The sequence below is a fragment of the Psychrobacter sp. TPE 89C genome, from assembly GCF_055522395.1.
The window spans coordinates 1-45,300 of record NZ_JBVFXW010000028.1; the positions used below are offsets into that span (position 1 = coordinate 1).

A 45,300-nucleotide genomic window follows, 5' to 3' on the forward strand; every position below is an offset into this window, starting at 1 on the left:
AATAAGAACTCTGCGCTCGTGCAGAGTTTTTTTTGAGAGCAAAATCGATTAATTAGTTTTTAATTATATTATTATAATTTCTAGAGTGGATATGAAAAATTTATTGGGAATGGGATTATTATCTTTGGGTATACTTGTAGTAGCTGGATGTGCTACCACAAGCAGTAACTGTCAGCCAACGGACAGTATTTATATGAAAAATTATCAGCAAGCATTGGATAACGGTAATAGTGAAAGTACTGCGTCGCGAATGGCGAAATACAGCTGCCAAGCGCATAACTTAGGCAAATGGGCTGAAGGTAGCAAAGACTCTGGAAACACGCCACAAGAGTAAGCTCTACTTGATGCTAACCGCACCAAATTAGAAACACAAAAGAAAAATAGCGATAAACTTTCATATTTATGGTCTTAATCACTATAAAAAAACCTTAGCTCTAAAAGCTAAGGTTTTTTATAGTGATTATTTAAGTTTATCTCCATTGACGCATTCATAAAACTGTGACTAAATAAGAGTTGGTTCAACAATGATAAAACTAAAACGGATTTGAATTATAAACGTCAGTTGTACAAGGAGTGTGCTATGTCTACTATGATTACCGATCGTACCTATCGAATCGCTCGCGAAAATACGCAAGCCATGATTATTGATGTGCAAGAGCGTCTTACCCCGCATATTTATGACCACGAAAGTATCGTCAAAAAAACAGTGACGCTTATCAAAGGTCTGCAAGCGCTGAATGTTCCCATCATGCTCAATGAGCAGTATAAAAAAGGTCTAGGCGATACATTGCCGGAGATACGCGAAATATTAGAAGGTACTAATGCCAAAAACTTTGAGAAAGTCACGTTTAGCGCTTGCGACAACAATGACTCATGGCACTATCTAGCACAGCAGAATCGCAGCATTGTTCTATTATTTGGGGTAGAGGCGCATGTCTGTGTGCTACAAACCGCACTGGATTTACTCGATAATGGTATGCAACCTGTCATCATTGGAGATGCGGTTGGCTCACGCTTTCCTTACGATAAAAAGCAAGCCATTCGCCGTATCCGCCGGGCAGGTGGTGTGATTACCACGGTCGAAACCATTCTGTTTGAACTGTGTCGTAGCAGCGAAGACCCTGCCTTTAAAACCATTAGCAATTTGATTAAGTAGATTGTGGCATGACGTATAGTTAAGCCGTTAGTATCATGCCTACACTTATAAGTTAGATATATTTGAATGGTTTTTATAAAAATAGCGCTTGATAGAATCAGCGCTATTTTTATTTCTAATATAAGTAAGATAAAGCGCAATCAATCCATAGAAAAACTAGAGAACAGTATGTCAGTAGTTAATCCAGCAGTATCAGCCAAACCTATCTTATTAACCGATTCAACGCACACTGCAGACATCGAGATAAATGACGTCACCCATTTTTTACTAGAGTTAGACGCCCTAAAACGAGTCAATCGCCGCAGCTATGTGACGGCTACCACGCGCCAAGAAAACTCTGCTGAGCATTCTTGGCATTTGGCCATGGCATGTTGGTCCATCGCTGAGCAGTTTAAACTGGATGTCAATCATGAAAAATTACTAAAGCTAGCACTGGTACATGATTTGGGTGAAATTGATGCTGGAGATACTTTTTTATATGCCAGTACTCGTAGCACTGCACACGTAGAAGAGCGTGAGGGTATTGCTCGGTTACAAGCTGAACGTGGTAATGGTATTGCGAATTTAAGTGAGGTTTGGGAAGAGCAAGAGACGGGCGATAGTAAAGAGACGCAGCTGCTAAAAGTGGTCGATCGTTTATTGCCTTTTTTACTCAATCTAAATACTGAAGGAAAAACATGGATTGAGCTGGGTGTCACTCGCTCGCAAGTAAGCGGTGCACATGATTTTATTAAAGACAGCTTTCCTAGCATTCATGACTGGTTATCAGAAAATATTAAATACGCAACTCAGCAAGGGTGGTTGATTGATTTGTAAAGGGACAGCGTGATTGTTTAAACATTTTGCAACTTAGCTATCATTTGCACGTGCTACAGTACTGGTGATTGGTTCAACCAAAAAGAGATTGTTAAATGAGATTATCTGTAATTTATAGAACATTATGTACATCACTGGTCTTGGTCAGTGTGTTGGGCTTGGCACAAATGGCTCAAGCCGCGACCCCTATCAGTAGTGGTAATAAATTGGCGCACGATGCCAAAAAGCAAATTGGGGTTACCACCAGTTACGATCCTGCTTATCGTAAATTAGAGTTTCCGCGTGGTGATGTGCCGATAGAAAGTGGCGTCTGCACCGATGTCATCATCAGAGCGTATCGTCTGCAAAATATTGATCTACAGCAATTGGTCAATCATGACATGAAATCTAATTGGTCAAGCTATCCAAAGAATTGGGGACTGAAATCGACGGACAAAAATATCGATCACCGTCGTGTGCCCAATCTCGAAGTGTTTTTTGAGCGTCATGGGCAGACATTGTCGATTACGGACAAGGACAGCTTTCAAGCGGGAGACATCATGTCATGGCGTTTGCCAAAAGATAATTTGCCGCACATAGGCATTGTCTCGGACAAGGTAGCTGATGATGGCACACCGATGATTATTCATAATATCGGTAGTGGTACGCAAGAGGAAAATATCCTGTTTGCTTATCCTATTCATAAGCATTTTCGATATTAAGGTGCTTTGAATATATTTTAATACTGAAGCGCCTTACAGTAAAAAGCCCCGTTAAGCGTAAATCATAACGCTTAACGGGGCTTTTATTTTTCGCGGCTCTTGTTTTGTGAGTCGGTATTACATTTATTTGGTATCGGTACTGCCCAATAGTTGTCCCATTTGTACAACACTATTGGCCTCCATACTGTCTTGCCAAGCAGCTTTTGCGGCTTTTGGTAGCACTACAATGGCGGTTGAGCCTAAGTAAAAACGGCCCAGCTCATCGCCTTTCTCAAAGCTCATGTCATGGTTGGCTTCTTGGATATTATCCGTACGTGAAATCTTACCTGTCGCTACTGTCTCAATACCAGCGACAATCATCGCTCCGACCATCACAACTGCTGCTTTGCCATACTTAGTATCAAACATACAAACCAAACGTTCATTGCGTGCAAACAAATCAGGTATGTTAGCCGCAGTGGTCGTATTGACTGAAAACAGCGTGCCCGGTATGTAACGAGTTTTGGTCAAAGTTCCCGCGAATGGCATATGGACGCGATGATAGTTACTTGGTGCTAGATAGACCGTCGCAAAGCTACCATCAGCGAAGTAGCTGCCATCTTCGCTGTTAGCAAGTAGCTGCCCGACATCGTAGTAGCGCCCTTTGGCTTGGAGTAATTTATGGTCGTCAATCTGACCGAGTTGAGAGATAGTACCATCCGCAGGACTGACGATGCCGTCAGGAGTGGTATCGATAGGGCGAGCATCTTCTCTCAGCTCACGAGTAAAAAAGTCATTGAAGCTTTCATAAGCATTGAGACTTTGGCGCTCATATTCGTCCAAGCTAACATTGTAAGCCTTAGCAAAACTACGGATAAAAGTACGTTTGACGTAAGGATGTCGGCTGGCAGCCAAACGTCCAGCAACTTTACTTAGCTGTTGTTGTGGGACAAGCTGTTGCAAAGTGGTGAATAAATTCATAATGAGGTTACCAAAATAGAGTTTGATGTAATAATTAATGGGTAAGTTAGTGGCAGCATTTTATCATGGACAGCATGTTATTGTATGAGCATAATCTGTAAGGAGTCAGTAAATGAAAGCACTTATACAACGAGTGAAGGGTGCGAGTGTTACCATCGATGAACAGTGTGTCGGTACCATCGAGCAAGGTGTGTTGGCATATATTGGCTTAGGCCACGATGATACGCTACAAAGCGCGCAGAGAATGGTCGATAAAATCCTGACTTATCGCATCTTTGAAAATGATGATGACCCTGCCAAATATGGTAAATTAGATAAAAACGTCCAGCAAGTAGCCGGTGGATTGCTATTGGTATCACAGTTCACTTTGATGGCAAAAACTGATAAAGGCCGTCGCCCTGACTTTGGTGGTGCAATGGCACCCGATATGGCACAAGCATTGTTCGCACAATTGGTCGCTTATGCCAAAACTCAACATACGAATGTGGCCACTGGTCAGTTTGGCGCTGATATGCAGGTATCGAGCATCAATGATGGGCCGCTGAATTTTTTATTAGAGGTAAAGTAAACAATCAGATTCAATATTACAGATAAGGCATTTCAAACAAATGTCATTAAGCTGTCATAATTAATCCGTTTAATAGATAAAATATAGCGAGCGCCTATCGCCTTGTTTATAAGTTGAGTTTCGTCATCTAACGCTGAGAATACCGTATGTATAGTGAGCAAATTTTGATTGTTGAAGATGAACCTGCGATTCGTGAGATGATCGTAATGACACTAGAAATGGCTGGGTTTGATAGCTTGCAGGCAGCTGATGTATCAGAGGCGCATCAGCAAGTCGTCGATCATAGGCCGGCGCTTATTTTGTTAGATTGGATGCTGCCCGGAGATAAAAGCGGTGTGGATTTTTGCCGAATGCTCAAAAGCGATGAGATGCTCTCTGAGATACCAGTCATTATGCTAACTGCCAAAGGGGAAGAAGATAGCAAAGTTCACGGCCTTGATGCGGGTGCTGATGACTATATGACCAAGCCTTTTTCGACACGCGAATTGATATCAAGAATCAAAGCAGTGTTACGCCGTAGTAGTGCACTCAGTAGTGATAAGCCTATCGAAATAGGCAGTCTGAGCCTAGATACAAAGAGCCAGCGCGTGACAGCCACAGGCAAAGTCATCGAGGTTGGCCCCACTGAGTATCGATTATTAGCGTTCTTTATGAGTCACCCAGAGCGTGCCTATACGCGGACACAACTGCTAGATCAGGTATGGGGTGGCAACGTCTATATTGAAGATAGAACCATTGATGTACATATCAAACGTTTGCGCACCTTACTACGCCCACATGACTGTGATAAGTTGATACAGACAGTTCGTGGTACAGGCTATCGGTTTTCTAGCTTTATTGAACCCAATTAATTGATAATAAAAGTGCCTTGGCAATCGTGACTCAATATAGCGAATAGTGGTAAGGACAATAGATGAGCAATACTATGCCAATAGAAAATAATCAACAGGGCACGTTAGAGCCAAACTCTCAGAAGCATGCAACGGATCAACTTAAAAAAATCAGCAGCGCCGTACAAGCATTAAGAGATGCGGTGATTTTAATCAATGATGATGATGGTTTGGAGTGGTGGAATCAAGCGGCAGAGGATTTGCTGCTATTGCAAGTAACGGATAAAGGCCAAAGCATTTTTGACTTCATCAGCGCCCCTGAATTCCGTCAATATTATCAGTCCACAACGATACCTAACGATGGTGTTCATATAGAATCATGGCGAGATGCTAAGCGCTATTTAAAGTGTGAAATTACACCGTTTGGTGATGAAAAGCTGCTCATTATTTATGACGTGACACGATTACATAATTTAGAAGAAATGCGCCGCGATTTTGTCGGGAATGTCTCGCATGAATTGCGGACGCCATTGACCGTAATGATGGGGTATTTAGAAAACTTCTCACATCAGCCAGATATGCCGCCACATTGGCGTCGTGGTTTTGAGTTGATGACTCAGCAAACAGCTCGCATGAATAGAATTGTAAATGACTTGCTCCTGTTATCTCGCATTGAAATCGAAGAGGCTTATGAGCTGACTTATATTGATATGACCAAGCTGTTGACTCATGTCTATGATGATGCGCAAGCCTATAACCAATCATATGGCCATACCATTCATTTGCAGATAGATACTTATGACGGGCTACAAGGTTCAGAGATGTACCTAAATAGTGCATTGTCTAACTTGGTGATCAATGCCATTAAATATACTCCAAAAGGTGGCGATATATCCATCAGCTGGACCAAGACGTCAGAAGGCTGCAAGTTCGCTGTTGAGGATAATGGCATTGGCATTGCATCGCAGCATATTGAGCGTTTGACGGAGCGTTTTTATCGTATTGATAAAGGCCGTAGTCGTGCCACAGGTGGTACAGGTTTGGGCTTAGCGATTGTAAAACATGTCTTGTACCAACATGAGGCAAAATTACAAATTGACTCGGTAGAAGGGGTCGGGTCCACATTTAGTATGGTATTCCCAGCAGCTTATGTTCGATCCGCTCCTACGAGTTAAGACCGAAAATATTACTGATTTATAGACGGATAATATGCCCTAATTCTTTTGCAAAAATGGATACGGGTTCACAGCGCTACCATTGATGTATATCCCATAATGGACATGAGGCGGTGTGCCTTTTGCATTGCCACTATCACCAACATAACCAATGATATCACCAGCATTCACCCAGTCGTTGGGAGCAATATCGGCATAGTCTTCTAAATGCGCATAGTAGTGTCCTGCACCGCCAGGTCCAACGATGACCACCACGCGACCACCCAAATTATTTTCACCTACTTTGCGGACGATACCTTGCGTTGTCGACTGTATCGGTGTGCCTCGCGCTGCAAAGACATCAATACCTTCATGCGAGCGGCCTTGACTACGCGCAGCACCCCAAGTATCCGTTAGATGCTGCTCTGGCAACGGAGAGGGTAGGCTGTCTTCTGTAGGCAGCGATTGCTGCAATAGACTCAACTGCTGCCATTTTGACACAACAAATGACTGGGTTTGTTGACTGATACTTGGCAGTAGTTTGTCTAATATAAACAGTAGCATCACCAATACAGCAGCTCTAATTAGTACGCTTAGTACACGGCGTAAAAATGTGGGTTTGGCTCGCTGATGTTCATCGACAGGTAGCATAGGGCTCTCTTAAATTTTCTATATTATTGAATACTATATTGTAGAAGTTCTATCCTTTACTTTCTGTATGAGCTTGTTATATTTGGCTTTTATCCCAATAGTTATAGATGTGACAAGCATATTGCTGTTCACTATAACGTTTCTGTTAGGCTATTTCAGCCACTATTGATGACCCATATTCTATGACTGATTTTGACACTGCACTGATTATCGACACCGAAACGGATCAAGGCCGTGATCCACGACCTATTCAAGTTGCGACTATTAATGTGGCGACAGGGTTCGAGTGGATGAAATACTTTAATAGTGGCCGATCTATATCACCAATTGTCATCAAAGTGCATGGCATTACTGATGAGGATGTAGCAGGTCTTGAGCGTTTTGAATTAGATCAATTTGAATTGCCTGAGTATTTGATTGGTCACAACGTACGTTTTGATTGGCGAGTGATTGGTAGCCCCTCTGCCAAGCTCATATGTACGGTGCGGTTGGCGAGGGTAGCCTTTCCAGAATGGAGTGCTTACGGTCAGTCCAAGTGTATCGATCAGCTATTGGGGAAGTCTGAAGCAAGTAGAATGACGGTAGCTGCTCATGATGCACTGGGTGATGCACGCATGTGTTATTTGCTGTATCAGGCTTGCTGCGAACGCCTAGAGATTGCTCCGACGGATTTTGCAGCGGCACATGCTATCTCTAATAAAGCGACCCCTGTGAGTAAAATGCCGTTTGGCAAGCATAAGGGCAAGCCAATTAAAGAGGTGCCTATCAGCTATGTCAAATGGATGATAGGCAATATTCATAACATGCAGCCGTCGCTGTATTCTGCGTTGACCAAGCGTATCAAAGCAGAAGAGAACGAAAGCTCAGAAAAGTAAATACTCCTCTTAACGTAAATATCCCTCTTAATGCTGCTTACTCAGCCAATCAACTGCCATCTGCCAAAGCTCTGGTGCTTTGGCATTGGTTTTGCTACTAAAATAACGCATGTGACCGATATGGTTTAGCCCGAAATCTTTGGGTTCTAAAAAGCGCTTTTCTACTGGTATTTTTGTAAATACGCGAATCATATCATCCATGTTTTTGCTATTGGCGATATCGTCATCGCTAAAGCCCAACCAAAGCGCTGGCATGCTCAGTTCATCATAGAAATGCGTGTGTATACTCTTGCCAAAAGCGGTCTTGATATAGCCTGCGCCATTGCACCAATCACGCCACTGTCGAGCTACACCGCGCGGTAATGGCTCGCCCATGCCGATTTTATCCGATGGTGTGTAGCCTAGCGTCAAGTTAGCGAGTGGAATAAAGGCATCCATAAAGCCCATTGCTTTGAGCTTATACGGCATATTCATGTTTTTGATACGTCCTGATGAGCAGGCAACGTTGAATACGGATTTGATAGTCTTATAATTGGGCATCAACCCAATAAGCTGACCGCCCGCGCTATGACCAATTAAGTGATAAGTTGCATCAGAGAACTCATCTTGTAGGGCATCGAGGACGGCTGGCATGTCATGGCGACCCCAACTAATTAAAGACGCATCACATTTAGATAACTCAGAGGAAAGCGATTCGCCAATGCCTTCATTATCAAACGTCAGTACGCCAAAGCCGTGTTCTGCTAAGTAGGTCGCAAAGCTATGGTAAAACTGGCGTTTGATGCCAGTAGCAGGTGCTATCATAATCGCTGTTTTTATTGTTTTTGCAGGGCGGTAAACGGTCGCTGCTAATGCCTTATTACGGTCTGTCATGATGCTTAGAGAGTAAACATCTATTTGAGAGTCAGTATTTATTTGATTATTGATAGGGCTGTTTTCCATGGTTTGACCTTAGTTTTTTTATCATTGCGTTTTATGAGTAAATGAGAGCTAACCGTCTCGGGCATGTAGTCATTGCGTAGTGATAAATCGTTGCTGATATCTGACAGGGTTGCTTATGTTAAAATAAATCCTAGTGAGGAAGGCACTCGAAGATGACTTCCAAGTTCTATTTTTTTTATTTTAAATGCTATTATCTATCAAGGTTTTCGTAAAAATCTATTTTTGAATTGAGGGCATGCCCCAGTATACATACACTTTTTAATAACTAAATTTTTAATCAATAGACATTCAATAAAAACAATCGATGTAACATTAAGGAAGCTATATGCAAATGAAGATTAATAACGATACGTATGAAGTTATCACTAGCCAAGACATCACTAACATTGAGCAAGCAGTGAATAAATCAGCATTGACGATGCCATTAGTGGCAGTGTATTGCGGTTCGCGTCTCGGTAATAAAGAAGTCTATGAGCAAGCAGCACGCGAGCTAGGTCGTGAGTTAGCAGATAACGGTATGGGTTTGGTCTACGGTGGTGCTAGTATTGGGCTAATGGGTGCCGTTGCAGATGAAGTGATCAAGGGCGGTGCACAAGCGATTGGAGTGATTCCAACCTTTATGCTCAAACATGAGATTGCTCATGAACAGCTAACTTGTTTACACTTGACCGATACCATGCACACTCGAAAAACAGTGATGGCAGAGTATGCGGATGCCTTCATTACACTGCCTGGTGGTCTTGGTACATTAGAAGAAATCATGGAGATTGCTACTTGGCGTCAGCTATATCAGCATGAAAAGCCGATGATCATCCTCAATATCAATGGTTTTTATGATCGTATGGTTGAACATTTAAAATATACTACTGACCAAGGTTTTATGAAGCAAGAAGATCTTGAGCGTTTGGTGGTGTGCAATACGATTGATGAAGCCATTGACCTGTTAAAAACCGTAGTAACTATCGATAGTGCTGTCGATACAGAAAAAATGGCTGGTAATTAAGTTCGAGCCTATGCGGTATTTAGCTTGTAATAGATTCAAGTTATAAATAGCACAAAACAATCAAGCGTAGATGTATAAAAAAAGAGAGAGTAGCTAATAATATGCCACTCTCTCTCTCTCTTTTTTACTCGATTTTCAAATAGCCAATGATAAAGCTTAAGATAAGCCTGATACCGTATGTCATTTATATGTATATGAGATTGACTATACCGTATCTAAATCCTTCTTAGGAATACTATGGTTCACGCCCGCCATCGCTATGGGAAAGCCGCGTTCTTCAGCCAAACCACGAGCGACTCTATCAATGGTCATACTATCGTTGTGTGTTAGATAAGACCATTCGTGAGCATCGCGATTTCGACTCGCAGGCGTATCAGGATTAACCAAGCCAAGTTTGGTCAACTCGTCAACGATTTGATCAGCAGCGATTAGAGTCGATGACGCTTTGACATTTTCAGCACGTGCATAACGGATATTAGAATACAGGCTCACATCAGCGACTCGCAAGGTGTCATCTTGCCCGGGTATTTGCTGCCCGCCATATAGCGCATTACCAACTGTACGCGCGCTATGGAAGGTCGGTACAAACTCAGCCACGTAATCAATCGATTGTTGGCTGCGAGCTTGTAATGGTGCCTTGTCCCAGCCATCTTCGATATAGTGCACATATTGCGGTGGCAATTTGGGTTGAGCACTGTCTTTGCTAGAAGCGACCAATCCATCATCGAATAAAGTAATGAATTTACTCATGCCATGTATTTGAAAGTAGCCACCTGGATAAGGGGTCAACTGCGCCATGCCTTCTGGTGTGCCTCGATTGCCATAGACGATAATCTCTGGTATCTGTCCACCAGCATTATCCCAATGCGTAATATAAGAGGATTTAAACTCGACCATGCGAGTCACTTTGACACCGACCATATCGTCGATCACACCAGTACGAAAGCCGCAAGCATTGATCAAGTAATCTACTTCGATAGACTCAGTTTGAGGCTTTGATTTGAGGGCTGATTCGTAACCAGCAGCTTGTTGATAGTCGATACGCCATTTGGTGACATGGTGATCCGCGTTTGAGCAGTTTTCACAGTCGACAGGCATGACTTGCTGTACTTGAGTATCGGTAAAGACATGGGCATGGTCATAATCTGCTAATGCCAACTGTGCAGAGGCCGCTAAGCGAAAGATGTTCCAGCCATACTCTTGTACGACGATCAATGGAAATTTGACTTTGTTCAGATCCAGATATTTGGCGACTGGTATCATCCATTCGTCAACGGTCGTTGGTACAGCAACTTGCTCACGCTCGGACAGCTCAATCAATTGCTCATGGCTATAGAGCTGATAGTAGTCTTCTGGCTCACCCAGTACTTTATTATTGTCGTCTTGAGCGATAAGCTCCCGATAGGCATCGGTCAATATATCGAGGCGTGGGAGCAAGTCTTCGGGCAAGCCACCGTCTCGTGTCGGCACGGCAAATACGGTTGGACGTACGTCAATGGTGTAAGGATAAAGACGCAAAATATCGATGCATTGTTTTAGTAGGGCGACACAGTCCTCATCAGGTATCTCGCGATATAGATTGCCCCCTGCATGTAGATGACACATCGGTGGGCCATCAATCAGTGATTTGTTTTTTTCAAATAAATAGGTCTCAATCCCTAACGCTGCAAGGCGAATAGCAATAGTTGCTCCGGCCGTACCACCACCTAGAATACCGACGCGTTTGGTAGGATGCGTTTGATTTTTGATAACAGATTGAGTCATTTTCGTTGTTATATCCTTAATAGCATTCACAGCAAATAGTGCTCGATGTATTCATTAACTATCTGGTGTCTAAATAACTTATAACTGTTGATATGCGTGCAAAGTTGCCAACTTCAATATGCATATTAATCCGCAGTAGTAATATTTTCTATTGTGTAGTAACTCTTAAACTCTATAGCGTTATTTTACGAAAAACTACAACTGATATGACGGCAAATAAGTAAGTGAATACATGAGTTTTGTCAACGAGTAGGTAGGATTGTCTGTCCAGTGCGATGGATTTGTTGGCTTGTTCCGTAGGATATAAGCAGTTTTGTAAAGACCACTCTGTATAAAAACAACTGTCCATATGCACATGCTATATTGAATAGCTTGAAGTCAGGATTGGGTCATTTTTGCTTTTACTCAAATCACATGTAATCAAAGCACATGTACTCAAATGATATGTACTCAAGTCGTATAATCGTAAGCAAACTCTAAATAAAATTAACCATGACAATAACAAGGACGTTATCATGAAACGTATGCTCATATTATCGGCGTTGACAGGTGTTTTGACGCTCACTGGTTGTTCAACGTTAAACAATGTAATAGGGAAGGATGGTTCTGGCATGCATGAAGTGCAGGCTACTAATAATACGGCACCTATTACGAGCAAAAACGGTATGTTGGTTGATGCGAACAATCACATGACCATATATACTTTTGATAAAGATGCCATGGGTAAATCAGAATGTGGCGCTGCGTGTTTACTAGTATGGCCAGCATTTTTAGCACCTGATAATGCGAAAGCCTCAGGTCAGTTTGCTGCATTTCAGCGCGAAGATGGTAAGTATCAATGGGCCATGAATGGCAAACCTTTGTACTTCTATGCCAATGATACTCAGGTAGGTGATAAAGATGGCGATAATAAACTGGGTGTTTGGCACATCGTTAAAATGAAATAAACACACTTAACCTTAAGTCAAAAAAAGCAGCCATCATCGTGGCTGCTTTTTTGTTTGCTGATACTTGCTGAGAGTCGGTGAGTCTGCTTATCACACACTTATTAGAGATTCAGTGCCTTCAGCTTCCAATACAGTTTCTTTGGTTGGCTCTTTTCTATACAAAGGGAAAAAATCTGAGCTTAAATCATTTTCAGTAAACCAATTATTCGCAATCAACGCGGCGTATTTGGATGAATTGACCACGAGTCTATAGGTCTTAAACAACAGCTCTTGTGAGCTAAATCCTTTTTTGTACTCATATAACGAATCTAGGTTGGAGCCTAGGCCGCCACCAAGATGGAGTAAGCTATAATTATTTTCTCTACCCCAATTACGAGCAACATGAGTAATAAGTTTAGACGGCTGTAGATGTGTATAGGCGTTGAGTGTACCACCGAGATGGAACTGCATAATGCCTGACTCTCTACAGATTGTGTATATCGATGAACCAATGGCTTTGCCGTCTTGATAAGCGGTTATTAGTAGTATTCTGTCTTGAAGGTTTTCAAATAAATTGAAAAAATAGTTGTCATCAAAAAAGTAATACTGGCTAGCATTAACATGTTCCATCGTTTCTTTATAAATGTTCGAAAACACCATGGCGCTTTCTTTGGTTAGGGACTCAATTTTTGTGACAACTTCCATTTTCATGGCTTTTTTAATGCCTCGACGATGACGGTTCTGAGTCTCGCTCCAGTGTTCTTCTTCTGATTTTGTTAAGTCAGACATTAATGTCAGGCCGTGAGTAAGCGCTTTTCCAACGGTAGGCAGCCATTCTTTATTGATGATTGGATGCAGTCGCATGAATAATGACACACAACCTTTTTCAAAGAGAAAAGCTCTTATGCCTTCTAGTACGAGATCGAGCTGGGCATCGGTTAGCGTCTTGTCCATCACAGGACCGCCGTAGCCGTACGTAGAAGTAGCATCCCAATGCTCTGAGTCTATCTCTCGTATGATAATAGGTAAAAACACTTTCTTATCTCTATAGTGAGCGACTATACCTTGAGGCATGCCTTTATCGACGACGGCTGATGCCGAAATCCAGCCAGATAGATGGTATACGTCAAAATGATAGTCTGATATTTGCTTATCCCATTCTTTATCTATATCTATAAAATCAACTTTTATTGTATCCATTTTTCTGCTTCCTCAGTGATATGTATTATATTCGTAAATTCACATATATGAATATAACAATAAATTTCGAGGTTAACAAGCCTATCAAAAGCTTTTATGCGTTTTATTGAATATATAGTCCAACAATAAAGCCGTTATTTTTATATCAATAAAAAAAGCAGCCATCGAGTGGCTGCTTTTAGCTATTTTGGTAATAGTTTTGGTACTTATTTTAGTATGCAGATTTAAGTTTAAATCTCATTTTTTGATAGTTTGTGAGTGACAGGTTTTGGTTGAGGATGCTTTAAATTCAATAAACCATACAAGAGTAGTGTGCCCATCGTCACGACTGCGGCTGATAGATACAGGCCAGGGTCATAACTTCCATAAATTTTAACAATATAACCTGTACAGATGGGTGCAATGATTTGAGCTGCACCATACGATAACGTCATTGTTCCCATGAATTTAGCAGGATCACTTGGGAAGAATTTACCGGCCATCGTCAATACCAAACTCACACAAGCGATGAAAGTACCGCCAAATAACAATGCACTGATTATGACCGTAGGTAAGCTGTCATTGACTGCAGGTAGTATGATGCCGATAATTTGTAAAAGATAAGCGGCGATTAGTGTCCTAAGATAACCAAACCTCCGAGCAATACGATCCCATACAAGTGCAGCTGGGGTAGCGGCCAAGCCAATCAATAGAAAGACAAATCCTCCTTGTCCTTGTAAGCCTTTTGTACTCTCTACAATATCGACGATAAAGGTAGAACTGACTGCGTAGCCATAACCTGCACAAAAATAGGCGAGCATCATTAATGACTTGAATGTCTTGCTTGGTGGATTGTCATTAATCACTTCTTGATTTTTACTATCGGAGGAAGGGTGTGGCATCCATAACCATGCAGGCACAGCAAAGACAATAGCCAACACAGAGAGTGCTAACCATTGCTGTTGCCAATCTGCTGATATTGATTGCATTGCCTCAAACAATAACGAGGTAATCACAATGCTCAAACCTGCACCTGCGAAATGAATCCCGAGCTCAGCACGGTGGTTATTCTTTACCAGCCATTTCAATATCAATCCTGAAGCAATAATAAATCCGCCTGAAGCACAGACACCAGCGAGGAACCTTAATATCGCCCAAGTGGTTATATCTGTGGTCAGAACCATAGCTGCAGAGGTGACTACACTTAAAACAAGATAAACACGATGTAAGTGATATTTATAATTCAGATTATGCATGCTCGCCGCAATCAAAACGCCAAACATATAACCCATAAAGTTCGTGCTGGCTAACCACCCGCCACCTAACTCTGTTAAGCCAGCGCCTTCTTGCATGACTGGCAGCAATAGACTATAAGAAAATCGAGCAACCCCTACAGTCACTATTAAACTGCAAATTCCAGCCATATATACACGGACTTTCGTGAGTTCTATAGACATTTTTATTACTTCATATCGGAAAGTTATTAACAAAGAATACGTGACTCTGTTAATCTTAAAAATTGAATTATCTAGAACAAAATATTCTCATTATAAGAACTGTTTAATAAGTGAATAAGGATTTTCACATGGAGATTTTGACGTTAAAGACGTTTAAAGCGGTGGTTGATGAAGACGGTATTAAAGGCGCTGCTGAAAAACTGCATACCGTTCAGTCAAATATTACCAACCGTATCAAAAAACTAGAAAGGGAGTTAGATACCAAATTATTCAATATCATTGGTCGAAAGCTGCAATTAACCCCGAGCGGGCGACAGCTGTGCGATTATGCTGATCAAATTTTACAATTAGAGTATCAAGCCACATCGGCTATGCTGCGAAATAAAGACAGTTATGAATTAATAATCGGTATGCCTGAGACATTTGCTGCTGTCCATATGCCATTGGCACTGAAGCAACTGAAGTTAAACCACTCTGAGATTCGCGCTAAAATCTATACAGATACTAGCGATAGGTTGGTATTGGCTGTATTAAATAATAAAGTAGACTGTGCGGCAATTGGCAATGCACCCAAACATCGAGATCTGGTGGTGATTCCTGTTGTCAGAGAAGAGCTGATGATGGTGACGCCACTAGATAGTGAGCATGATCCTGTCTTATTCGTACGTGACGAAGGTTGTGGTTATAGGACACAGGCTATCATTTGGCAACAAGAAGCAGGCAGAGGGTGTGATGAGCTGATGCTGATGAGTAGCGCTGATGGTGTCTTAGGATGCGTCGCTGCAGGGTTAGGCTACACCATCATTGGTAAAAACATGGTGGTCGGTAGTCGATATGAAAAATCATTGGTCATGACGCCACTCAGTCATGGGTCAAAGCAAGTTCAGCTGTCGATTGTTTATCGTAAAGACAGCCCTTTGGCATCAGGGGTATTAACGCTAGCTAAATTGCTAACGGAATAATATGGCATGCTATGGTCTATTAGCTATATAACTATGATGCAATTACTACGGTATTCATCTCGATCTCTACTCTAGGGTATCGACTGCTATAGCTTTTACTACCATTGGCATACTATTCTTTGGTGTTCTAGAACTGATGGGTCTTTATCAAGATTGTATTGGCATATCATTACAGTCTTAGCACCCGACTGACTTGCATCGGACGTCGAAAACCGTTAAAATCGCGGTTTGATTTTCCCGCTGGGGAAAGGCTAAGTGAGCAGAGGAATGGTGTTGGATGCTGGAATAAGCCAGTGATGCAGCTGCCATACTTATAAATGTCCTTAGTGCCTCAGTTACGTATGCCATTATTGATTTGGCACATCATTTAAGATGTTGCTCAAAAGCACTATACATACATCGGACATAGAGAGTTTATTATGCGTAAAGATATCCATCCTAATTACCAAGAAGTTTTATTCCACGACACTAACGCTGACGTTTTCTTTTTGACTCGTTCAACTGCTAAAACCAAAGCTACTCGTGAATACGAAGGTACAGAATATCCATACTACCCACTTGATATCTCAAGTGCGTCGCATCCATTCTATACTGGCGAACAACGCAAAACTTCTACTGAAGGCCGTGTTGCTAGCTTCAACAAACGCTTTGGTGCGTTTGGTGGCCGTAAGAAAGCTGCTGATACTGACGCTGCAGAATAATTTACACTTATTGTGTAAATATATTTCGCAAAGCAATAAAAAACCGCTGAATATTCAGCGGTTTTTTTTGTTTGAATTTTAGCAGTCGTATTTTTTAAAGGTGAAATTAAGCCAAGCCTTAAGCAGTCGGCGTGTCTAGCACCTGTACTATCAGCTCTGATAATTGCTGTGCCCAATAGCCATACATTAGGCTGCTAGGATGAAAGCCATCACTGGCAAACATCACGGCGATATCGATAGATTTGCCATTAAAGTGCTCTTCTATCATCTTTGCAAAGTCAGTTTGCATATAAGTGACACTGTCATGCTCGGCACAGACTTGCTGCAGTATCCTATCCAAAGTAGATGCTTTGGCACCAATAAAATTATTGAGAGGAGTGGGTATTGCAGGCATTTGCGCCATTGGTGGTAGACTTGAAAAAATCAATTCTCGCACACCAAATTTACGCTGAGCAATAGCAATAATATCTTCAATCTGCTGCTGCCATTTACGCACAGAGACATTGGCAGTGGTGTCATTGACCCCAACACTTAGCACCATGACATCAATCGCTTGGCTAGGAGTGGGTAGGATATAAAGCCGACGCAAGATATCAAAGCTAGTGTGACCCGTAGTTGCTTGCAATGACCATGTCAGCTCATCAAACTGAGTATGAATAGCAGACTGCTGCTGCAGAGCAGGGATCAGCTTGCCTACTAATGCTTCTTGCTGCGTTTGACTACCAACACCAGCGGCGGCTGAGTCACCAACCACCATGATGTTTAGCATTTTTCGGACGCCATCTTTTTGTGTATTAGCAGACAGGGTATTAGTAGATTGGCTTAATTGGACATGACCATATCTCTCACCATGTGGCTCAGGCAAGCGAACCGTGTCACGCTTGATTCTGCGACCTTGATAAAGATAAACAGGGGCAAGGAGGACATCTCTTGCCACTGTCGCCATTTTATTGCTATTTATCATATTGCTACCATCCAGCACGCTCTCGAATAGTCGTTAGATTGTCTTCAATTAATAGCTGGCCATCGACATACACATCACGCAGCAGGTTTTCCGCATCGGCAGCTAAGTCATCAGCTTTGATGGTTTTTAGCTGTCCGTTACTGTTTTTGACCAAAGCCAATCGACCTTTTTTTGAGCGTTTCGAGCGGCTAGTGATCGGATCTTTGTAGATGTCTTTCCAAGTGCCATCAATAGAGATAGAACTGGCTTTCATTGCCCAGCTCATGGTGTCACGGTTGACTTGCTGTAATAGACCACCGCCCATACCAAAGGTCACGTTTTCAGCGCTAAACCCTGCTTTTAGTATGACATCAATAATCTTGGTTAGGCTTTGTGGACTGATACCATCACCTTGGATGACCCGTACATAATCTGGTAATACCTTATAGCCTTTACTATTCACAGTCGTGCCGAATTTCACTGCCAAGCGCTCTAATGCTTCGCGGACGACTTTAGTAGGCTCACCACTGTCTGGTCTAATGACCAATGTACCGCCCATGTTTTTCACGTCGTCTTTTAGGCTACCACCCCAAATATTATCAATGGCATTCCATAAGTCATAACTGTCTGAAACCACTGAGAAGCTTTTTCCTTCGCCACCAAACTGTTCAATCATATTGGCAAAGGCCGCTGTCTCACCATCACGGCCCCATGCAGTCATCGTGCTGTGTTCAGCTGCTGGGATAGAAAACGCTGGCATGTCTTTATCCATTTGATACCAGCGACTGGCAGCTACTAGTGCCGTCATTGAGTCAGTGCCCGCAAAGTTCACCAAATGCGCCAAGCTGCCGAGTGCCACAGACTCCTGACTAGATGCGCCGCGTGAGCCGAAATCATGCAGCCTGAACGTGAGTGATTCTGTGTTGTCTGCGGATTTTTCTAATGCTTTACGAATAATGTCTTTGCAATAATGCGAGACACTGGCGACCGTTGATGGATACCAAATAGCGCGTAATAGTGCAGTTTCGATATAGCTAGGTAGCCAGTAAAACTCAGGGTCAGTATTGATGATTTGGCATACGACGTTGGACACGGGCACGATGCTGCCTTCGGGTACGGCTTCGATACGTAGTGGTAAATAACCATTGTGTTTGTCCACCAAATGCTCCCAACCAGCACGATTGAAAGTCAAGCCGTGTGCTTGAACGACCATTTCGGCTTCGTCGATATCTTGGTGGGTAATAGGGGTGCTTAGGCATTCTTTGATAAAGGCTTGCAAGCCAAAAAATACCACATCATAGTCGCCTTTACGCGCCTCAATGTAGCTTGACAGATACTCACTACCGCTTGGATATTGCACCCAATGTGAGGTTTTATAGCTGTCGCTGTTAAGAATTAAATTATTTAGATTACTGGTATACATCACAGAACTCCTCTGCTTTGAAATGCCGCAGTTGCTTTAATGAAAGAGCAGTTGCAGCGGTAAACCCTTGCCGTCTATCGACTCGGGCGGTGTAAACTGTTGTACAAAAACGTGTGCAAAAATGATAAATTAGGTTTTAAAATAAAAAACTAAGAAAATATATTATATAGACTATAGTTGATTATAAGGTTGTAAATCATGTACTAGTCGGTCAACGTTATGTAAATTTACAATCCAACCATCTTGGTAATAATCGCATAATGGTCTTCGAACATCATGGTGGCATCAAGCTCTGCCAGCGGTAACCAAAAAGTTTTAGCTGCGTCATCGCCACCTTTTACTTTTGGTAGACCTTTTGGATCATTTTTAAGCTGAAAATAAAATGCTTGGGTAATCGTACGACCACGTGCCGAGCGATAGGGGTCATCAAAGGTATGCTGACTGTGACAAGAGCCACGCAGTACTGGCTCAGGAACTTTGAGACGCGTTTCTTCACGCAGCTCACGGATACAAGCGTCAAATAAGGTCTCTTTCGGATTTAAGAACCCACCTGGGAGTGCCCACAATCCACGCCCCGGCATACTACGGCGCTCTACCAACAGGATATGTCCAGACTGTACAATCAAAGCATCAGCCGTCATAAATGTAGGCGGATAGGGGGCTGATTCCCACTGTCTTTTATATTTATCGATGAAATCTGCTTCTTCATGCAATTGATGATAATCGTCAGTTTTTTTGAAATCATTCAGCACTTTACGGGTGGATTCGGGCGTACGCTCAGGTGTCGGGGTAGCCCCCATCAGGTAGCTATCGCGAATCGGCGTGGCTGATAGATTGTGATAATTGGGCACTGAGACCGAGTCCCAGTTGGGGAATAGTGATAAGTAATACGATGAGCTGTCTTTTGAGTGACCAATCAACCCAATATCGCTCTGCAAGTCACCAGTGACAGACTTCACGCCCGCTTGCACATACTGTAGCCAGCGCGTGTCGTTATAGAGGGCATCGTCTAGACCAACGCAGTGAATACGTGCCGCTTCCTCTGCTGAGTAGGCATCTTTAATCATGGCAGCGCGCTCAGCGACGCTAAATGGATTGCGTAAGCTACGTGGTAGATTGGCTGAGCCAATGAGCATAATCACATCATCCGAGCGCTTTAATGCTTCGTCGATGACGGCTTTATGTCCACGATGGAACGGCTGGAAGCGTCCGATAAAGACCAAATAACGATAGTGTTTACTGCTTTTCTGATCAGGGGTTTGTGTGTCTGAACTTTGCTCTGATAATTCACTCATAGACGCCAATTTCCTACGACTTATATTTCATTGGTAAAAAATTAATAATGCCAATACTGACACAGCCTATGACTTTCTGGCAAGTGTAAAGATGTTTGGGATAGTATAACGGTCAATGATGATGTGAATCATGATGTGACGAGGTCAAATAAATACACCTATAATTTTAAGTAGAATGCTGTTCAATCCAAGCAGTCACCGTTGACCAAATCTCTTTGGCAGCGTGACGACTGATCATAATGTGGCTGTGAGTATAGTCGTCTAAATCACCGTGACTGAGCGCGTATTCGCGAAAGACATTGGCAGGATTCTTAAAGTTACCAGCTTGAGTGCCATATCACAAAATTCTTGGCTATATCTCTATACGAACAGCAGCCACGGTTTTAGGGTTTAACATGTTCTCAAGATTTATCCAAACGGCGTGATAGCCAAATCCACCAGCGACCATCTCTTGCTTAGCGTGTTCAATAGACCACTCTTGCTCAATGATTCTATACATAGCGATAATCAGTCCCGTACGGTCAGCACCATGATAGCAATGTACCAGTACGCTCTTATTTTGTGCCTGTAAATCTTTTATCGTATTTAAGGCTTTAGCGATTTCTTTTGGAGTAACATACCATGATTTAAGCGGTTGATTATATAAGTCTAAGGACGTCTCATTAACAATATCCTCTAGTAGCTTTTCATCATCATTTCGATCAAAAAAGCGTAAATTAAGGATAGCGTCAATACGATTGGTTTTAAGTAAAGGGATATCAGTTACACGTAACTGCTCACTTCGAAACAGTAGCTTATCAACTTGATATAAATTGGTCGCCTTATTAATCAAGACTGCATTTTGCGGTAAGGATGGGGGAGTCGTAAGTTGAGTAGTCGCAGTTGACTGGCAGCCGATCATCAGACCGGCTAGACTCATAGAGCCTGCGACTAATATTGACTTGTAGCGCTGTTGCCAGCGATGGTTGTGGTCTATGGTACCTTTGTTCGACCTAAGGCTCAAAAGCTGGTTCATAAGCATAATTCTCATACCATTAGTTTTGATTGGTTATCATTCTACCGCTACAGACTATTTGATAGCCATTATCAGCCATAATAGTTTCAACCCTTGCAGTTGTTGTACATAATAAAGCGTTCATTATGCTAAGTGGCATAGTAACTATCGAGTATGACGCTCAATCCAATTTGCAACCGTTGGCCAAATCTCTTTGGCAGCGTTACGACTGATCATAATACGGCTATGAGTATAGTCGTCTAAATCACCATGGCTGAGTGCGTATTCGCGAAAGACATTGGCAGGATTTTTAAAATTATCAAAGAGCAGCTGGCAACCATGCGTAGGAGAGATGAATGTATCTCCTCTCGCACTGATGGCATATACAGGTATCGTGATATTCGGCATCTGTTGTCGATAGTCTAAAGGCTCGTCAGTGGCGCCAGTTGTATCAGTGCTAGCTTGATTAACAATACTTTCATTAAATGCACTTTCATTAAACGTGCTTTGTTTTATGAAACTACTTTTAAAGTTTTTTTGTAGATTCCAGTCGTACCACTGATTCATCGTATAGTAGCTTTCGTCACAAGCGCCCATCTTTAATTTTCTGGCAGGGATGAAGCCAATCAGTCGCGTGAGTATTTTGGCTGCAATAATTTTCGCATGACTGGTAGGATTTGACGCTGCACCATAGGCTTGGCAAGCAAACATGCTGATGCTGTTTATTTTGTCGATATAGCGTGGGTTTTGAATTAAAAACATAATCAAACCAATACCGCCGCCACTATGAGTAATACAATGTAAATTATCGAGTTTTAATTCATCAAAAAAATAGCGGAAAGTTGCTTCATAGTCATAAGTAGCAACCGTCTCGAAATTGAATTTTTCTTTTGGCATTGAGCTGTCACCATGACCGCGCCACTCCATGATGTAGCAGTGGTGTCCAAAGCCAGCCAGATACTCAGCGATTTTTAAGCAAGTTTGTTTGTCCGAAAAAGTACCGTGCGTCAAAAATATATTTTGAGGTTTTATAATAGGCAAGCTATTTTCTAATGTGTTGGTTATCATACCGTCTTCTATAGTATCAACTACTTTCCAAACGGCAATTTTCTCATCATCCTTGGTAGTTATTAGGTGCAACGTCCGTGTCATCATAAAAATTATCCTATCCGAAAAATACGTAATATTTATACAAGGGCATCAAAGCTACCATGCTCATAAAGCCAGTGCACAAAGTTATTCAAACTATCAATACTACGTCAAAACCAAATGACTTGCTCAGACGAGATGTGAACGGTATCGCATAGCGAAAATGCTGAGTATGCTTGATAAATGGTACAGCTGTCTTTATATAGAGAATAACTTGATATAGAGAATAACTTGGCAGCCAACACAACTATTAGGCATGTTTGTTTTTCATTGTTTAAATGTTGAGTTACTTTGCCAGTAGGTAGCATCATTAAAAAAACCAATGACAACCATTTACAGTGGGCACCGTTCAATTCACAGTAGCGTGGTCGGAATTGATGCTTGATTCAGGTATAATGAGTGCTATAGACGAATTAAACTTTATACTCATGGCGGGCAGCGTCATATAATAATAAATCTCAAATATTGCTAGCCTGCATGTTTTACACAAGCCGTAAAAATTTTAAACATTCAAATTCACGACACAGTAGCCATAATAGATATAGCGTTTGTGTCATAACGCATAGGAAACATTATGAGTGAGCATGACCAAGTTGATAGCCCAGTAGCGCCATCAGCAGACTATGAATCAGCGCTAGATACTGATCAGACTGAAGCAAAAAGTAATATTACTATTACTGAGTCAGCCCAAGGGTACTTAGCGGATTTGTTATCTAAGCAAGATACCGATGGTATCGGTGTACGTATTTTCGTCGAGCATCCAGGTACGCCACGTGCAGAGTGCTGTATGGCCTATAACCAACCGGGCGAAGAAGACAGCGCTGATCTGCGTTTTACGTATGACAGTTTTTCTGCATTTATCGAAGCAGCATCAGTTCCTTATCTAGAAGATGCCGTTATCGATTATAATAAAGACCGTTTCGGTGGTCAGCTGACTTTCCGTGCACCAAACTCTAAAGTACCTAAAGTGGGTGCGGATGCCAGTGTGGAAGAGCGCATCAACTACGTATTGCAGTCAGAGATTAATCCAGGTCTGGCCGCCCATGGTGGTGACGTACAGTTGCTTGAGCTGATTGATGAAGAAGGCATTGGCCTTACAGCCGTATTGAAATTCGGCGGTGGTTGCCAAGGGTGCTCAGCAGTCGACATGACCTTGCGTCAAGGCGTTGAAGTACAGCTCAAGCAGCAAATACCAGAGTTGACCCAAGTCATTGATGAGACGGATCATACCCGTACTGAAAACGCTTATTACAAATAAAAGTCTAGCTGCAAGCTGCAGACTTAAGTGCTAGCGAAGAGTTATTTTAATTAAAAAGCCAAGTTTTGATGAACTTGGCTTTTTTTATTGCTATGATTTGGTAGATTGTTTTTTAGCTGAATTTTCAGTGGTAGATTGTTGATTAATAATTTGTTGATTAGTCATTTATTGATTAATAACTTTTATCGGAATAAAGGAATATATAATGAGTGACGGACAAGCAGACCAGCAAGCAGCCCAAAAATCAGAGACCCCTCAACGTCTTGAGACCTTAGCGATTCATGCGGGGTATAGCGTTGAACCCACCACCAAAGCCGTCGCAGTACCTATCTATCACACCAGCTCGTATGCCTTTGATAATACTCAGCATGGCGCAGACTTGTTTGATTTAAAGGTCGCAGGTAATATTTATACCCGTATCATGAACCCGACCAATGCAGTTTTAGAAGAGCGTGTCGCAGCGCTTGAAGGTGGCATCGGTGCACTTGCGGTGGCGTCTGGTATGGCTGCTATCACTTATGCAATTCAGACCATCTGTGAAGCGGGTGACAATATCGTTGCTGTGTCGACCTTGTATGGTGGTACTTACAATTTATTTGCTCATGCGTTGCCACGTCAAGGCATCGAAGTACGCTTCTTTGACCACAAAAATCCTGAAGCGATTCGTGATTTAATCGATGATAAGACTAAGATGGTCTTCGCAGAAAGTATCGGTAACCCATTGGGTAATATCATAGATATTCAGGCACTAAGTGATATTGCTCACGAATATGGCGTGCCAGTTGTAATTGATAGTACGGTTGCGACACCTGCGCTATGTCGTCCTTTCGAGTTTGGTGCGGATATTGTCATTCATTCGTTGACCAAGTACATGAGTGGTACGGGGACGTCGATTGGTGGTGCGATTGTCGATAGTGGTAAATTCGCATGGGGTGATTATCCTGAGCGTTTCCCATTATTAAACACGCCAGATCACAGTTATCACGGTGTGAACTTTGTCAAAGACGTGGGCGCAGCGGCATTTATCGCTCGTGCTCGTGTGGCACCGCTGCGTAATACTGGCGCGGCACTTAGCCCGCTAAATGCTTTTAGTATTTTACAAGGCTTGCAGACACTGGGTTTACGTATGGAGCGACATGTACAGAATGCTCAAGCAGTTGCGGAATATCTACGTGACCATGATAAAGTTGCTTGGGTGAAATATGCAGGGTTACCTGATCATCCTGAGCATGAGCTTGCTAAGAAGTACATGAAAGGCACGCCATCTGCTATTTTGACCTTTGGGGTTAAAGGTGGTTTAGAAGCTGGTGCACGCTTTATCGATGCACTGCAACTGATTACTCGCTTGGTTAATATCGGTGATGCCAAATCACTAGCTTGTCATCCAGCGACCACAACCCATCGTCAGTTGAATGAGCAAGAACTTGCCAATGCTGGCGTGAGTACTGATATGGTTCGCTTGTCGATTGGTATCGAACACATTGAAGATATCAAAGCAGATTTAGAGCAGGCACTAGCTTCAGCTTAATACTAGAAGACTCTCATTGAACTGAGTAACTTGCTTATTGAGTGACAAACAAAAAGCCCATAGCGAATTCGCTATGGGCTTTTTTTATTAACATCAAAAACGTCTATTTATATCACGCTGATAATACACGCTGAGCAATATCTCTATAATCTTGTGAATCTAATCTTGGTCCGAATTGCTGGATGATTTGTGCTGATATTTCGCTGGCAAGTCGACCACACTCTGGCAGACTATATTGCTGTGACAGCGCGTAGAGGAATGCACCAGCATAGTTGTCACCTGCACCATTGGTATCAATAACATTGGCAACTACTGGGGTAGCAACTTCATAAACCTCAACGTCTGAATGGTCATCAGATTTATGGGCGATGATAGCCCCATTGGCCCCATCAGTTACGACTGCAGTTTGGCAATATTCAAGCAAGGCACGTGCAGCAGCTTTAACTTGTTTTTTATCCGTAAACAATTTGGCTTCTTCACTGTTGCAAAATATAACGGCAACTTTATTACCAAGCATATTAAGCAAGCCATCTTTGGCAAATTGTACCACCGCAGGATCAGCAAAGCTCACCGCAATTTTTGCATTATGAATACCGGCTTGTTGGCGTAACTGAGTCATCGCTGGTTGGATGCTCTCAGACATCGCTAGATAACCTTCTAGATATAGCCAATCTGCTTGCGTCAACGCATCAAAATCTACATTATCAGCGACAATCTCACTTGAGGTGCCAAGATAAGTCTGCATGGTACGCTCGCCATCTTCGGTAACCGCGACTACGCATGAGCCGGTCACACCGCCTGCATGGATAGATTTATCTGAGGTAGCGACGCCTGCTTCGTGCAAGTCTCTGAGATAAAAGGCTCCTTGATCATCATCACCGACACGGCACGCATAAAAAGGCTTACCACCTAGACTGGCAAAGGCATACATCGCATTGGCAGCTGAGCCACCACCCGCTTGTTTTGATGGGTCAATGTTAGCAAGTTTAAAATACGCGAGTAATTGTTGTTGTTCTTCGATACCAGCCAGCGTCATATGACCTTTGGTCAGTTCTGTCTCATCTAATGCTGCATCAGACAGCACATATTCGTGATCAACCAACGCATTCCCTATCGCCATTACATCGTACATTGCTTACTTCTCCTCAATTAAGTGATAAACGCCCATTTTTATATTTAAAAGCTATTCAGCCTGTAGTTCAAGTAGGCGTTGATATAGCGCATTCTTTTTGACTCCTGTGATATCAGCGCCCAATGCCGCGGCTTTTTTGACCGATAAGTCTTCTAGCAATCTTTGCAATAATTTGTCATGGATACTGATGTCATCTGAATCCTGAGCCACATTCACGCCAGCGACGACAACGACTATTTCACCGCGCTGTTGATTGTCATCTGCTTTGACAAACTCAACCAAATCGCCAAGTGTACTCTTACGTACCGTCTCAAAGGTTTTGGTCAATTCACGGCAAAATGCGACTTCGCGATCTGTACCAAATATCGTTGCCATATCTTCTAAGCTGGCGATAATACGGTGCGGTGCTTCGTAAAATATCAGGGTTTCGGTACGAGCGATTAATGCGCTCAGTTGTTTTTGACGACCATGAGTTTTGGCTGGCAAAAATCCAATAAAGCTAAAGCGATCTGACGGCAATCCTGCGACTGATAGCGCGGCAATGGCAGCAGAGGCACCAACGATAGGTGACACGGTGACGCCAGCAGCATGTGCTGCTTGTACCAATTGATAACCAGGGTCGCTGACTAGTGGTGTTCCAGCATCACTAATCAAAGCGACCGAATGACCTTGCTCAATCATCTCAATAATCTTCGGTGTTTGAATCGCGCTATTGTGTTCATGATATGCCCACAGCTTATTGTGGCCTTTTTGCTTTGAAGTGGTTTCCGTATCGTCGGCAGCACTGTTTTCATTATGATGAGGTGTTGATGCTTTAGCATCGTCGGTTTTGCTGCCTTTGGTATCAATACCAAAGTGTGACAGCAGCTTACCTGAGGTACGGGTGTCTTCACAGGCAATGATGGCGACTTGCTTTAGGACATCAATCGCATGCGGCGTCATGTCGCTAAGATTACCAATCGGCGTGGCAACGATATATAGACAAGCTGGCATCGCGGTAGGAGTAGACATGAAAACCTCGGGTCATTAAAAAGAATATGGCACGGTTGCCTATACCGTCATCATCTATTGTATGTTTCAGCCAAATAGTAAGCGATTAAATACTTATCGATGACACAGCTAGGGCGTGCGAAAGTGGTTAGTTTAGCATGATGTGCTATGATAATTCTGAAATGTTAACCAGACCAATCGACATCATGGCGAACCATAAACCTTTGACACTCACTTCACCAAAACAGCGCCAAGGCAGCTTGTTTGAGCAGCACGCGTGTGAGTTTTTACAGGCACAAGGGTTAAAGCTAATTGTCCAAAATTGGCAGCAGCCAAAAGTGGGCGAGCTAGATTTGGTCATGATAGAAACAGGGCAAGCGTGGTCAACACTGTTGTTTATCGAAGTTCGCCAGCGTAAACGATCAGCATTTGGCGATGCCGCGCTGAGTGTGACGGCTAGCAAACAACGCAAAGTTATCACAGCTGCGCGCTATTTTTTGCAGCAGCATCCCGAATATAGCGATTATGAATGTCGGTTCGATGTGATTGCTTATAATACGGCTAGCAGTGTGAGCAAAAAAAACCAAAATATAGATACTCAACCAGAATGGTTTCAGGGTGCCTTCGTAGCAGAGGCATGGTGACAATATATGGAAGCAGTACGGGCTAAACAGCACATAGAATTTGGTATCCAGCTATCGTTACCAAAAACCTAACCGCCTTCAGCAAAAATTCAGTAAAGTAGCTATGTTATAAGTAGCTGTATTACAAGTTGTTATAAGCAGCTATGTTAGAGCGTATCATCAATTAGCGCATTTATACATTTAGTGGTCTTAAAATGGCTAAATTTTGCTAAACATCGTTAGAAATTTTGCCAATATGTACATATTCACGGCAATTTCTTCCTTGTTTATCTACAATTTTTCTCATTTTAAGCCTCATAATCTAATTGATGACACGCCCTAAAAGCCGTTAGATCGAAATTGTTCAATCCACTAAATTTATATAATCGTCAAAATCATGTCCTAAGAGGTAAATCATGACACGGATGCATCTGCGCACTGCTATTTTTAGCTCATCAAGCCGCACAGCGATTGGTATGATATTACTATCCAGTATCGCTGTTACTGGCTGTACGACCAACTATCTGACCAATAGCACAGAAGGCACGTATGGTGTGCCGATGACAGAGCGCACTATTCCGCAGCGTCTGCTTGATCGTAGTATCGAACACACTGCCAAAATCAATGTCTATGGTTTACAAGAAAACCTGCAACAGACCAGTCGTATGGGCATTGATAGCTTCAACAGTGAAGTGTTATTGACCGGTGAAGTGCCAACTGAAACCATTAAAACAGAGATAGAAAAAGTCGTTACCTCTATGCCTGATGTGCGCCGCGTTTATAACGAATTGAATGTCAGTGCCTCAAAAGGTTATAGCTCTACCGTGCAGGATGGTTATATCACCTCAAAATTGCTGGCAAAAGTGGCCGCTAGTAACGGTGTTAGTTCTTCACAGGTTAAGGCAGTGAGCGATAACGGTGTGGTTTATATTATGGGACGTATGACACCCACTCAACAGAGTAACCTCATTGATATTGCCAACACGACGGTCGGTGTGACGGAGCTGGTGCTACTGACGACAGTCGTGGATGATCGAGGGGTAAAGATAAACGAAGACGACATTATGACTGATAATAACTTGGGCAATGCTGATTCAGCACCAGTCGTTGAAGGTGCTGCCGCTGCTACTAATTTTAGTCCTAGCAACTCTGTAGGAAACAATAACGCCACGCCAGTTATAGTGACAGAAGTAGGTACAACAGGTGATCAGCCATCCTCTAGTCCTTACATCGATCTATATAAAGATCAGTAGTAAAGCCAAAGTTGATGAAGTAGTTATGTTGACAAAGCAGCCATTATTTATAAACCAGATAGATAAGTGATGGCTGTTAAGTGATTGGATTTTAATGACAAGAAGACTAAACAGCACTAACAGGAAAAACACGATAAATCCTGAGTGAGCCAGTAATATATAGACAGTCAGCAGTAGAACAGCCCGCCAAATAGTAAATGGTACTTTTAATGAATAATAGTAATTTTAGTGAATGATATTTTATAAAGTGGCTGTGGTAATGCTCATCATTGTTTATAAATATAATAGGAATACTGGTAAATGAAGGATTTAGAGAAACGCGCACAGCAGAGCGAAAACAATCATAGTAATACATCTAATGAACAAGCCTCTAATAGCAAAGCGTCTTATAAAAAGCCACGCACGCTAAAACTCACCGGAGCAGGATTCACAGCAGTACTAGCAATAGGTGGTATCGCGCTAGCGTCACATAGTGCGCAAGCTGTATCACCGCTGGCTATCGTCAATGGCATTACATCGAGTGGTGGCGTTGGCGTTAGTAAAGACATCCTCTACGGTGATGAGCCTTCACAAGATTTAGATATCTATTATCCTAAGCCTTTAGCCAAAGCGATGAAAGCCCAGACCGCGATTAACGATACTTATCCTATGGTCATGTTCGTCTATGGCGGCTCATGGGAGAACGGTACTAAAGAAGACTATGCTTTCGTCGGTAAGAGTCTGGCGCGAGCAGGCTACGTGACCGCGGTTATTAACTACCGGAAGGCACCCGAGCATCCATATCCTGATTATGTAGAAGACACGGCCAAAGCGATTGCATGGAGCTATAACAATGCCAAAAGCTTGCATGCAGATCCTCAGCGCATGGCTGTCATGGGACAATCAGCTGGCGCGTTCAATGCAGTTGCAGCCGTGTCTAACGAGGATTTTTTAGCGCCTTACGGCATCAAACCAAGTGATATCAAAGCAGTTGTTGGCATCGCAGGCCCTTATAGCTATGATTTTAGGAAGTTTGATAGTGCTACTGCTTTTCCTGCCGATGCGACTCCTGACCAAGTCATGCCCGATAGACAGCTAAAAGGTGAGCAGCCGCCTTATCTATTATTGACCGCTGAAAATGATAAGATTGTCTATGACACAAATACGGTCAATATGACAAAAGCGCTAAAAGACTATGGTGCTAAGGTGGAAGTCAGTGAAATAGAAGGTGCCAGTCATGCCACCAGTATCGGTGCGATGGCACCACCACTGCGTTGGTTGAACGATGTGCGCTCGCAAGTGCTGACATATCTAGATAAAGAGCTGAAGTAGTTTTAAGTACTAGGGCGTGTCCTCAATTCAATCGATAGTTATCTAAATGGGTTAAAAATGACTAAATCTTGCCAAACGGCGTCAAATAGCTGACTAATATCTCGATATTATCTGCGCTATTTTCCTTGTTTGACTTCGATTTATCTCATTTTTATCACCATTTTTAAAATGAGGACACGCCCTAATTACTTAAACATTTACTGCTTTTATTGTTCAGCAGGTATTGTATATATAGTTCAGATTTTCTTATACACAGACAGTGCTGTAAGATGCTCAAACTCTTGTTATAATACCTGCATTCAAAATAAAACCCTTTTTTACCGCTATTAACAGGATATTCTATGAGCATGAACGCTGACGATTTGATTGCCTTTTTACAAACACACTTCCCAGACGCTTTTATTCAAGCTGCCAATCAAGGTAATAAGTTTGATGTACGTGTGGTTGATGCCAGTTTTGAGGGCAAGCGTGCCGTTCAACGTCAACAAGCGATTTATGCATTGGTCAATGATAAGATTGCGAGTGGCGATATTCATGCGCTCAATATTCAAGCATTAACGCCTGCTGAATGGGATATCCAGTCAAAAGGCTAAACCATTATATATATGATTGAACATTTTAAACTAACCGTTTAGCTGGTTGGTTATAAGTTTAATTTTCACCATTTTTTACACTCATCGCTAGGTTGTCACCTCTATGGATCAATTTTTAATCACTGGTAGTAGTCGTATCGCAGGGGAAGTTACTATCTCAGGCGCCAAAAATGCCGCGTTGCCGTTACTTGCGGCTATGATATTAGCCGAGACTCCAACGACATTACACAATGTGCCATCGCTACAAGATGTGCGCACATTGATTGAATTGATCGGTGGCATGGGTATCAAAATCCAAAAACAGGGCGATACTGTTACGTGCGATACCAAAGATATCGATAATTTTTATGCACCGTATGATTTGGTCAAAACCATGCGTGCCTCAATTTTAGTATTAGGCCCATTGCTGGCGCGTTTTGGCGAAGCAGAAGTGTCATTGCCAGGCGGTTGTGCCATTGGTTCACGCCCTGTTGATCAGCATCTAAAAGCTTTTGAAGCGATGGGTGCTACGATTAGCGTAGAGAATGGTTATGTCATAGCGCAGGCACCAAAAGGTGGCAGGCTAATAGGTTGTAACTTCTCATTTGATATGATTACCGTGGGCGGTACTGAAAACGTAATCATGGCAGCAGCACTTGCTAAAGGCACGACTGTTTTAGGTAACTGTGCATTAGAGCCAGAAGTGGTTGATTTGGCCAATATGCTGGTGGCGATGGGCGCTAAAATAAGTGGTATCGGTACATCAGTCATGACCATTGAAGGCGTTGAACGCTTGCATGGTTGTGAGTATTCAGTTGTACCAGATCGTATCGAGACAGGTTCTTACCTTGCTGGCGCGTTGATGACTCGCGGTGATGTATTGACCAAAAATACATCTGCACTATTATTAACGCCAGTGTTAGAAAAATTTGAAGCCATGGGCGCCGTGATTACCACTGGTGATGATTGGATTCGTGCGCAGATGAAAGGCCGTCCATTGGCTGTTGATATTCGCACCCAACCACATCCAGGTTTTCCGACTGATATGCAGGCTCAATTGATGGCGATTAGCTGTCTTGCGGATGGCACGAGTACTTTTATCGAAAATATCTTTGAAAATCGCTATATGCATGTCCCTGAGCTTAATCGTTTAGGCGCTTCTATTCAGGTTGATGGTCATACTGCTGTGGTCAAAGGTGTTGAGAAATTTACTGCTGCACCAGTAATGGCGACTGATTTGCGTGCTTCTATGTCATTGGTCATGGCGGCGGCGACTGCTGAAGGCGAAAGCTTAATCGACCGTATTTACCATATTGATCGTGGCTACGAAGACGTCGAAAACAAACTGCGCGCGCTAGGTGTGAATATCGAACGTATTAATACCAACGATTAATATTAACTGGCTTATCCAGCACCAATTCTTCCATCACGGATGTAATTGGTGTTATCACGAAAAGCTCAGTAATATACAACTAAAAGCCCCTTTCAGTGGGGCTGTCAACTGTACATGGATACGATGTCATTATGACTGAAGCAACCAAAGCTTTACCAAACAGCGGTGTATTAAACGAAGTAAATGATGAGTTTTCAGGCTTAACATTGGCGTTATCAAAAGGCCGTATTCTAGAAGAAACCATGCCACTGCTACGCGCAGCTGGTGTTGAGTTGTTAGAAGACCCTGAAGCCTCGCGTAAACTTATTTTTCCAACCTCAAATCCCAATGTGCGTGTATTGATTTTGCGTGCCAGCGATGTGCCGACCTATGTAGAACACGGTGCGGCTGATTTTGGTGTGGCAGGTAAAGACGTTTTGCTTGAACATGGTGCCAATCATGTTTATGAGTTGTTGGATCTACAGATTGCTCAATGTAAGCTGATGACTGCTGGCGTAAAAGATGCGCCACTGCCAAATCGTCGCCTACGTATCGCCACCAAATACGTCAATGTGGCACGCGCTTACTTTGCTAGCCAAGGTCAGCAAGTAGATGTCATTAAGCTGTACGGCTCGATGGAGCTTGCCCCGTTGGTCGGTCTCGGTGATTTGATCGTGGATGTGGTCGATACTGGCAATACTTTACGTGCGAACGGGCTTGAAGCTCGTGATCACATTTGTGATGTTTCCTCTCGTCTTATCGTCAATCAAGTCAGCTATAAGCGTAAATTTGCGCTACTTGAGCCGATTTTAGATAGCTTTAAAAACAGTATTGCTAGTGCATCGTAAGCCACTGGCAATCATTGGTAATATAAAGCATGGTTATGCAAATTTTTAAACCAGTTTAGTGCTCTATGATAGATATAGCGTGCTAAACTGGTTTTTTCATATTTGCTTGTCAGAGAATAAAAGCCCAGTATAATCTGATATATAAGCCACTAAATTATTGTTAATATTCAATACACGCTACCACTACATTATTCATTTCAGCCATAGGATTAAGTCATGCGCCAACTAAGTACCCAAGATGCCGATTTTGACAGTCAATTGACAGAGTTGCTTGCTTTTGAAACCGTTAATGATGCCGACTTGTTGAAGACCGTTGATGACATCATCGCGCAAGTACGCCATGAGGGCGATAGTGTGGTATTAGCCTTGACTAAGAAATTTGATCAGCATCCAGCAACAACGATGCAAGAGCTAGAGCTATCCAAAGAATCACTTGCTGAGGCATTTGCCAATCTTGATGAGACCGTCAAGACGGCATTGACGACAGCGGCAACACGGGTACAGACATTTCATGAGCGCCAAGTACAAGAGACGTGGCAATATGAAGATGAGCTCGGCAATCGTCTCGGTCAAAAAGTCACACCGCTTGATCGTGTAGGTATTTATGTCCCTGGTGGTCTGGCCTCTTATCCATCGTCAGTATTGATGAACGCCATTCCTGCCAAAGTAGCAGGTGTCGCCGAAGTCATCATGGTCGTGCCAGCACCCAAAGGTATACTAAACCCATTGGTATTGGCAGCAGCGCATTTGGCACAGGTTGATCGTGTCTTTACTATTGGTGGTGCACAAGCTGTGGCCGCATTGGCTTATGGAACCGCGACAATTCCAGCAGTGGATAAAATTACGGGACCGGGCAACAAGTATGTGGCGGCTGCCAAACGTGCAGTATTCGGTCAAGTCGGCATCGATATGATTGCAGGCCCCTCTGAAGTACTGGTTTATGCAGAAGGTGAAGCGCAAGACCGTGCGGATTGGCTGGCGATGGATTTATTGTCACAAGCTGAGCATGACCGTATTGCCCAAGCTATTTTTGTGACGACTAGTGAAGAGCAGTTAGCTGAAGTTGCTGCTGAGATTGAAAAGGCATTGGCAGAATTGCCAAAAGCTGATATCGCTCGTGATTCATTGCAGAACCGTGGCGCGCTTATCTTAGTTAAAGACCGTCAAGAGGGTATTGCAGTGATCAATCGGGTGGCACCTGAGCATTTAGAATTGTCAGTAGACAATCCTGATGAGCTGCTCAATGATATTCGTCACGCTGGCGCTATCTTTATGGGCCGTCATACGCCTGAAGCGATTGGTGACTACTGTGCAGGTCCTAACCATGTGTTGCCAACTTCAGGCACGGCACGCTTTTCTTCGCCGCTGGGTGTCTATGACTTCCAAAAGAAATCTTCTATTATCTATTGTAGTGAAGCGGGCAGCAAACCATTGGCCGAAACGGCAGATATTTTAGCGCAGCGTGAGGACTTAGATGCCCATGCGCGCTCAGCTCGTTATCGTTATCAGTAATATATTTTGAATACTGTAAAATTTAATTTTGTCATTTCTTCTGACATCTTTTTTAATAATTTTTGTGGCTAATAGTAGGATAACTTATGAGTGAATTAAAGATAGACACGAGACTTTGGTCATCTAAAGCACGCAATTTGTCACCTTATACACCAGGTGAGCAGCCGCAACACGACAATTTATGCAAACTAAACACCAACGAAAACCCATTTCCACCTTCTCCAAAAGTAGGGGCAGCCATCGCTAAAGTGTTGGAACGTCAAGCAGATGATTTGCGCTTGTATCCAGCACCTGAGTCTGATGAATTGCGTAGTGCATTGGCAGGGTTATATAACCTCGATGTCAATCAAGTATTCGTCGGTAATGGCTCAGATGAAGTATTGGCGTTGGTGTTTGCTAGCTTTTTCCTAAAAGAGCGTCCTGTTTTAGCACCTGATATTAGTTATAGTTTCTATCCGGTATACGCGCATACCTTTGGTATCGAGCTGGTACAAATTGCCTTAGATGCTGATTTTAGTATCAGTCCAGATGCGTATCGTCAGCCTTGTAGCGGTATCATTATCGCCAATCCTAATGCCCCAACTGGATTGCTACTATCACTTGCGGATATCAGCAAATTGGCGAGTGAGCATTCTAATTCAGTGATCGTGATTGATGAAGCTTATATTGACTTTGCCCAGATAGAAGCGGATAGCTCAGATGCTACTGTCTCAGCCATAAGCTTACTCAATGATTATGACAATATTCTTGTGACGCAGACCTTTTCAAAGTCACGCTCGCTCGCTGGATTACGCGTCGGTATGGCCTTTGGTAATGCCTCATTGATTGAAGCATTGACCCGTATGAAAAATAGCTTTAATAGCTACCCATTAGACAAGTTAGCGCAAGCGGGTGCGACTGCCAGTGTCTTAGATGTTGAATACTTTGAGCAAACGCGTCAGCAGGTTATTGACCTGCGGGAGTCACTAACAGCAGATCTAGTAGCCTTGGACTATAAAGTGCTGCCGTCACACGCCAACTTTGTATTTGTACGTCCAAAAGAGGGCAATGCGAGTGCTGTGGCCAGTGCGTTACGTGAGCAGGGCATTATCGTTCGACATTTTAACAAACCGCGTATCAATGAGTACTTGCGTATTACCGTTGGTACAGCAGATCAGAATAGCCGTTTAATAGATGCCTTAAAAATATTACATGCTGATACTGAATTGGCTACGAATTAACGAATCGTCCCTGTTGTATTAATAATGACTAATAAAAGTAAAGCCTGCCAACATTGTGTTGAGCAGGCTTTACTTTTTTACTTCTTAAAACAATATCTATAGTCAAAGAAGTCTAAAATGGATATAAGGCAGCCGACCGAAGAATGTACTAGTAGTACATTTAGGGAGGGTAATGCTGTAGCCATTTAATAGTTCTCTGACTATAATTCTATTTGCTCAGATTCTTTTGGGCAAGAACTGATAGCAAATTACCCACTTTATCCAAACATTCTTGGTATTCAGCATCGCAGTCAGAAGCGATAGTAATACCACCTCCAGCCCATAAGCTGATGTGTTTTTCTCTATTCAAATCATTATGTGATGAAGCGTTGGCTTGCAGCGTACGAATCAGTACATTCCATTGACCACTACCATCAAAATTCATATAACCCATAGTGCCGCAATAGGCACCACGTGGTGCTGTTTCTAATTCAGATATAATCTCAACGGCACGTTTTTTTGGTGTACCAGTAATAGATCCCGCAGGTAAACTGCCAAACAATACTGCCAACGGATGGGTGTTTTCTTTGAGCTCAGCGGTGATGGTGCTAACCATATGATGCACATTACTAAAGCTTTCTATTGCAAATAGCTGTGGTACTTTTACGCTGCCAGTTTTGGCATATTTGCCTAAATCATTACGCAACAAATCGACAATCATCACATTTTCAGCACGATCTTTTTCACTATCACTTAGTTGGTTCTTATAGCGGTTATCTTGTTCATTCGTTGCACCACGCGGCATCGTACCTTTAATAGGCTTGGTGATGATGTGATGTTTACCAGTGCTAGTATCTTTTTTGAAGGTAAAAAATAACTCAGGTGAGCAGCTTAATAATTCAAACAGATTCGTAGGTATATTAGGAGTGTTTGTACTGTCATGCATGCCATTAATTGACAGGTATCCTGCAAAGGGCGCCTTTGTATTACGATATAGCATAGGTAAATAATCAATCAAATTAGATATTGATTGGGTATTGCTTGTTTTATGAGAGAGCTGACCGTGCCATTCTTGCGTCAGATTTATTTGATAGCAGTCGCCTTTTTGTAAGTAGTCTTGGGTGCGGTCAAATGCTTGCTGATAATCATGCTTGCCCCATCGTGCTTGCAATATTAAAGGAGCAGGTGTTGATGACTCAAGTTGTTTTTGACTCAGGCATGCGTCAGACAACGTTTTATCTATTCTGTCTAGATATGAGATAAGCGCTACGATAGCTTTGTTACTACACTCATCATCAACGGTTTTGCCTGAGCTGTTAGCCGTTGTATTGACGGTTAACTGCCAACCAGTTTTGCTGTTTTCTTTAGGTGACAGATAAATATCGTAATGACCCAATACCGCACAAGGCTGTGCTGCCAGTTCAATATTGGCAGCTGGACTCAGCTCATGAGCTGCAATGTCATAGCCGATAAACCCTATTAGGCCATGATGATAATTGGGATTTTCAGTGATATCAGTTGTCGATGTTCTGTCATCAGTTTCAGTCTCATAAGCTTGGCTGTAGGTCGTTAAGCTGTTTTGCCATTCCGCATAGCTCATATAAGCCGTTGTGATGGCATTACTATTATCAGCATCGTTAGTCGTTTCAACATCACGGCAATGTCGAATAACTTTATAAGTAGCTAATGGCGTATCAGGTAATGGATTATTAGCAGTATCAAAATAAACAGACCAGCTCATTTTAGGAAGTAAGCCGATTACGGGCCGTCCATTGTTATTCAGCCAAACAAGCTGCCAATTTGCTTTAGCATCTTGTGCTAGCAGATAACGCTGTAGGTGCGGCATTAATTCTGCGGCAGGCAGCTCACCAAAACGCCAGCTAGGATTAGTAGCTGGCGATAGGGCAGAATCTGTCTGCTTAGTAGTCTTATGATTTTTTTCGTGCATCGGTTACGCGTCGAACTTTTTGATGATTAGCGTTGCATTTGTACCACCAAAGCCAAAGCTGTTACTCATAAGTGTCTCAAGTTTCGTTTCACGCATTTGGGCGACGATATCAAAGCCTTCAGCAGCAGGGTCTAATTCTTCGATATTGATACTTGGTGCGATAAAGCCTTCTTGCAGCATTAGTAAGCAATATATTAATTCTTGAGCACCGACCGCACCTAAACTATGACCAGTCATAGACTTGGTTGAGCTAAGAGCAGGTACTTTACTAACATCACCACCGAACACTTTAGCAATTGCTTTAAGCTCAGTGATGTCACCTAAAGGCGTACTGGTACCATGAGTATTGATGTAGTCGACGCTGTCTAATCCAGCCTCGGCTAATGCTTGCTGCATACAGCGTACGGCACCTTCACCGCTTGGCGCTACCATTTCAGCACCATCAGAGCTAGCACCATAACCGACAATTTCAGCCAAGATATTAGCACCGCGCGCTTGTGCATGCTCTAGACTCTCTACGACTACCATCGCGCCACCCGCTGCAATCACAAAACCATCACGGTCTTTGTCATACGCGCGCGAGGATTGTTTAGGCGTGTCATTATATTGAGTACTCATCGCACCCATTGCATCAAACATGCATGATTGAGTCCAATGCTCAGCTTCACTACCACCTGCTAGGACGACATCGGCTTTGCCTAGTTGAATAAGCTCAGCAGCATGACCGATACAATGTGTTGAAGTCGCACAAGCAGAAGAGATAGAGTAGGAGATACCGTGGATTTTTAGACCTGTTGCGAGCGCTGCTGATACTGAGCTGCCCATAGTCTTAGGTACTGCCATTGCACCAACACCGCGCAGACCTTTTTCACGCATGGCGTCGACAGCAGCGACTACATTTTCTGTTGAAGCGCCACCAGAGCTGGCAACCACACCAACGCGTGGGTTTTGGCTAATAACATCAAGTGACAATCCAGATTGTTTGATGGCATCTAACGCACTAACATAAGCATAGAGACTGGCATCACTAAAAAACCTTTTAAGCTTACGGTCGATAGCAGACGTGTCCAGTACTGATTTATCAATACTACCACTTACCTGTGACTTAAACTCATGCTCAGCATAAGAGTCATTGAACGTAATACCAGACTGTCCTTGCTTAAGAGCAGCAGTAACAGTGGCTAAATCATGTCCGATACAAGAGACAATCCCTGCTCCAGTGATAACAACGCGGCGCATATTCTATTCCTTATAAATAACGATTTTTTGATAATTACTGTTAATAAATTATTTCTAATAACCGTTTTTAATATCTACTTCTATTATTTGACCTCAAACGTACCACTCTCTTATAACCACAATGTGTCAAAACAGTGTGTTAAAGAATATGTTAAAGAAAGAGTGTTTTTGAATATCAAATGCTTCTGTTGCAGCTATAATTGCTGTCATAATTAAACGATGTATTATTTATATGTATCGTCTAGATATACTGTTTAAAGGGTATTTTATAAATCCGAGTACAACTGTACTGTGAATTATGGCATATGATAACGTATCAGGCGTCCAAAATCTTTGTACAAGTGCAAAATAACGACAAAATAGCACTGAAGGTTAAGGGTTATCCAAAAATTAAATCTATCAAAGGTGATCTGAACAGGGTAGTCGTCGATAAATCGACCAGAGACATATGAGGCTGTGCTTGAATATAACTGAACAAATAAACTTTAACATAGCATCAACTAGTGATTCAGTTATACTTTTAGATACAAAGTTTGTAATGGCGATAACATTGTTCGCACTGACACTGAATATAGTCATTCGCTAAGATAGCATATCAATTATAAGTAAAAATCTATTATTATAAAATCAATCACCACATTAAGGACATCACGATGGCAAAGCGTAGCATTCTTTCTAAAAGCATTAAAACAGTTGGCTCTCTGACCCGTAATAATCTAGAGCGCATGGGTGCAATCATTGACGGTGTCAATGCTAAAACAAGCAAGCCGCGTCAATACAAAGCGGTTAACTTGGGCGACGAAGACTATCAGCAAGACTTGTTTCGTCAGCAAACACTTAAAGCGACTCAGCAGTTACTAGGGCCACGTTTTGCTACTTATGGCAAATATGCCAAAAAAGTAGTACCAAATAGCTTTTTTCAGACAACCGTTGATGGAGCGTTTGCGCAAATAGCAAAGCTCGCGTCTAACTGGAGTCAGATTGATCTGCCTAGTGAGCATCGTTTTGCCAATATCGCCAGTCTAGATGACGAAGAGCGTTACGCATTAGCTACTGATATCGCCAATCAAAACCGCGCACTTGCGACAATAGGTGGTTTGACAGGTTTAGCAGGTCTGCCAGGATTGTTAGCTGATACATTGTGGTTGTTACTAGTATCATTACGTACCGTCTATCAATTGGCTGCTGTCTATAACAAACCGTTGACAGGCAGCCAAGGTATCAAGATGGCTTATGAATTGCTATCAAATGCAGACCTAAGCAAGATGCAAGAAAAACAAGCATTGCTTGCTGGTATCGGTATTGGTAAAGGCTTGCTTGATAATGCACAAAATAGTGGTTTGCATAACGAGCTCAAAAACCTAGGCCTGAAAAACAAAAACGTTAATTTTTATGCAGAACAAGTTGATAATATCGCCAGTCAGGTTGGTATTGATTTGGATCAAATCAACTTATCATGGGTACGCCGTTTCTTACCGGCCACAGCGGTCGTCATTGGTATGCACTATAACAGCCAGTTAATTGATGAAGTAATCGGCGTGGCTCAAGCGACTTTCGCACCAGAAGCCAAGCTGGCAAATCGTGCAATTACGGATGATAGCAGTAGCGAAGCAAAAGTAGACAAAGCGGCTAGCAGCGATGAGCAAGAAAATACTGACAATCATACCAAAGATAGCAATACTGAAAATAAAGATGGCACAGACGAGCAAGATGAATCATCTGATAGCTCGTCAAGCGCCGCAAAAGATAAGTCTGCTGATAAGCAAAGTAAATAAAGACAATTTAAACATCTCTATTTTTTAGTTTTCTATATAAGGTTGCGTTTATAAGTCATTATAGGCCAATCGCTAACTATTAATATTGGTGGTATTATCTTTTAACTCTTGAAAATTTAGATAATATCGCCATTTACTTATTATAGATGTCTATTTATCACCAAACATCTTATTCAGACCACATGTGATATTGTTTTTATGCCACGTTTAGTGGCTTATTTTTTAGTTGGCTTTGAATTAAAGGCAGCTAAGTGGGTACAGCAACAGGCTGAATGCATATCTATCAAATGTTGTAAAGTACAATCACTCATAAGTGGTTGAAATAGCAGCAACAACTCTTTATAATACACTGTCCTAAAAATGGGTGCTCCGAAAATCTGTCATTAACGTCAGATGGATGGTGCATTACCCCATTTTTTTGTTTTATACCAAACGGGAGAAGGATGCCTCATGGCAACAACTAACCAATTGATTCGTAAAGGTCGCAAAACCATCAAGGAAAAGTCAAAAGTTCCTGCGTTGGAAGCGTGCCCACAGCGTCGCGGCGTATGCACTCGTGTATATACTACGACTCCTAAAAAACCTAACTCAGCCATGCGTAAAGTATGTCGTGTACGTTTGACTTCAGGCTATGAAGTATCAAGCTACATCGGCGGCGAAGGTCATAACCTACAAGAGCACAGTGTTGTTCTTATCCGTGGTGGTCGTGTAAAAGATCTACCAGGTGTACGTTATCACACCGTTCGTGGTGCATTGGATTGCGCAGGCGTAAAAGACCGTAAGCAAGGTCGTTCTAAATATGGTGCTAAGAAGCCTAAAGTTTAATAACTAATCGTTATTAGATAAGCTTTTTATACCAAACATTAACTGTGCATGGGTCTGGTGTTGACAGTATTATTAAATTAGTAATTCACTGTTAAAACATACCGCCGTGCAGTAAGGCTGACTGACAACTCGATATAACGCCACCTGATTAATAACTGGTGCGAGATTGTGAATGTCAGACACTCCTGAAGACAAGGAAATTTATTATGCCAAGACGTCGCGTCGTTGCTACCCGTGAGATCCTACCGGATCCTAAGTTTGGTAGCCAAACTGTTGCAAAATTCATCAACCATGTAATGAGTCATGGTAAAAAATCTACTGCTGAGCGTATCGTTTACGGTGCACTTGAAACAGTAAGCGAAAAACGTAAAATCGAAGATCCAGTATCTTTCTTCGAAGACGTTTTAGAAAATGTACGCCCAATGGTAGAAGTGAAAGCTCGCCGTGTTGGTGGTGCAACCTACCAAGTACCAATGGAAGTACGCCCCTCCCGTCGTACTGCATTGGCTATGCGTTGGATAGCTGAAGCTGCTGCTAAGCGTTCTGAGAAATCAATGGCACTGCGTTTAGCAGGCGAATTGAATGATGCTGCTGATGGCAAAGGCGCTGCTATGAAAAAGCGTGACGAAGTTCACCGCATGGCAGATGCTAACAAAGCATTCTCTCATTACCGCTTCTAAGCTACTGTTTACTAGTAGCTTTAGACTGGTTGGCTAAAGTTAACCAGTCTTACACTGTTATTTATTCTATTGATTGCCGCCATCATTTATTTAGTTGCTAATAGTCAAAAGCTATTTACAACTAAGATGGCGGACATCTATCAAGATGCTTCTCTAAAAAGACACTATTTAACTATTAACTAGGTTTAACGAGAGAGTATCCCAAATTTGATACCACACTATTCTTAGTATTTGCTCTTTTTTTGTCCGTATTAGGCTTAATAATCAGTAAGTAATATTACGAAGCTGTCCGCTTTGTCATAGAGTATGAGGTAGAGACACAATACATTATTATATACACGACTTTTCCTAGGAAAACACTATGGCTCGTAAAACTCCCCTAAAACGCTATCGCAATATTGGTATCTCAGCGCACATCGATGCTGGTAAGACAACCACTACCGAACGTGTTTTATTCTATACCGGTGTTAGCCACAAAATTGGCGAAGTACATGATGGCGCAGCCACCATGGACTGGATGGAGCAAGAACAAGAGCGTGGTATTACTATCACCTCAGCGGCAACTACTTGCTTTTGGTCAGGTATGGCAAAACAGTTTGATGAACATCGTATCAATATCATTGACACCCCAGGTCACGTTGACTTCACGATCGAAGTTGAACGTTCTATGCGTGTACTTGATGGCGCTTGCATGGTTTACTGTGCAGTAGGCGGCGTTCAGCCACAGTCTGAGACTGTTTGGCGTCAAGCTAACAAATATAAAGTTCCACGCCTTGCATTCGTAAACAAAATGGATCGCGTTGGTGCTGATTTCTATCGTGTTATCGAACAGATCAAAACTCGTCTTGGCGGCAAACCAGTACCATTGGTTATCCCAATTGGTAAAGAAGAAGATTTTGAAGGTGTTATCGATCTAGTAACCATGAAAGCTATCTATTGGGACGAAGCGTCTCAAGGCATGGAATACGACGAGCGCGATATTCCAACTGAACTACAAGACAAAGCCGCAGAATATCGCGAGTATCTAGTAGAAAGTGCTGCTGAAGCAAACGAAGAGCTCATGAATGAGTATCTAGAAAACGGTGAATTGACTATAGATCAAATTAACAGCGCTATCCGTGATTTGACTATTGACAACCAAATCATCCCATTGCTTTGTGGTACTGCCTTTAAGAACAAAGGTGTACAGAAGATGTTGGATGCGGTTATTCAGTATCTTCCAGCACCAATGGATGTACCTGCTATCCGCGGTATCCTTGATGACAAAGATGAATCAGAAGGCTTCCGTGAAGCATCTGATGATGTACCGTTCTCAGCTTTAGCATTCAAAATCATGAATGACAAATTCGTTGGTAACTTAACCTTCGTTCGTGTTTATTCAGGTGTTTTGACTCAGGGCAGCAGTGTATATAACCCAGTTAAGATGAAGCGTGAGCGCGTTGGCCGTATCGTACAGATGATGGCTAACTCTCAAGAAGAGTTACAAGAAATTCGTACTGGTGATATCGCTGCATTGGTTGGTATGAAAGACGTAACTACTGGTGATACGCTATGTGATGAGCAAAATGTTATCACGCTTGAGCGCATGGAATTCCCAGATCCAGTTATCAGCCTAGCGGTTGAACCTAAGACTAAAGCTGACCAAGAAAGAATGTCAATTGCTTTAGGTCGTTTGGCTAAAGAAGATCCATCGTTCCGTGTACACACTGATGAAGAATCTGGTCAGACAATCATTAGTGGTATGGGTGAGCTGCATTTAGAAATTCTTGTTGACCGTATGAAGCGTGAATTCAACGTTGAAGCTAACATCGGTGCACCACAGGTTGCTTATCGTGAAACGATTCGTAACACTGTTGAACAAGAAGGCAAATTCGTACGTCAAACAGGTGGTCGTGGTAAGTTCGGTCATGTTTGGTTACGTCTTGAGCCACTTGATCCAGCTGGCGATACTGAGTATGAATTCGCTGAAGAAGTTGTTGGTGGTACTGTACCAAAAGAATTCCATGGTGCCGTTGATAAAGGTATCCAAGAGCGCATGAAAAATGGCGTACTTGCTGGTTACCCAGTAGTTGGCGTAAAAGCGACCTTGTATGATGGTTCTTATCATGATGTCGATTCTGATGAATTGTCATTCAAGATGGCTGGTTCTATGGCCTTTAGAAAAGGTTTCATGGCAGCTGACCCAGCACTACTTGAGCCAGTAATGAAAGTAGAAGTTGAAACGCCTGAAGATTACATGGGTGACATCATGGGCGATCTTAGCCGTCGTCGTGGTTTAGTACAGGGTATGGAAGACTTACCTGGCGGTACTAAACAGATTCGTGCTGAAGTACCATTAGCGGAAATGTTTGGTTATGCCACACAAATGCGCTCAATGTCACAAGGCCGTGCTACTTATTCAATGGAATTCCAAAAGTACGCTGAGATTCCAAAATCAGTTGCTGCTGAAATCATCTCTAAGTTCAACAATAAAGATGATGACGAGTAAGTAAAAATTTATTAAAGACGGCAATATAGCTAATATCATTATATTGTCATCGAAAAATACGCCAATAACTTGTTAAAAGACTTGTTATTGGCTGTTATTTTCTTATAATATCTGCACATTAGTATGTGTGATTTTTTAACAATTATCTTAATGAGGTCAAGATTGCCTTAGTTGTCGTATTTATACGAGCCAAGCATTTGATCCCAAAAAAAGAGGAAATACCCATGGCAAAGGCCAAGTTTGAACGTCTAAAACCGCATGTCAACGTTGGTACCATCGGACACGTTGACCACGGTAA

At 42.5% G+C, this 45,300-nt stretch carries 41 protein-coding genes and 1 pseudogene; 27 read left to right on the forward strand and 15 right to left on the reverse strand.

The window, feature by feature from the left end; genetic code table 11:
- Positions 1-91: 91 nt before the first annotated feature.
- From ACZW67_RS09440 to ACZW67_RS09455, 4 genes are all read left to right on the forward strand, one after another.
- Entirely contained in the window at positions 92-334 is a 243-nt protein-coding gene (locus ACZW67_RS09440; RefSeq protein ID WP_465183045.1) for a hypothetical protein, read from the forward strand.
- 246 nt (positions 335-580) lie between these two features.
- On the forward strand, positions 581-1,156 hold the full coding sequence (locus ACZW67_RS09445; RefSeq protein WP_465183046.1) for an isochorismatase family protein: 576 nt from the start codon (positions 581-583) through the stop codon (positions 1,154-1,156).
- A 168-nt stretch (positions 1,157-1,324) separates the two neighbouring features.
- Positions 1,325-1,972, forward strand: a complete 648-nt coding sequence (locus ACZW67_RS09450) for an HD domain-containing protein (protein WP_465183047.1) — start codon at positions 1,325-1,327, stop codon at positions 1,970-1,972.
- 95 nt (positions 1,973-2,067) lie between these two features.
- Positions 2,068-2,673: a DUF1287 domain-containing protein gene (locus tag ACZW67_RS09455; RefSeq protein WP_465183048.1), complete on the forward strand. Its 606-nt coding sequence runs from the start codon at positions 2,068-2,070 to the stop codon at positions 2,671-2,673.
- 123 nt (positions 2,674-2,796) lie between these two features.
- Here ACZW67_RS09455 and asd read toward each other — a convergent pair whose 3' ends face one another.
- Complete coding sequence (asd, locus tag ACZW67_RS09460) at positions 2,797-3,633, reverse strand: archaetidylserine decarboxylase (RefSeq protein ID WP_465183049.1); 837 nt, start codon at positions 3,631-3,633, stop codon at positions 2,797-2,799.
- A gap of 112 nt (positions 3,634-3,745) precedes the next feature.
- Between asd and dtd the strand changes: the two genes are divergently transcribed.
- The 3 genes from dtd (at position 3,746) to phoR (ending at position 6,206) form a co-directional block, all read left to right on the forward strand.
- On the forward strand, positions 3,746-4,201 hold the full coding sequence (dtd, locus tag ACZW67_RS09465; RefSeq protein ID WP_197102501.1) for a D-aminoacyl-tRNA deacylase: 456 nt from the start codon (positions 3,746-3,748) through the stop codon (positions 4,199-4,201).
- Between the two features lie 146 nt (positions 4,202-4,347).
- Entirely contained in the window at positions 4,348-5,052 is a 705-nt protein-coding gene (gene phoB / locus ACZW67_RS09470; protein WP_465183050.1) for a phosphate regulon transcriptional regulator PhoB, read from the forward strand.
- Between the two features lie 62 nt (positions 5,053-5,114).
- Positions 5,115-6,206 carry a phosphate regulon sensor histidine kinase PhoR gene (phoR, locus tag ACZW67_RS09475; RefSeq protein ID WP_465183051.1) on the forward strand — a complete coding sequence of 364 codons (1,092 nt, stop codon included), beginning with the start codon at positions 5,115-5,117 and terminating at the stop codon, positions 6,204-6,206.
- Between the two features lie 39 nt (positions 6,207-6,245).
- On the opposite strand, the gene ACZW67_RS09480 is transcribed toward phoR, so the two are convergent.
- Positions 6,246-6,836, reverse strand: a complete 591-nt coding sequence (locus ACZW67_RS09480; protein WP_465183052.1) for a M23 family metallopeptidase — start codon at positions 6,834-6,836, stop codon at positions 6,246-6,248.
- A gap of 182 nt (positions 6,837-7,018) precedes the next feature.
- Here ACZW67_RS09480 and ACZW67_RS09485 point away from each other — a divergent pair, with 182 nt between their 5' ends.
- Positions 7,019-7,711, forward strand: a complete 693-nt coding sequence (locus ACZW67_RS09485; protein ID WP_465183053.1) for a 3'-5' exonuclease — start codon at positions 7,019-7,021, stop codon at positions 7,709-7,711.
- Between the two features lie 27 nt (positions 7,712-7,738).
- Here the strand turns inward: ACZW67_RS09485 and ACZW67_RS09490 are convergent, their stop codons facing one another.
- Positions 7,739-8,653, reverse strand: coding sequence for an alpha/beta hydrolase family protein (locus ACZW67_RS09490; RefSeq protein WP_465183054.1), 915 nt, complete (start codon positions 8,651-8,653; stop codon positions 7,739-7,741).
- 325 nt (positions 8,654-8,978) lie between these two features.
- Between ACZW67_RS09490 and ACZW67_RS09495 the strand changes: the two genes are divergently transcribed.
- On the forward strand, positions 8,979-9,656 hold the full coding sequence (locus ACZW67_RS09495) for an LOG family protein (RefSeq protein ID WP_465183055.1): 678 nt from the start codon (positions 8,979-8,981) through the stop codon (positions 9,654-9,656).
- Positions 9,657-9,860: 204 nt separating this feature from the next.
- Here the strand turns inward: ACZW67_RS09495 and ACZW67_RS09500 are convergent, their stop codons facing one another.
- On the reverse strand, positions 9,861-11,420 hold the full coding sequence (locus ACZW67_RS09500; RefSeq protein ID WP_465183056.1) for an FAD-dependent oxidoreductase: 1,560 nt from the start codon (positions 11,418-11,420) through the stop codon (positions 9,861-9,863).
- A gap of 515 nt (positions 11,421-11,935) precedes the next feature.
- On the opposite strand from ACZW67_RS09500, the gene ACZW67_RS09505 reads away from it, so the two are divergent.
- Positions 11,936-12,367, forward strand: a complete 432-nt coding sequence (locus tag ACZW67_RS09505) for a COG4315 family predicted lipoprotein (RefSeq protein WP_465183057.1) — start codon at positions 11,936-11,938, stop codon at positions 12,365-12,367.
- Between the two features lie 90 nt (positions 12,368-12,457).
- Here the strand turns inward: ACZW67_RS09505 and ACZW67_RS09510 are convergent, their stop codons facing one another.
- Both ACZW67_RS09510 and ACZW67_RS09515 read right to left on the reverse strand, forming a co-directional pair.
- Entirely contained in the window at positions 12,458-13,546 is a 1,089-nt protein-coding gene (locus ACZW67_RS09510; RefSeq protein ID WP_465183058.1) for a hypothetical protein, read from the reverse strand.
- Positions 13,547-13,776: 230 nt separating this feature from the next.
- Complete coding sequence (locus ACZW67_RS09515; protein ID WP_465183059.1) at positions 13,777-14,982, reverse strand: YbfB/YjiJ family MFS transporter; 1,206 nt, start codon at positions 14,980-14,982, stop codon at positions 13,777-13,779.
- 128 nt (positions 14,983-15,110) lie between these two features.
- On the opposite strand from ACZW67_RS09515, the gene ACZW67_RS09520 reads away from it, so the two are divergent.
- A complete protein-coding gene (locus ACZW67_RS09520) occupies positions 15,111-15,944 on the forward strand; it encodes a LysR family transcriptional regulator (RefSeq protein WP_465183060.1) in 834 nt (277 codons plus the stop codon).
- A 419-nt stretch (positions 15,945-16,363) separates the two neighbouring features.
- Positions 16,364-16,645, forward strand: a complete 282-nt coding sequence (locus ACZW67_RS09525; protein ID WP_110924187.1) for a type B 50S ribosomal protein L31 — start codon at positions 16,364-16,366, stop codon at positions 16,643-16,645.
- A gap of 118 nt (positions 16,646-16,763) precedes the next feature.
- Here the strand turns inward: ACZW67_RS09525 and ACZW67_RS09530 are convergent, their stop codons facing one another.
- The 5 genes from ACZW67_RS09530 to ACZW67_RS09550 all read right to left on the reverse strand — a co-directional run bounded on the left by ACZW67_RS09530 (position 16,764) and on the right by ACZW67_RS09550 (position 22,455).
- The gene (locus ACZW67_RS09530; protein WP_465183061.1) at positions 16,764-17,609 is read right to left on the reverse strand and encodes an SGNH/GDSL hydrolase family protein; all 846 of its coding nucleotides are present in this window, start codon (positions 17,607-17,609) and stop codon (positions 16,764-16,766) included.
- A 4-nt stretch (positions 17,610-17,613) separates the two neighbouring features.
- Positions 17,614-19,011, reverse strand: a complete 1,398-nt coding sequence (locus ACZW67_RS09535; protein WP_465183062.1) for a nicotinate phosphoribosyltransferase — start codon at positions 19,009-19,011, stop codon at positions 17,614-17,616.
- 227 nt (positions 19,012-19,238) lie between these two features.
- The gene (locus ACZW67_RS09540) at positions 19,239-20,306 is read right to left on the reverse strand and encodes a bifunctional nicotinamide-nucleotide adenylyltransferase/Nudix hydroxylase (protein ID WP_465183063.1); all 1,068 of its coding nucleotides are present in this window, start codon (positions 20,304-20,306) and stop codon (positions 19,239-19,241) included.
- Positions 20,307-20,658: 352 nt separating this feature from the next.
- Positions 20,659-21,321: a dual specificity protein phosphatase family protein gene (locus ACZW67_RS09545; protein WP_465183064.1), complete on the reverse strand. Its 663-nt coding sequence runs from the start codon at positions 21,319-21,321 to the stop codon at positions 20,659-20,661.
- 144 nt (positions 21,322-21,465) lie between these two features.
- Positions 21,466-22,455, reverse strand: coding sequence for an alpha/beta fold hydrolase (locus ACZW67_RS09550; RefSeq protein ID WP_465183065.1), 990 nt, complete (start codon positions 22,453-22,455; stop codon positions 21,466-21,468).
- A 568-nt stretch (positions 22,456-23,023) separates the two neighbouring features.
- On the opposite strand from ACZW67_RS09550, the gene nfuA reads away from it, so the two are divergent.
- The gene (gene nfuA, locus ACZW67_RS09555) at positions 23,024-23,707 is read left to right on the forward strand and encodes a Fe-S biogenesis protein NfuA (protein WP_465183066.1); all 684 of its coding nucleotides are present in this window, start codon (positions 23,024-23,026) and stop codon (positions 23,705-23,707) included.
- Positions 23,708-23,912: 205 nt separating this feature from the next.
- Entirely contained in the window at positions 23,913-25,235 is a 1,323-nt protein-coding gene (locus ACZW67_RS09560; RefSeq protein WP_465183067.1) for an O-acetylhomoserine aminocarboxypropyltransferase/cysteine synthase family protein, read from the forward strand.
- Positions 25,236-25,347: 112 nt separating this feature from the next.
- On the opposite strand, the gene ACZW67_RS09565 is transcribed toward ACZW67_RS09560, so the two are convergent.
- Positions 25,348-26,367 (reverse strand): adenosine kinase, encoded by a 1,020-nt coding sequence (locus tag ACZW67_RS09565; protein WP_465183068.1) that lies wholly within the window; start codon positions 26,365-26,367, stop codon positions 25,348-25,350.
- Between the two features lie 51 nt (positions 26,368-26,418).
- Entirely contained in the window at positions 26,419-27,378 is a 960-nt protein-coding gene (rsmI, locus tag ACZW67_RS09570) for a 16S rRNA (cytidine(1402)-2'-O)-methyltransferase (protein ID WP_465183069.1), read from the reverse strand.
- Between the two features lie 137 nt (positions 27,379-27,515).
- On the opposite strand from rsmI, the gene ACZW67_RS09575 reads away from it, so the two are divergent.
- The 8 genes from ACZW67_RS09575 to hisC all read left to right on the forward strand — a co-directional run bounded on the left by ACZW67_RS09575 (position 27,516) and on the right by hisC (position 36,068).
- Complete coding sequence (locus tag ACZW67_RS09575) at positions 27,516-28,001, forward strand: YraN family protein (RefSeq protein ID WP_465183070.1); 486 nt, start codon at positions 27,516-27,518, stop codon at positions 27,999-28,001.
- 395 nt (positions 28,002-28,396) lie between these two features.
- Positions 28,397-29,233: a BON domain-containing protein gene (locus ACZW67_RS09580; RefSeq protein WP_465183071.1), complete on the forward strand. Its 837-nt coding sequence runs from the start codon at positions 28,397-28,399 to the stop codon at positions 29,231-29,233.
- 300 nt (positions 29,234-29,533) lie between these two features.
- On the forward strand, positions 29,534-30,544 hold the full coding sequence (locus tag ACZW67_RS09585) for an alpha/beta hydrolase (protein ID WP_465183072.1): 1,011 nt from the start codon (positions 29,534-29,536) through the stop codon (positions 30,542-30,544).
- Positions 30,545-30,891: 347 nt separating this feature from the next.
- On the forward strand, positions 30,892-31,137 hold the full coding sequence (locus ACZW67_RS09590; protein ID WP_181416327.1) for a BolA/IbaG family iron-sulfur metabolism protein: 246 nt from the start codon (positions 30,892-30,894) through the stop codon (positions 31,135-31,137).
- A gap of 103 nt (positions 31,138-31,240) precedes the next feature.
- Complete coding sequence (gene murA / locus ACZW67_RS09595) at positions 31,241-32,509, forward strand: UDP-N-acetylglucosamine 1-carboxyvinyltransferase (RefSeq protein WP_197102461.1); 1,269 nt, start codon at positions 31,241-31,243, stop codon at positions 32,507-32,509.
- 131 nt (positions 32,510-32,640) lie between these two features.
- A complete protein-coding gene (gene hisG / locus ACZW67_RS09600; RefSeq protein WP_465183073.1) occupies positions 32,641-33,336 on the forward strand; it encodes an ATP phosphoribosyltransferase in 696 nt (231 codons plus the stop codon).
- A gap of 216 nt (positions 33,337-33,552) precedes the next feature.
- Positions 33,553-34,848, forward strand: a complete 1,296-nt coding sequence (gene hisD / locus ACZW67_RS09605; protein ID WP_465183074.1) for a histidinol dehydrogenase — start codon at positions 33,553-33,555, stop codon at positions 34,846-34,848.
- A gap of 86 nt (positions 34,849-34,934) precedes the next feature.
- On the forward strand, positions 34,935-36,068 hold the full coding sequence (hisC, locus tag ACZW67_RS09610) for a histidinol-phosphate transaminase (RefSeq protein WP_465183075.1): 1,134 nt from the start codon (positions 34,935-34,937) through the stop codon (positions 36,066-36,068).
- 208 nt (positions 36,069-36,276) lie between these two features.
- On the opposite strand, the gene ACZW67_RS09615 is transcribed toward hisC, so the two are convergent.
- A complete protein-coding gene (locus ACZW67_RS09615) occupies positions 36,277-37,995 on the reverse strand; it encodes an anthranilate synthase component I family protein (RefSeq protein ID WP_465183076.1) in 1,719 nt (572 codons plus the stop codon).
- A gap of 3 nt (positions 37,996-37,998) precedes the next feature.
- Positions 37,999-39,234 (reverse strand): beta-ketoacyl-ACP synthase II, encoded by a 1,236-nt coding sequence (locus ACZW67_RS09620; protein WP_465183077.1) that lies wholly within the window; start codon positions 39,232-39,234, stop codon positions 37,999-38,001.
- Between the two features lie 653 nt (positions 39,235-39,887).
- Here ACZW67_RS09620 and ACZW67_RS09625 point away from each other — a divergent pair.
- From ACZW67_RS09625 to ACZW67_RS09645, 5 genes and pseudogenes are all read left to right on the forward strand, one after another.
- Positions 39,888-41,009 carry an EcsC family protein gene (locus ACZW67_RS09625; RefSeq protein ID WP_465183078.1) on the forward strand — a complete coding sequence of 374 codons (1,122 nt, stop codon included), beginning with the start codon at positions 39,888-39,890 and terminating at the stop codon, positions 41,007-41,009.
- Positions 41,010-41,459: 450 nt separating this feature from the next.
- Positions 41,460-41,834, forward strand: a complete 375-nt coding sequence (gene rpsL / locus ACZW67_RS09630; protein WP_011281154.1) for a 30S ribosomal protein S12 — start codon at positions 41,460-41,462, stop codon at positions 41,832-41,834.
- Between the two features lie 206 nt (positions 41,835-42,040).
- On the forward strand, positions 42,041-42,514 hold the full coding sequence (gene rpsG, locus ACZW67_RS09635) for a 30S ribosomal protein S7 (protein ID WP_110924207.1): 474 nt from the start codon (positions 42,041-42,043) through the stop codon (positions 42,512-42,514).
- Positions 42,515-42,875: 361 nt separating this feature from the next.
- Positions 42,876-45,002, forward strand: a complete 2,127-nt coding sequence (gene fusA / locus ACZW67_RS09640; protein ID WP_465183079.1) for an elongation factor G — start codon at positions 42,876-42,878, stop codon at positions 45,000-45,002.
- Between the two features lie 224 nt (positions 45,003-45,226).
- Positions 45,227-45,300 (forward strand): annotated as a pseudogene (locus ACZW67_RS09645) (hypothetical protein); the annotation flags it as partial.

What these genes read in the sequence shown, in the direction of transcription:
- ACZW67_RS09535 (WP_465183062.1), bottom strand. Translation starts at nt 19,011, where the DNA reads ATGTATACCAGTAATCTAAATAATTTAATTCTTAACAGCGACAGCTAT.
- phoB (WP_465183050.1), top strand. Translation starts at nt 4,348, where the DNA reads ATGTATAGTGAGCAAATTTTGATTGTTGAAGATGAACCTGCGATTCGT.
- fusA (WP_465183079.1), top strand. Translation starts at nt 42,876, where the DNA reads ATGGCTCGTAAAACTCCCCTAAAACGCTATCGCAATATTGGTATCTCA.
- hisG (WP_465183073.1), top strand. Translation starts at nt 32,641, where the DNA reads ATGACTGAAGCAACCAAAGCTTTACCAAACAGCGGTGTATTAAACGAA.
- ACZW67_RS09525 (WP_110924187.1), top strand. Translation starts at nt 16,364, where the DNA reads ATGCGTAAAGATATCCATCCTAATTACCAAGAAGTTTTATTCCACGAC.
- ACZW67_RS09530 (WP_465183061.1), bottom strand. Translation starts at nt 17,609, where the DNA reads ATGATAAATAGCAATAAAATGGCGACAGTGGCAAGAGATGTCCTCCTT.
- murA (WP_197102461.1), top strand. Translation starts at nt 31,241, where the DNA reads ATGGATCAATTTTTAATCACTGGTAGTAGTCGTATCGCAGGGGAAGTT.
- ACZW67_RS09500 (WP_465183056.1), bottom strand. Translation starts at nt 11,420, where the DNA reads ATGACTCAATCTGTTATCAAAAATCAAACGCATCCTACCAAACGCGTC.
- ACZW67_RS09520 (WP_465183060.1), top strand. Translation starts at nt 15,111, where the DNA reads ATGGAGATTTTGACGTTAAAGACGTTTAAAGCGGTGGTTGATGAAGAC.
- ACZW67_RS09450 (WP_465183047.1), top strand. Translation starts at nt 1,325, where the DNA reads ATGTCAGTAGTTAATCCAGCAGTATCAGCCAAACCTATCTTATTAACC.
- ACZW67_RS09515 (WP_465183059.1), bottom strand. Translation starts at nt 14,982, where the DNA reads ATGTCTATAGAACTCACGAAAGTCCGTGTATATATGGCTGGAATTTGC.
- ACZW67_RS09565 (WP_465183068.1), bottom strand. Translation starts at nt 26,367, where the DNA reads ATGTACGATGTAATGGCGATAGGGAATGCGTTGGTTGATCACGAATAT.
- ACZW67_RS09585 (WP_465183072.1), top strand. Translation starts at nt 29,534, where the DNA reads ATGAAGGATTTAGAGAAACGCGCACAGCAGAGCGAAAACAATCATAGT.
- ACZW67_RS09615 (WP_465183076.1), bottom strand. Translation starts at nt 37,995, where the DNA reads ATGCACGAAAAAAATCATAAGACTACTAAGCAGACAGATTCTGCCCTA.
- rpsL (WP_011281154.1), top strand. Translation starts at nt 41,460, where the DNA reads ATGGCAACAACTAACCAATTGATTCGTAAAGGTCGCAAAACCATCAAG.
- hisD (WP_465183074.1), top strand. Translation starts at nt 33,553, where the DNA reads ATGCGCCAACTAAGTACCCAAGATGCCGATTTTGACAGTCAATTGACA.
- ACZW67_RS09575 (WP_465183070.1), top strand. Translation starts at nt 27,516, where the DNA reads ATGATGTGCTATGATAATTCTGAAATGTTAACCAGACCAATCGACATC.
- ACZW67_RS09580 (WP_465183071.1), top strand. Translation starts at nt 28,397, where the DNA reads ATGACACGGATGCATCTGCGCACTGCTATTTTTAGCTCATCAAGCCGC.
- ACZW67_RS09545 (WP_465183064.1), bottom strand. Translation starts at nt 21,321, where the DNA reads ATGAACCAGCTTTTGAGCCTTAGGTCGAACAAAGGTACCATAGACCAC.
- ACZW67_RS09505 (WP_465183057.1), top strand. Translation starts at nt 11,936, where the DNA reads ATGAAACGTATGCTCATATTATCGGCGTTGACAGGTGTTTTGACGCTC.
- ACZW67_RS09445 (WP_465183046.1), top strand. Translation starts at nt 581, where the DNA reads ATGTCTACTATGATTACCGATCGTACCTATCGAATCGCTCGCGAAAAT.
- rpsG (WP_110924207.1), top strand. Translation starts at nt 42,041, where the DNA reads ATGCCAAGACGTCGCGTCGTTGCTACCCGTGAGATCCTACCGGATCCT.
- nfuA (WP_465183066.1), top strand. Translation starts at nt 23,024, where the DNA reads ATGAGTGAGCATGACCAAGTTGATAGCCCAGTAGCGCCATCAGCAGAC.
- asd (WP_465183049.1), bottom strand. Translation starts at nt 3,633, where the DNA reads ATGAATTTATTCACCACTTTGCAACAGCTTGTCCCACAACAACAGCTA.
- ACZW67_RS09440 (WP_465183045.1), top strand. Translation starts at nt 92, where the DNA reads ATGAAAAATTTATTGGGAATGGGATTATTATCTTTGGGTATACTTGTA.
- ACZW67_RS09480 (WP_465183052.1), bottom strand. Translation starts at nt 6,836, where the DNA reads ATGCTACCTGTCGATGAACATCAGCGAGCCAAACCCACATTTTTACGC.
- ACZW67_RS09490 (WP_465183054.1), bottom strand. Translation starts at nt 8,653, where the DNA reads ATGGAAAACAGCCCTATCAATAATCAAATAAATACTGACTCTCAAATA.
- ACZW67_RS09620 (WP_465183077.1), bottom strand. Translation starts at nt 39,234, where the DNA reads ATGCGCCGCGTTGTTATCACTGGAGCAGGGATTGTCTCTTGTATCGGA.
- ACZW67_RS09560 (WP_465183067.1), top strand. Translation starts at nt 23,913, where the DNA reads ATGAGTGACGGACAAGCAGACCAGCAAGCAGCCCAAAAATCAGAGACC.
- ACZW67_RS09455 (WP_465183048.1), top strand. Translation starts at nt 2,068, where the DNA reads ATGAGATTATCTGTAATTTATAGAACATTATGTACATCACTGGTCTTG.
- ACZW67_RS09485 (WP_465183053.1), top strand. Translation starts at nt 7,019, where the DNA reads ATGACTGATTTTGACACTGCACTGATTATCGACACCGAAACGGATCAA.
- ACZW67_RS09590 (WP_181416327.1), top strand. Translation starts at nt 30,892, where the DNA reads ATGAACGCTGACGATTTGATTGCCTTTTTACAAACACACTTCCCAGAC.
- dtd (WP_197102501.1), top strand. Translation starts at nt 3,746, where the DNA reads ATGAAAGCACTTATACAACGAGTGAAGGGTGCGAGTGTTACCATCGAT.
- hisC (WP_465183075.1), top strand. Translation starts at nt 34,935, where the DNA reads ATGAGTGAATTAAAGATAGACACGAGACTTTGGTCATCTAAAGCACGC.
- rsmI (WP_465183069.1), bottom strand. Translation starts at nt 27,378, where the DNA reads ATGTCTACTCCTACCGCGATGCCAGCTTGTCTATATATCGTTGCCACG.
- phoR (WP_465183051.1), top strand. Translation starts at nt 5,115, where the DNA reads ATGAGCAATACTATGCCAATAGAAAATAATCAACAGGGCACGTTAGAG.
- ACZW67_RS09510 (WP_465183058.1), bottom strand. Translation starts at nt 13,546, where the DNA reads ATGGATACAATAAAAGTTGATTTTATAGATATAGATAAAGAATGGGAT.
- ACZW67_RS09625 (WP_465183078.1), top strand. Translation starts at nt 39,888, where the DNA reads ATGGCAAAGCGTAGCATTCTTTCTAAAAGCATTAAAACAGTTGGCTCT.
- ACZW67_RS09540 (WP_465183063.1), bottom strand. Translation starts at nt 20,306, where the DNA reads ATGAGTGAATTATCAGAGCAAAGTTCAGACACACAAACCCCTGATCAG.
- ACZW67_RS09495 (WP_465183055.1), top strand. Translation starts at nt 8,979, where the DNA reads ATGCAAATGAAGATTAATAACGATACGTATGAAGTTATCACTAGCCAA.
- ACZW67_RS09550 (WP_465183065.1), bottom strand. Translation starts at nt 22,455, where the DNA reads ATGATGACACGGACGTTGCACCTAATAACTACCAAGGATGATGAGAAA.